The sequence below is a fragment of the Rhizobacter sp. SG703 genome, assembly GCF_012275445.1.
Classification (GTDB): domain Bacteria; phylum Pseudomonadota; class Gammaproteobacteria; order Burkholderiales; family Burkholderiaceae_C; genus Rhizobacter.
This window is the reverse complement of sequence record NZ_JAAZQK010000018.1, coordinates 1-56,430: the sequence shown is the minus strand read 5'-3', so window position 1 is coordinate 56,430 and position 56,430 is coordinate 1. Positions and strand designations below refer to the sequence as shown.

Here is a 56,430-nt window from a genome sequence, read left to right as displayed (position 1 = left end):
ATCTGGAGCTGGATGCTGCACGACCAGTTCGGCGTCGTGAACCACTACCTGCTGGCGTTCGGGCTCATCGCGGCGCCGCTCGCGTGGACGGCCGACCCGACGCTGTCGCTGTTCACCGTCGTGATGGTCGACGTCTGGAAGACCACGCCGTTCATGGCGCTGCTGATCCTCGCGGCGCTGCAGATGGTGCCGCTCGACTGCTACGAAGCGGCCAAGGTCGACGGCGTGCCGACCTGGCGGGTGTTCAGCCGCATCACGCTGCCGCTGATCGTGCCGGGCGTTGCCGTGGCCGTCGTGTTCCGCACGCTCGATGCGCTGCGCGTGTTCGACGTGATCTACGTGATGACGTCCAACAGCCGGGCGACCAAGAGCATGTCGATCTACGTGCGCGAACAGCTGATCGACTTCCAGCAGGTCGGCTTCGGCTCGGCGTCGGCGACGGTGCTGTTCTTCATGATCGCGCTCGTCACCATCGTGTACCTCGGCGCCACGCGCCGCCGCGTCGAGGAGGCTTCTGCATGAACGGCCCGAGCATCTATAAACGCACGCCGGCGATGTCGGCGCTGTACTACGCATCGGCCGCGCTGCTGCTGTTCGTCTCGCTGTTCCCGCTGCTGTATGCGGTGTCCACCTCGCTGAAGCAGGGCACCGCGCTGTTCTCGCCCGAGCTGTGGCCGGCCCATGCGACCCTCGTCAACTACGCCAGCCTGTTCCGCGACCAGCCGTTCGCCCGCAATCTGCTGAACTCGGCCGTCGTCGCCGGCGGTGTCGTCGCGCTGTCGCTCGCGTTGAGCCTGCCGGCCGCGTGGGCGCTGTCGCGCGTCAGCTTCCGCGGGCGCGGCACGCTGATGCTCACCGTGCTGTCGGCGTCGATGTTCCCGCAGGTGGCGGTGCTGTCGGGCATGTTCGAGCTGGTGCAGGCGTTCGGCCTGTACGACCACCTCGGCGCGCTGCTGCTTGCCGACCTCGTCATCACGCTGCCGTTCACCGTGTGGGTGCTGGTGACCTTCATGCGCCAGCTGCCGAAGGAAGTCGAAGAGGCCGCGATGATGGACGGCCTGGGCGTCTTCACGCTGATCTTCCGCATCTTCATGCCGCTGCTGTGGCCGGCGATGGTGGCCACCGGGCTGCTCGCGTTCATCGCGGCGTGGAACGAGTTCCTGTTCGCGCTGACCTTCACGATCAGCACCGAGCAGCGCACCGTGCCGGTCGCGATCGCGCTGGTCAGCGCCGGCAACGGCTACGAGGCGCCGTGGGGAGCCATCATGGCGGCGTCGGTGATCGTCACCTTGCCGCTGATCGGTCTGGTGGTTTACTTTCAACGGCAGATCGTCGCCGGCCTCACGGCCGGCTCGGTCAAGGGCTGATCCTCTCTCTTCAAGCAAACGACCATGACAACTCCATCCGACTGGTGGGCCGGCGCCTGCATCTACCAGGTCTACCCGCGCAGCTTCCAGGACAGCAACGGCGACGGCGTCGGCGACCTCGCCGGCATCACGCAGCGGCTCGACCACATCGCGTCGCTCGGCGCCGACGCGATCTGGATCTCGCCGTTCTTCCGCTCGCCGATGCGCGACTTCGGCTACGACGTCACCGACTACTGCGACGTCGACCCGATGTTCGGCACGCTGGCCGATTTCGACGCGCTGGTGGCCCGCGCCCATGCGCTGAAGATCCGCATCCTGATCGACCTGGTGATCAGCCACACATCGAAGGACCACCCGTGGTTCGTCGAGAGCCGCGCGAGCCGCGACAACCCGAAGGCCGACTGGTACGTCTGGGTCGACCCGCAGCCCGACGGCTCGCCGCCGAACAACTGGCTGTCGCTGTTCGGCGGCAGCGCGTGGCAATGGGAGACGAAGCGGCAGCAGTACTTCATGCACAACTTCCTGGCCTCGCAGCCGGACCTGAACTTCCACCATCCGCAGGTGCGGGACGCGGTGCTCGACGCCGCGCAGTTCTGGCTCGAGCGCGGCGTCGACGGCTTCCGGCTCGACACGGTGAACTTCTACTTCCACGACCGGCAACTGCGTTCGAACCCGCCGCAGCCGGCGGGGAAGTTCGCGGTCGGCGTGCCGCGCGCGAACCCGTATGCGCGGCAAAGCCACCTGTTCGACAAGACGCAGCCGGAGAACCTCGCGTTCCTGCAGCGCTTTCGCGCGCTGTGCGACCGCTACCCCGGCATCACGACCATCGGCGAGATCGGCGACGACAACGAATACGCCACGCTGCGCGCGTACACCACCGGTGCGCGGCTGCACATGGCCTACACCTTCAACCTGATGACCGAGCGCCACGAGCCGCGCTATGTGCATGCGGTGCTTGCGGAGATGCTGGCCGAGGCCGGCGATGCCTGGGTGTGCTGGGCGCTGAACAACCACGACGTGGTGCGCGTCGTCACACGCTGGGCAGGCCTCGGCCCGGCCGAACGCGTCGCGCCGCTGCTGGTGGGGCTGCTCGGTTCGCTGCGCGGCTCGATCTGCCTGTACCAGGGCGAGGAACTCGGGCTGGCCGAGGCGGTGATTCCGTTCGAGCAGATCCAGGACCCGTACGGCAAGGAGATGTGGCCGGAGTTCGTCGGCCGCGACGGCTGCCGCACGCCGATGCTGTGGGTGGCCGCGGCACCGAATGCCGGCTTCACGAGCGGCGCGCCATGGCTGCCGGTGCCCGACGCCCAGCGCCAACGCGCGGTCGATGTGCAGGCGCCGCAGCCGACGTCGGTGCTGAACCGCTACCGCAATTTCCTGACCTGGCGCGCAACGCAGCCGGCGCTGCGCCAGGGGTCGATGGCGCTGCTGCCGGCGCACGACCAGGTGGTCGCGTTCATGCGCGGCGATGGGGCGGAGCAGATGCTGTGCGCGTTCAATTTGTCCGACCGGCCGGCGCGCATGGCGCACGGGTTGCAGGGCGCGTGGCAGGCGGTCGGCGGGCATGGTTTCGGCGGCCGCATCGATGGGGGCGACATCGTGCTGGAGCCGCAGGAGGCGGTGTTCGCGCTGCGTTGAGTCGCCCGCTGCCTGGGCCCTTCGACAGGCTCAGGACGAACGGAATGCACCCATCGAACGGAATGCACCCCGTTCGCCCTGAGCCTGTCGAAGGGCCGGGCTGAGCTTGTCGAAGCCTCGTCGAACACTCACTGAAGGAACCGAGATGTCCCAGATCCAACTCCGCAAGGTCCGCAAGAGCTTCGCCAACGTCGCGATCCTCAACGACGTCGACCTGACGATCGCCCCCGGCGAGTTCTGCGTCTTCATCGGCCCGTCGGGCTGCGGCAAGTCGACGCTGCTGCGGCTGATCGCCGGCCTCGACGACGTCAGCGGCGGCGAGATCGTGATCGACGGCCAGGTCGTCAACGAGCTCCCGCCGGCGCAGCGCAACGTCGCGATGGTGTTCCAGAGCTACGCGCTGTACCCGCACATGTCGGTGCACGAGAACATGGCCTTCGGGCTGCGCCACCACAAGCTGCCCGAGGCCGAGATCGAGCGCCGCGTCGGCGAGGCCGCCGGCATGCTGAAGCTCGAAGCGCTGCTCGAGCGCAAGCCGCGCCAGCTGTCCGGCGGCCAGCGCCAGCGCGTCGCGATCGGTCGCGCGATCGTGCGCCAGCCGAAGGTCTTCCTGTTCGACGAGCCGCTGTCCAACCTCGACGCCGCGCTGCGCATCAACACCCGCGTCGAGATCGCGCGGCTTCACCGCAAGCTCGGCAACGTCAGCATGGTCTACGTGACGCACGACCAGGTCGAGGCAATGACGCTGGCCGACAAGATCGTGCTGCTGCGCCCCGATGCGGCGGCCAAGGGCCTGCTGAGCGTTGCGCAGATCGGCCGGCCGCTCGACCTGTACCACCGCCCGCAGAACCGCTTCGTCGCCGGCTTCATCGGCTCGCCGTCGATGAACTTCCTGCCGGCCGCGGCAGTCGCCGGCGATGCGACACGGCTCGACTGCCGCCTGCCCGGCGGGCTGGCCTGCCGCGCCGCGGTCGATGCATCGCGGGTCGCCGCCGGCACCGAGATCACGCTCGGCGTGCGGCCGGAACACGTGCAGCTCGGGCAGGGCGACGGCCGCGGCCACATCAGCCACCTGGAGCACCTGGGCGAATTCAGTTACGCCTACGTGACCTGGCGTGACGACGAGCCACCGCTGCTGGCGAAGGTGACCGACGAGTCGCTGAAGCTCGGCGACCCCGTCAGCTTCGAGCTGCCGGCGACGCAGCTGCATGCCTTCCTGCCGGATGGCGAGGCGCTGGCGCGGACGGCGGTGCATTGAAAAAAAGCGCGCGACGGAACCGGCGCCGGTTTCGGCACGCCCGCAACGACCGGCGGTATCCAAACGTGAACAGGGTGAAAGGAGGCTTGTACCGAGCCCGGCGCGGGCGCTTCGGTGATGTAATCGGTGGCCGTTCTGGCAGGACCCGGGTTTCATCGTCCATGCGCGTGGTAGCCGTCATCAATCGCAAGGGAGGCAGTGGCAAGAGCACGCTGGCGACCCACCTTGCCGGCTATTGCGCCCGCCAGGGGCTGAAGGTGATGCTCGGCGATGTCGACCGGCAGCAGTCGTCGCTCGCGTGGCTGAAGCGCCGCGCCGAGCAGCCGGTGGCCCAGGGCGCCCCGGTGGTCGGCTGGGCCGTCGACCCGCGCAGCGTGCTGCGCCCGCCCGCCGGCATCAGCCATGTCGTGATCGACACCCCTGGCGGCCTGCGCGACAGCGAACTGGCCCGCGTCGTGATGTATGCCGACGTGATCGTGATGCCGGTCTGCCATTCGGTCTTCGACCGCGAATCCGCCGCCGCCTGCTACGAAGAACTGCGGACGCTGCCGCGCGTGGCCAGCGGGCGCTGCAAGGTCGCGATGGTCGGCATGCGGCTCGACGCCCGCACCAAGGCCGCCGAGCAGATGGTCGAGTGGGCGGCGCAGGCGAATTTCCCGTACCTCGGCGCGCTGCGCGAGACGCAGGCCTATGTGCGCTGCGTCGAGCAGGGCGCGACGCTGTTCGACCTGCCGCCCGCGAAGGTCGAGGCCGACCTGGCGCAATGGAAGCCGATCCTCGCGTGGGTCGAGCAGGCCTGGGCGGCGGCCGCGAAGGCCGACGTGCTGGCCCGCGCGGCGGCACGCATGACGGTGCCGCCGAGTGCGGCGCCGGCGGCCGCCGCGGCGGCTGTGCCCCGGGCGGCCCCGGCGCGCGTGGGCACCGCCGCGACGCGCGGCGTGCAGACCGCCGACCCATTCGGCGCGCGGCCGACCAGCCCGCTGATCAAGGTGTCGTCCGGCGAGCGCGGCATCGCCGGCCGCATCGGGCGGCTGTTCGGGGTGTTCAAGTCGTCGGGCTGAGGGCAAGTGCAGCCCTTCGGGCTGAGATCTGACTCCGTTCGGGCTGAGCCTTGACTCCGTTCGGGCTGAGCCTGTCGAAGCCCCGGTTCGATGTGCGCAGGTCCCTCGACAGGCTCAGGGCGAACGGGTGGGCGGCTCAGGATGAACGGGCGGGAGGCCCGGTGCCATTGCGGCTACATTGCCAGCCCATGCCCGTCACCACCGACAAGCTGCTCGGCGAGCTGCTGAAGCGCGTCTCCCGTTCGTTCTACCTGAGCCTGCGCATGTTGCCGCCGGGCATGCGCGCGCCGGTCAGCCTGGCCTACCTGCTCGCCCGCGCGGCCGACACCGTCGCCGATACGCCCGGCCGCCCCGCGGCGCAGCGCCTCGCGCAGCTGCTGTCGTGGCGCGACCAGGTGACCGGCAGCCTGCCCTGGCAGCCGATCGATGCCGGCACACCCGCCGACGCCGGCGAGGCCGCGCTGATGGCCGCCTTGCCCGAGGCCCTGGACCTGCTGCGCCGGCAGCCGGCCGCCGACATCGCCGACATCCGCCGCGTCGTCACGACACTGACCGACGGCATGTGCTTCGACCTGCGGCATTTCGAGCAGGGCCGCGCCGGCGCGCCGGTGCCGCTGCAGACCCGCGCCGAGCTCGATCGCTACACGTATCTTGTCGCCGGCTGCGTCGGCGAGTTCTGGACCGACATCGCGATGCGCCATCGGCCCGAACTGCAGGTGTGGTCGCGCGATGAGATGGTCGCGAAGGGCGTCGCCTACGGCCAGGCGCTGCAGCTGACGAACGTGCTGCGCGATGCCGCCGAAGACCTCGCGAACGGCCGCTGCTACCTGCCGGTCGAGTTGCTCGTGTGGCATGGGCTGACGGTCGCCGACCTGTCCGATCCGGCTCGCCGCGCGGCCGCCCGGCCGCTGCTGGTCGAGCTGAGCACGCAAGCGCTGGCCGGCTACCGTGCCGGCGCCGACTACGTGCTGCGCATCCCCGCCGGCAGCCTGCGCCTGCGGCTCGCATCGCTGTGGCCGCTGATGCTCGGGCTGGCCTCGCTCGAGCTGCTGCTCGCTGCGCCGGGCTGGCTGGACCCGTCGCGGCGCGTCAAGGTCACGCGCGGCGCGGTCTACCGGATGCTGCTGCGCTCGCTGCCGACCGCGTTGTCGACCACCGCGTTGCGGCGCTGGACCGATGCCGCGCTCGCGCGCACCGCTGCGGCCTGCCGTGCCTGAACTTCTCCCAACCTACCCGACGAGACCGCCGATGAACCGATCGCGATGGAGTGCCCCGCTGCTGGCCCTGACCCTGGCCGTGACGACGATGGCCGCACCGGCCGCCGAGCCGGTGCCGCCCTTCACCGGACAGCACCACCCCTTCACGCCGACCAGCGGCAAGGTCGTCGGCGTCTACGTGCCGAACTGGCAGCCGCCGGCGCTGCTCGACCGCGTGCCGGCCGGCAATGTCACGCACCTGCTCTACGCCTTCCTGCACCTGTGCGGCCCGGGCCAGTTGCCCAAGGATGCACAGGCCTGCGAAGGTAAAGCCGATTTCCAGCTCGCCACGTCGGCGCGCGACGACGAGTTCGATGCCGTCTTCGCCCGCTTCAAGCAGCGCGCGCCGCAGGCCAGGGTGCTCGCGTCGGTCGGCGGTTGGGGCGGCTCGGACCCGTTCTTCCACCTCGCGAACGACCCGGCGCGGCGCGCGGTGTTCACTGCGTCCGTCGCGCAGTTCCTGCAGGCGCATCCCGCGTTCGACGGCGTCGACATCGACTGGGAGCATCCGACGTCGAACGGCAGCGCCAACGGCGTCGCGCTCGGCACGCCGGCCGACGGGCAGGGCTATGCCGAGTTGATGGTCGACCTGCGCCGCGTGCTCGACGGCCTGGCCGCGCAGACCGGCCGGCGCTACCTGCTGACGGCGGCGGTCAACACCACCGAATCGCTCGCGACGAAGGTCAACCACGCCGGCGCGGCCAAGGTGATGGACCTCGTCTTCATGATGACCTACGACTTCGCCGGCGGTTGGACGCCGCTGGCCGGCCACCACACGCCGCTGGCCAGCCCGACGCCCGGTTCGAACGACAGCCTCGAAGGCGCGGTGCGCGTGATGACGAAGGCCGGCGTGCCGGCGAGCAAGTTGGTGGCCGGCGTGGCGATGTACGGCCGTGGCTTCGCCGGCGTGAAGGGGCCGGGACCGAACGGCTTCAACGGCGTGCCGCGCACCGGCGTGTTCCCCGGCGCCGAAGGCGACATCACCTACCGCGAGCTGGCCGACGGCTGGCTCGGCGCCCAAGGCGCCGGCACGCAGGGCTGGAAGGCGGTGTTCGACCGCAGGACGCAGTCGTACACGCTGTGGAATGCGCGCACGCAGCAGATGATCGGCTACGACGACCCGCGCAGCGTGCGGCGCAAGGGCCGCTTCGCGGTCGCGCACGGGCTGGCGGGCGTCTTCGCGTGGGAGCTGTCGCAGGACAACGGCGACATCCTGAACGCGATGAACCTCGGGGTCGGGCAGACCCCGCAGCCCACCGCGAAAGCCGCCGTCAAACGGCCATGATCGACACGCTCTTCGTGACCAGGTAGGCCTCCATCGCCTCCGGGCCGCCTTCGGTGCCGTAGCCCGAATCCTTCACGCCGCCGAACGGCATCTCGGCCACCGGGGCGGCCGGCTGGTTGATCCACAGCATGCCGAGCTCCAGGCGCTGCGCCAGCTGGTGCGCGTTCTTGATCGAGCGGGTGAAGGCGTAGCCGGCCAGCCCGAACGGCAGGCGGTTGGCTTCGGTGATGGCTTCGTCGAGCGTCTCGAAGGTACGGATCGCGGCGACCGGGCCGAAGGGTTCGTTGTTGAACACGTCGGCGTCGAGCGGCACGTCGACCAGCACGGTCGGCGCGAAGAAGTTGCCGCTGCTGCCGACGCGCTCGCCGCCGGTCGCGACGGTGGCGCCGCGCTTGCGCGCGTCGTCGACCACCTTGGCCATCGCGCCCAGGCGGCGCGCGTTGGCCAGCGGGCCGAGCGTGGTGCCTTCGGCCAGGCCGTCGCCGAGCTTGAGCTTCTCGGCATGCTGCACCAGCGCCGTCGTGAACGCCTCCTTCAGGCTGCTGTGCACCAGGAAGCGCGTCGGCGAAATGCAGACCTGGCCGGCGTTGCGGAACTTCGCGCCGCCGGCGGCCTTCACCGCGAGCGCGACATCGGCGTCGTCGGCGACGATCACCGGCGCGTGGCCGCCCAGCTCCATCGTCACGCGCTTCATGTGGCGGCCCGCCAGCGCCGCGAGCTCCTTGCCGATTGGCGTCGAGCCGGTGAAGGTGACCTTGCGGATGACCGGGTGCGGGATCAGGTAGGCCGAGATCTCGGCCGGGTTGCCGAACACCAGCCCGAGCACGCCGGCCGGGATGCCGGCATCGACGAAGGCGGCCAGCAGCGCGGCCGGCGATGCCGGGGTTTCTTCCGGCGCCTTCACCAGGAACGAGCAGCCGCTTGCGAGCGCTGCACCGAGCTTGCGCACGATCTGGTTGATCGGGAAGTTCCACGGCGTGAAGGCGGCGACCGGGCCGACCGGCTCCTTCAGCACCAGCTGCTGCGCGGCCAGGTTGCGCGACGGCACGATGCGGCCGTAGACGCGGCGGCCTTCGTCGGCGAACCAGTCGATGATGTCGGCGCCGGCCAGCACCTCGACGCGGGCTTCGGCGAGCGGCTTGCCCTGCTCCTGCGTCATCAGGCGGGCGATGCCGTCGGCGCGTTCGCGCAGCAGCGCGGCGGCGCGGCGCATCACGTTGGCGCGCTCATGCGCCGGCGTGACGCGCCAGGTCTCGAAGCCGCGCTGCGTGGCGGCCAGCGCGCGGTCGAGGTCGGCGGTGGACGCATGCGCCACCTTGCCGATCGGCGCGCCGGTGGCGGGGTTCAGCACGTCCAGCGTCTTGCCGCCGGTGGCGTCGACCCATTGGTTGTCGATCAGCAGGCGGGTGTCGGGGTAGGAGGTGTCGCTCATGGGGGGCTTTCGCGGAGGCGTTGCAGCGGAGAAGGCCGTCATTGTCGGCCTTCCCCCAAGCCCTTGCAGCCTGCTCAGGGACGGTAGAAGTACGGGTCGAGCACCGACACCTCGGTGATCGTGCCGACCGGCAGGTCGGAGCGTTTCGCGGACTGGCGGATCGCCTCGGGCGACGGGCCGTCGTAGATGCAGAAGGTCTTGCTGCGGTCCGGGTTCACATAGGAGTGGACCCAGGTGACGCCGGATTCGGCATTGCCGTCGACGACGGCACGGCAGGCCTTGCTGCCGGCGGCGTCCATCGGGATCGAGAGGCCTTGGGGGAAGTCGCGTTCGACGAGGTAGCGGGGCATGGGGATCTCCTGGAATCGTTGGATCGGTCCGGACATCGGACCGTGGCGCAACGATAGGTTTCGCGGCCCTCGCGGCACAGGGCAGCCGTTGCCCATCTTGGGCGGGGCGCTTGCCTAATTTGCGGACGGGTCGTCGAGCAGGCCGAGCCGGCGGGCCGCGGCGGCCGCCTCGCCGCGCGACGGTGCACCGAGCTTCGCGAGGATCGCCTCGATGTGGTGGTCGATGGTGCGCGTCGAGCGCGACAGGCGCACGGCGATCTCGGCATTGCGGCAGCCTTCGGCGACCAGCGCGAGGATCTGCAGCTCGCGCGCGGTCAGGCCGGCCGCATTGCGCCGCGTCGCCGCCCGCGGACCGCGCGGCACCGCGGCGACGCCGGCCGCGCGCATCGTGGCGCGCACCTGATCGGCGAGCGGCCGCGCGCCGAGCCGGTCGAGCAAAGCCAGCGCGTCGCGCTGTGCCGCCTCGTCGCCGTCGGCAAGCGCCCGCGCTTCCTCATAGGGGCAACCGCGTTCGCGCCATGCGGCGGCCGCTTCGCGCCAGCGTCCTGCGATCTGCAGCGCATGCGGCGTGGCGCAGTGCGGTGGCACGACCGGTTCGCCGCCCGCGCGCCAGCGCCAGAACGCGAGTTCGCCGATGAACCACGGGTGGCGGTGTTCCGTCGCCAGTGCGAAGACGGCATCGACCTCCTGCCGCACTGCGGCCGGCTGCCTGGCCTGCCAGGCCGCCTCGGCGCGCGCGCAATGCACCGGCGCGAGGCGCTGCAGCGTGCCGCTCTGGCGGGCCAGCGCGAGCGCTTCGTCCAGCACCTCCATCGCGCCCGGGTCGCCGCGGCGATTGCGCAGGCGGGCCAGCGCGACCAGCGCCATCAGCCGGTTGGTGGACCCGGCGGCCTCGCGCGCGACCGCCGCATGCGCCCGCTCGCCGGCCAGCTCCCAGCGCCCCTGGTACATGTCGCAGAGCGAGCGCCAAGCCTCCATGTAGCCGGCGAGGCGGTCGAGGTCGCGCTCGTGGGCGAACGCGATGCCGTCGGCGATGGCACGGTCGGCGGCTTCGAATTCGTGCACCTCGCCCGATGCGGTGCCGAGCATCAACAGCGCATCGGCCACACCGGCGCCGCCGTCGTTCAGCGTGTGCGCGATGTCCAGGCTCTGCTGCAGCAACGCGCGGCCGCGCGCCGGGTCGACGAACAGCAGCGCGGCCCCGACCGTCTTCAGCGCACCGGCCAGGATGGCCGGCAGCTCGAAGCGGCGGGCCAGCGCGATCGCCTGCTCGCCCCATTCGACCGCGTCGTCGAGGTCGCGGTTCAGCATGCGCAGGTACGACTCGGTCGCGCAGGCCAGCGCGAGCGGCGGACCGGGCGGCAGCTGGCGGGCCAGCTCGATCGCGCGACGGCTCGCGGCATCGGCCTCGGCGTTGCGCAGTGCGCGCACCAGCGGCATCGTGTGCGCGGCCAGCGTCTCGACCTGGCGCGGCAGGTCGCCGGTCTTCTCGAACAGCGCGAGCGCGGCTTCGCGGGCCGGGATCGCGGCAGCGAGGTCGTTCAGCTCGAAGCAATGCGCTGCATAGGCGTCGAGCAGCGTCGCGTGCTCGGTGTCGCCGAGCCGGTCGGCCAGCGCGAGTGCGTGGCGGCAGTGCGCCGCGGCCTCACGGCGCGCGCCGCGCGCGGCGGCCTCTTGCGCGGCCTGCGGCGCGAGGCGCAATACCGCGCCGTCGTCACCGGCCAGCAACGCGTGGTGCATCAGCCGCGCCAGCGGTGCGGCCGCCGGGCCCTGTTGCAGCGCCGCGAGGGTGCGCGCGTGCAGCGACCGGGCGCGTGCCGGCAGCAGCGCCTGCTCGACGGCGACGCGGGCCAGTTCGTGGCGAAAGCGCAGCGTGCTGCCGTCGGCCACCAGCAGCCCCGCGAGCAGGCAGGCGTCGACATCGGCGTCGTTGCTGGACAGCACCGCGTCGACCAGCGCGAGCTCGATCGCGCGCGGCACGATGGCTGCAAGGTCCAGCACCTGCCGTGCCGCCGGCAGCAACTGCGCAGCGCGGGCGAGCACTGCGTCGCGCACCGTGGCCGGTACGCCGTCGCCTGCATCGGCGAGCACCTGCGTCACGAAGAACGGATTGCCGCCGGTGGTCGCGTGCACGCCGCAGCCGTCGCGCTGCGCAGCGGTGGCCATGTGCTGCACCGCCGCCGGTGTCAGGCCGGGCACCGCGATGCGGGTCACGCCGGCGGCCGGCAGGTCGGCGAAAACCGGGCGCAGCAGCGCCATCACGCCTTCGTCGTCGCGGTGGGTCAGCAGCATCAGCACCGGGCAGCGCACGAGCCGGCGGCCGAGGAACTTGACGAGGTCGAGCGTCGCGGCGTCGGCCCAGTGGATGTCCTCGATCACCAGCAGCACCGGGGCGGGCAGGCGGGTCAGTTCGTCGAGCAGCGCCGAGAACAGCGGGCCGCGGTCGGCCTGGCCGGCCAGCATCGCGCGCAGTGGCGGGCCGAGACCGCGTGCGAGGTCGTGCACCGGGCCGAACGGCCGCGGCGTCGACAGCGCTTCGCAGGCACCCCACAGCAGGCTGCGCGGTGCGGCGTCGCGCATGAAGCGCTCGGTGAGCGCGGTCTTGCCGATGCCGGGCTCGCCGGACACCAGCACGGTGCCGCCACGCCCCTGTGCCGCGAGCGCGAACCGGGCCGCGAGCGCGGCCAGCAGGCCTTCCCGTTCGAGCAGCATCGACATGGTGCGCGGCAGGCTAGCACGATCGTTGCTATCCGCATGGGTGCTGCAACACAGCCGCACCCCACCATCTGCAGGAGCATTGCCATGAGCCGCCTCGACGTCACCGAGAAAATCATCGCCACCAAGGTTGCCAAGGGCCTGAAGTGGTCCGACGTGGCCGCGAAGGTCGGCCTGAGCAAGGAATGGACGACGGCCGCCTGCCTCGGCCAGATGACGCTGACGCCGCAGCAGGCCGGTGTGCTCGGTGAGATCTTCGGGCTCAGCGATGCCGAGCAGAAGTGGCTGTGCGTGGTGCCGTACAAGGGGTCGCTGCCGACCGCGGTGCCGACCGATCCGCTGATCTATCGCTTCTACGAATTGGTCAGCGTGTACGGCACGACCTTCAAGGAATTGATCCACGAAGAGTTTGGCGACGGGATCATGAGCGCGATCGACTTCAAGATGGACCTGCAGCGCGAGCCGAACCCGGCGGGGGATCGGGTCAGCATCGTGATGAGCGGGAAGTTCCTGCCGTACAAGACGTATTGAGGCAGGCAGGAATCCGGTTGCCGCGTGGCTGATCGCGCCTCAGCCGGTCACGTGGAAATAGTGGATGGTCGGGTAGACGCCGTTCCATAGCTCGTAGCAGGTCGAGTAGTAGACGGAGACCACTTTGCCCGACGAGTAGGCCGCCAGGAACGATCCGTAGGCCAACTTGCCGGCAGGTGTGCTCGCGTCCCAACGAAACTCCAGCGTCGGCGCTGCGCAGGTGGTGCCGCTGGGTCCGGAAAAGGGCGCCCCGTCCAGCGCCATGAAACAGTTCACGCCCTCGCATCCGATGTCGACGATATGCCGAAAGCCGGTCGAGGCACCCTGGGCAAGCGAGTCGGCGGGAGTGAGGGCTGCTGCAAGTGCGAATGCGGATGCGACGCTGGTGGCCGATCGCACGACGGAATTGAGATGTGGAGCAAAACTCGGAGACACGAAGATCCTTTCCGATGGACGATGCCAACGACGGGGAGCATAGCTGCGCTCGACCTCGAATTGCGACGATGAGGAAAGTGTCTGCTGCGAACGGCGAGTTGATGACATCCACAAATCGAAGGACGAGAGATGTCTCTTTTTTTGCGAACGGGCTTGTGGGGGCGAGTCGCATTCAGTTAACGTGCGTCGACGCAGCAACACTCTGACTGCGGATTGAATCGACAGGCGCCCACGAGCGCCTTGATGCTGGAGGGATCGCGCGGAATGTTCCATCGCTCATGCGAGCGGGAGTGCTCGTGCGTCTGTTGAACGAGGAACGACATGGTGAAGACGATGCGAGCCTTGCTGGCCTGCTTGCTGGTGACGATGTCTGCACAGGCGTCGGCGATTTACTCATGCGCCGGACCGGTGGGCTACCTGGGCGTTGATCAGAGCGGAATCCTGGCGGTGGCCTTGGTCGGCGCACCGATCCACAAGGTGTGCACGGTCGGAGCACAAGGCGGATTCCAGATGGGGCCCGCGGGCTGCAAGCTGGTGTATGCCACGCTGCTGAGCGCACGTCTCGCGGGCAAGAGTGTGACGATCTACTACGACGACAACGGGTTCACCTGCGCCACGCTGCCGGCGTGGCAGAACGTGCCGACGATGTATTTCATTGAAGGACCGAATTGATGCTTCACTTGACATCGGCTGTTGCAAGCCGCGTTCTTCGCATGCTGCTTCTTGCGGGCTTCTGGTTCGCGGGCTCGACTGCCTGCGCCGCCGAAGGAAGCATCACCGGCGCCCTTCAATTCGTGGCGGTGATCCAGGCCAATGCCATCGGTCACCAGGCTGGCAATCTGGAGGTCCAGGTTGCGGGCGGCTTCACGGTTCCGACGGGCATGTCATGCGATCCGAACTACATCACCACGCTGAAGAGCGTCGATGCGGACAAGCGCATGTTCGGTCTGCTGTCGATGGCGTTGTTGGCGCAGAAGCCGGTGACCCTGTACATCACCGACAACCCGGCTGTGACTGCGTTCCCCGGGCGTTGCAGTCTGATTGCCGTGACGCTGCAGCGGTGATGCCGTGCGTCACGCCTTGCAACGCTGTACTCCTCGACATCTCGGAGTTGACATGAAGAACGGATCTGGAAATTGCCGCCGAATCGCAGCAGGGATACGCAAGTGGGTGATGGCCTCCTTGTTGGTCGCAGGCCTGCCTGCATGGGCCTGGGATGGCGCGCCGAGCGGAAAGATCACCTCGATCGATGTGACGGCGGGCACGAACTACGCATTCCGGGTCTACCTGAATGGCGGCGGCGTGGCGCTGTGCACGAATGGAACCTCGTTTGCCTACCTCAATGAAGCGGACAGCAACTACAAGGTTTATGTCGCATCGTTGTTGATGGCGAAGGCGCAGAACTCGACGGTCACGCTGTTCGTCAACACCGAGGGTGGCTTCTGCCACATCGGGTACATCGGGGTCGGGACGTGAGCATCCGGCGATTTCACGATGCGGGCGCATCGTCACTCCTTCGGGCCAGATCGTCTTCGATGCCCATGCCGTGCCGGCAGACCTGAACGCCAACGACCTGTGTCATCACGAGCTTCGGGCTCGATGCCAACTGAGCCCTGACAGGATCCCCATGAACTCGTTCTCCATCTCGCGGGCCGCTGTGTGGCTGGCCAGGTTTTCGAGCGCTGCGCCGCGCATGCTGGCGATGGCCTCTTTCTTCGCGGCCATCAGCGCCATGGCGCAGGGCCTCGTCGTCAGCGAAAGCGGCCAAGCCGTCTACAGCTACCCGATCGTCGTGCCGCCGGGTGTCGCGGGCATGGAGCCGAAGCTCAGCCTGGTCTACAACAGCGGCGGCAACAATGGGCCAATCGGCGTGGGCTGGACGGTGCAGGGCATCTCGCAGGTCACGCGTTGCCCGAAGATCGAGCCGGTGGCGCTCAATGGCGCGGTGAAGCCGCAGATCACGCCGGTGCGCTACACCGTCGACGACAACCTGTGCCTTGACGGCCAGCGCCTGATCAAGGTCGACACCACCCAGACCCTGGTCGGCAAGGCTGCCGCCAGCCAGGCGACGCCGGCGCTGGGCCTGGCGAGCGGCTTTGTCGAGTTCCGTACCGAGAACGACGGCTATTCGCGCATCCGCGCGAGCGGCATGGCCGGCAGCGGCGGTGCCGACAAGGGCCCCGCGACGTTCACGGTGCAGACCAAGGCCGGCCTCACCCAGGTGTATGGGCAGGCGAGCATTCGCGGCGCGGCCACCTCCGATGCCGTTGCCTTGTCCGTGGGCGGTCAGTTGCCCGGGGTGGCGACGGCCTGGATGCTGAAGAAGGTCGTCGACTCGGCCGGCAATGCGATCGAGTTCGAGTACGACAACACGACGCGCACCTGGGGCAGCAAGGGGCCGGACGGCTCGATCCTGCCAGGGCGGGAGTGGAACCTGAAGCGGGTCTACTACGGCTGCAAGGATGCCGCGGGAAGCGCGTGCCCTCAGAGGCACCAGGTCGAGTTGGTCTACGAAGAACGTCCCGACAAGGCCGAGGCCTACCACCTGGGTTCCAAGGTCGTCAGCACCCAGTTGTTGAAGCAGGTGACGGTCTCCACCGGAGCAAGCGCCGTGCGCAACTACCGGATGGCGCACGTCGCGTCGAAGGCGACGAACCGGCAGTTGCTGCAGGCCATCGCCGAATGCGCGGGCAGCGCGGCGGTCACCTGCCTGCCGGCGACGAAGTTCAACTACCCCGGGTGGGCCTCCGACGTGAACTACGTCGGCTCCACGACCTTCAACCTCGGCGGCTGGCCGCTGGTGAAGTTCGACGGATCGCGCGGCACGATCACCGGCGACTTCAATGGCGACGGCAAGACCGACCTGCTGCTGTGGACGAAGAACGCCGGCGTGAACGGCGAGGTCAATCAGTTGTGGCTGGCCGATGCCACGGTGCCGGGCCAGTACGACAAGGTGCCTTCGCTGGGGGATCTGGCCACGGTCAAGCTGGGCGATTTGCCGCCGGGCTACGAGGTTTCGGTCGCCGACATCAACGGCGATGGGCGGATGGACCTGATTCGCCAGTGCAGGCAGCAGGCGACGCCATCGTGCACCGGTGGCAACCGGCTCCGCATGTGGCTGTCGATCTCGGACAACGATGCGGCCAACTCCAGCAACTACGGGCAGTTCGTCGAGATCCCGAACCCGGCTGCAACGGTCGCAGGCCCGCTGTCGAGCGCGACATACAACACGACGAATTTCGTCTGCAAGGCCTGGAACGGGCAGCCGGATGCCGTTGCGCCGCAGGTGGAATCCCGCGCACAAGAAGCGTTCTGGCAGGACTTCGACGGCGATGGCCGCCTCGACCTGGTGACCTTCGAATGGGTCACGCAGTCGCGGCTGCCGACCGGTTGCAACTTCACGATCCCGCCGGAGCTGAGAGTCTTCCGCTATTACGTGGGCAACGGGGCGGGGCAGTTCGTGCTGAAGCAGCAGACGGCCATGACGGTACCGCTGCACACCCTCGACACCAGCGCGAACGCCGGCATGTCGTTCGTCGAAACGATGGATGTGAACGGCGACGGCCGGCTGGACGTGCTGGCCGTCAACAACCGATGGATGCAAGGCGACGACGGCCTCTTCCACGAGACCCTGGTCGGAATCGATCCGGCGCCGCTGGCGGGAACGGCGGCACGCATGCTCGTCGTCGATGCCAATGGCGACGGCAAGAGCGACGTGATCCTGATGGACCCCACCACCACGCGCACCGTGCCAAGCCCGATCCCGCCCGGCCAGAGCGGCACGCCGAACAGCGTGCCCGCGAACCCGCATGAAGCACGCCTGTTCATCAACCAGGGTGGAACCTTCGTCAGAGACGATCGCCCGCTGGACTGGCTGAAGGCGTGGGGCAAGACCTCGTGGAATGTTCCGATTGGCGATGACAGCTACGTCGTGGCGGGGGGGCCTCGCTTCTTCGCGTTCGGCAGCGGAGCCGCCGGGTCGATGCCGTTGGACATCAACGGCGACGGCCTGATCGACTTCATGGCCTGGACCGGCGAAGACGAGCGCCACGACCTGCGTTTCTTCACCAGCCTGGCCGGCACCGACGGCGGCAAGCCGGATGGCAGCTTTGCCGCCTTGTCGAGCACCGACCGCGGGCGCTATGGCCTGCCGGAGATGGCCACGGGCGGCGTCACGTTCCTGTCCGGCGACTTCATGGGCCTCGGCAGCGTCGGCTTCATCCGGATGCAGGACGGGGGCAACAACAACCTGTGGTACCGAAACGGGCCGCCACCTGACGTGATGAACGTGGTGACGAACCTGTCCGGCGTGTCCACCTGGATCAGCTATTCGTCGACCGGCATGGCCAGCGCCGGGCTCCTGGTCGGCAACAAGTCGCCGATCGGTGCGGGGGTGTATGCAAACACGCGCCCGCCGATCGACCTGAGCGGCATCACCGATCCGCAGGCGCGTGCCGACAAGGCCGGCAAGCACAGCTGGCCGACGCACCACGCCCACCCTGCGCAATGGCTGGTGGCGAGCACGATGCAGCCCAGCCTCAACGGCGTGGGCGAGGCGAGCAACCTCGGTGTCACGACGGCGTTTGCCTACGTCGGCATGAAGTCCGACCTGTCGGGCGGCGGGGACCTCGGGCTCGAGTCGGTGACGAAGTACTTCCCGTATGCCAACGGCGGGATGATGGCGTCGACCACCGAGTACCTTCAGCCGCTGAACAGCGAAACCGGGCAGGAGGGCACGCAGCGCAAGCAGTTCGTCGGCATGCCCAAGTGCACGTACACGCGCCACATCGCAGACTGGGTGCCGAACGCACCGCCGTCGAACGTGGTCCAAAAGGATGTCGACAACAGCCGCAACGTGCGGCCTGGTTCGCCGCGGCAGTTGCCTAAGGCCCTGGGTGCCGGCACGCAGTCGACCGCCGGCACCGGCGTCAACAGCGAATGCTTCGATGTCGACGGTGACGTGCCCGACAAACCCGACAAGGCCGCCGGCGGGTGGGGCTCACAGATCATCAACATGACGACCTACGTGTACTGCGATGTCCAGTCGCAGGCCAGCGGTTCGTCGGCCACCTGGCTGACACCGTGCGGCACCACCGAGGCGGTCAAGCGCCCGTACCAGATGCGCTCTGTCGAGCGAACCTGGGACCTGGGCAACCCTGCGCTGAAGGTCAGCAAGGTCGACACCGTCAATTCGACGATGACGCCGTATGGCGATGTCGGCACGGCGACGATCACGACCACGGGTTATGCCGTGGGCGGCAAGGCGGATCAGGTCATGAGCAAATCGACGACCAACACCTACCTGAGCGGCGATGGCGGCACGAGCCGGTTCGTCGACGGCAGCAGGTGGTTCCTGGGTCGCCTGGGCAGCAGCACCGTGGTGTCCTCCACCAATGCCACACAGCCGATCGATCGGGACAGCGGCCGCCTGAGCGATGCCGCGAAGGCCACGCAGGATCCTGCGTTGAATGGCACGCCGACGAAATTGATCCGACCTGAAGTGCTGATGACCATCCTGCAGTTGCTGCTGGAAGACTGAGCCACGCCATGTCTGAATCTCACAAGATCCTTCCCCGCCTGCTGGGCTCCTTGGTCGCGCTGGCGTTGGTTGGCGCGAATGCGCTGGCTCAGACTCTTCCAGCGCCCACCTTCACCGAGACGCGCTCGAGCAAATTCGACTACGACGACACGACCGGGCTGCTGATCGAAGAGCAGATCGAGCCGGACAATGCCGCGTTGTGCGTCAAGACGCGCTACCAGCTGGATTCGTACGGCAACCGGAAGCAGACGACGACCTCGAACTGCGCCAGTTCCCCGCCGCAGGGCGCCGCATTTGCCGACCGCACCGCGACTGCGTCGTACAGCAATTCGGCGCAGCCGCTCGGCACGCTCGACGGCAGCTACGCCACCAGCGTCTCGAATGCGCTGAACCATACCGAAGCCAGGTACGTGGATCCGCGGTTCGGACAGGCGACGTCAACGACCGGCCCGAACGGGCTGACGACGACCTGGGAGTTCGACGCGCTGGGCCGCAAGGTGAAGGAGACGCGGGCGGACGGCGGCTTCAGCCGGATGTGGTACTGCTACGTCCAGTTCGTGACGGACAGGACCAGCAACACACCAGGGTGCCCTGGAACGAACGATTCGTCGATGCCGAACCTGCCGGCGACCGACCCGAAGCCGGCCCTCGCACTGAGCTTCGTGCACACCCAGTCGTATGGCGCGAACGGGGCGGTCAGCGGGCCGTGGACGCGCGTCTACCAGGACATGCGCGGCCGCACGATGCGCAGCGTGACGCAGGCGTTCGACGGCGACAGCAGCACCGCCGGCAAGCTGATCGTCGCCGACACGTTCTACAACCAGAACGGCGCAGCGGTGCTGACGACGCAGCCGTACTTCCTGGACACGCTGAGTTCGGGGATCAACGGCAGCGCGCACGGCTTCACGTACACGCAGTTCGACGTGATCGGCCGGCCGGTGGCGGTGTACACGGCCGACAACGGCGAAGGCAGCGAGTCGATCGCCGACGCAGCGCTGGTGACCGAGTTGACGGCCTACGGCCATGCACCGGGTGCGGTGCGGTTCACGGTGGTGCGCTATGCCTACGAAGGCGCGAAGACGACGGTGACGCGCCGCAACCGAGACGGCGGCACGCAGACCGACATCCAGTGGCGCGACCCGCAGGGCCATGTGGTGCTGGCCGAAGACGCACAGCATGCGCAGACCGCGTTCCTCTACGACGCGCAGGGCAACCTGGTGACGACGGTGGATCCGCTGGGCAACCGCGTCGAGGTGCGTTACGACGGACGCGGTCGCAAGACGGCGATGCTGGACCCGAACAAGGGCCGCTGGACCTATGGCTACAACGCGCTGGGCGAGCTGACCTCGCAGCAGAGCCCGAACCAGCGTGCGGCGGGCACGAGCAGCACGCTCGCCTATGACGCGCTAGGCCGCCTGGTCGAGAAGCTGACGCCGGAGTTCAAGAGCAGCTTTTTCTTCGACACGGTCACCGGTGCTGCGAATGGTGCGGCCTGCCTGTCCGGCGCCGGAGGCGCGAACGCCACGAAGGGCAAGCTGTGCGGCAGCAGCACGACGCACGGCGTGGTGCGCTCGACGGTGTACGACCGCTACCTGCGGCCGCTCAACGAAACCACGGCGATCAGCCCCGACCCGCGCTACGTGCAGAAGACCTTCACGCAGAGCATGGAGTACGACGCGGTCTTCGGCCGGCTGGTGAAGCAGACCTGGCCCACCGGTGTCAGCGTGCAGTACGGCTACACCGCGCTGGGCGCGATGCAGACGGTGCACAACGGCAGCGGCTACGCCTACTGGACGGCGCAGCGGGTGAATGCCTGGGGCAAGGTGGAAGACGCGCTGCTCGGCCACGGCGTGAGCAGCCACACTCGCTTCGATCCGGTGAGCGGGCGGGTCACCGACGCGGCCGCGGGGACGGGCACCGACATCGCCAACGCCGCGGCGATGAACGTCTTCAAGCATCGCTACGTGTGGGATGCGCTGGGCAACCTGAGCACGCGCACCGATGTGAACGGCGCGGGCAGTGGCGATGCGAGCGAGGTGTTCGTCTATGACGAACTGAACCGGCTGACGCAATACCAGACGACGAACCCGGGTGGCCAGACACAGAACGTGACGCTGGCTTACAACGCGATCGGCAACATCCTGTCGAAGAGCGATGTCGGCTCGTACGTGTATCCCGCGAGCGGCCAGCCGTTGCCGCATGCGGTCAGCTCGATCCGCGCGCGCGCCGGCGGGCCGGTCTACAACGCCGACTACGACTACGACGCGCAAGGCAACCTGACGCGGGCCTTCGGCGACGCCCGCTACCGCACCATCCGCTACAACAGCTTCAACCTGCCGCAGGGCGACGGCTACACGCCGGGCGTCGTCGGCGTGAGCAGCAACGGCGGTGTCGCGCCCAGTTACGACTGGGTGTATGGCGAAGCCGAGCAACGCCTGATCGAGTTGCGCAAGACGAGCCGCGGAACGCGCACCACGTGGAGCCTGCATCCCGATGGCGCGAACGGCCTGAGCTACGAGCAGGAGATCGACGAAAGCGGGGTGGCGACGAACCGGCACTACATCAGTGCAGGCAATGCGACCGTGCTGCTGACGACGACCGCTGCGGTGCCGACGACGGTGAGCAAGCTGGAGTACTGGCACAAGGACCACCTGGGCTCGACGGTGGCGGTGACGGTGGCCGGTGGCGGCGATTGGCGCAGCCTGGTGAAGACGATCCGCTATGCGTACGACCCGTGGGGCAAGCGCCGGTACGCGAGCGGTGCAACGGATGCGGCGAACGCGCTGGTCGGCGACTACCACGATGGAGCGCCGGATGCGGCCAACGGCACGGACCGCGGCTTCACCGGGCACGAGCACCTGGACGACCTTGGCGTGATCCACATGAACGCGCGTCTGTACGACCCGATGATCGGGCGCTTCATGCAAGGCGATCCGGTGGTGGGCGATCCGTTCGACATCCAGACCTACAACGGCTACAGCTACGTTTACAACCGACCGCTGAACACGGTGGATGCGGATGGGAAGTGTCCGGTCTGCGCGGCGTTCATCGTGGGCGCGCTGATTGCACGAGCAGCAGGCATCATCGATCAGCAGCAGATGCGGATGGTGATCGGCATTGCCGTGGCAGTGTGGCTCGGGCCCAAGGCGGGCGAGGTGTGGTGGGTGGCCGCGGGTCAATCGGCGGCGGCCGGCTTCGTTTCGGGCGCAATTGCCACCGGCAACATGAAAGGTGCGTTGCAGGGCGGTCTCACATCGCTTGCCTTCTATGGCGTGGGAAGTCTGGGCGACGCCATGAGCAAGGCTGCATCGGCAGCGGGTGAACAGGGAGTGGCGGCCTTCTGGAGCGACAACGGCCTAGGCCGCGCGGTTCTCCATGCCGGGGTGGGCTGCGCTTCCAGTGTGGCTGGAGGCGGGAAATGCGGAAATGGCGCCTTGTCGGCCGGGGCCGCGCAGTTCTTGGGTGGTCGCTTGAATGTCGGCAATCCGGTCGCTGATACCTTCATTCACGCAATGATCGGTGGAACTACATCGGTGTTGGGTGGTGGGAAGTTCGCCAGCGGAGCTCAGTCGGGGGCGTTCGGCTATATCTTTAATTGTTTGAGTCACGAAGGTGCCTGCACAAAGATGGATCAGCTCGAGATTCGAAAAGCAGCCGCTGCCTGTGGTGGAGACATGGCCTGCATTCGAAGAGTTGCTGTCTATGCGCGAGAGTCGGGAATTCCCCTCCCTCCCGATATTGGTGATGTTGTCGGTGACTTCTTGAAGAAAACAATCGTTACTGGTTCTTTCGCTGGGGCCGTTCGCATTGCGGCGTCGGGAGAGGCTTTCTCGGTTATGAGCACTGATGCGCTGAAGAAGGTAATTGGTGACGAGGGTGTATTGGCATTGCGTGAGCTTTTCGGCAGTGGCATTCCTGCTGCGCAGGCAAGGCTGGCGGGGCCAATAGTTCTTCCTGCGGGGATGACTATCTCCGCGCTTGGTGCGTATAGGGAGGTCGCTTTGCGCAATATTTCTGTTCCTATTCAGCAATTGCGATTGCAGATTATTGATAGAGTCCTTCCTCTTCTGCAGGCGAAATATAATGGCTGGTAAATCCATGTCGATCGTTGTATTGTCGTGCAAGGGATTTCAGCGACTTATTGATGTTGCTCAGGGTGCTTGTGGCTTTGATTTTGAGGGGGAGTTTTTTGCTTTGCAGTCTTGTGGATCGCCAAGTTGGTTCGGTTTCTATGATTGGCTGAGGACTAGTCAATATGAGATTGTTGGCGTAAGAATCAAGGCGGACTCGCCGGAACTTCCAGCAATGCTTTCCAAATTCATTGGCAATGGCGTTGATGTGGCAGGTAGGGTGATCACCATCAGAACCTCTAAGGCGGGCGTGGTGGATGAATCATTGTCGGATGATGCTGATTTTGGTGGAAACTATATATTTATTGGTGAAAATGGTTCTATCGGAATTGCATTTTTTTCTCCGGATTTTCATGTGAATCCATTTTCGGGCTGAGTCTGACTGATAGGGAAACGCTGATCAAAGCCCCGCGCCCGGCACGTGGTATGCATGCCGGAGTGCATCGAGCTGAGAGGCAAAGACGATGAGCCAACGCAGCTTTGCGAGCGCCGAGTAGGCGATGAAGAAGAAGTAGACGAGGCACGAGAAGTTTTTGGGCGAGATGGAGCGGATCGTGCCGTGGGCGCGGTTGATAACGGTGATCGATTCGCTGTACCCGACGAGCGGTCGGGTCGGGCGGCAGCCCACGGGCTTGGCCAAGACGCTGCGCACGTACTGGCTGCAGCAGTTGTACGGGCTGGCGGACGAGGCGCTGGAAGACGCGCTGTACGACAGCCAAGCGTTGCAGGACTTCGTCGGGATCGACCTGTCGCACGAGTCGGTGCCGGACGGGACGACGCTGCTGAAGTTCAGGCGGCTGCTCAACGACAACAACCTGACGCGGGCGTTGTTCGACGAGATCAACGCGCACCTGGGCGAGAAGGGTCTGTTGATGCATGCAGGCACCATCGTTGACGTGACCATCATCGCGGCGCCCAGTCGACGAAGAACGAGGACAAGGCACGAGATCCCGAGATGTACCAAGCGAAGAAGGGCAACCACTGGCACTTCGGATGAAGGTGCACATTGGGGTGGATGCCGAATGGGTCTGGTGCACTCGCTGGTGGGAACGGCGGCGAACGTCAACGACGTGACGCAGGTCGATGCATTGCTGCTTGGCAGGGAAGGCGTTGCGTTCGGCGACGCAGGCTACGGCGGCGTGGGCAGACGCACCGAAGCGCAAGGGTTGAGCATGTTCAATCGCGCGTTTGTCGCATTTCGCGTACAGCGCCCGGCCAACACGGACTTGCCGTTTATGCAACCGAAGGCCCACGCATTGTTTGTAGGCAGAGATGACGCAACCCGCGCCCGTGCCTCCGATGGGCTGACCGAAGAACACCATCCCTCTTCCGTCGGAATCGGCGTGCACCCAGAGAACCTTAACGTTCGTGCTGAAACGGTGGCGTTCATGTTGACGATGGCTGTGAAAAGAAGGCTTGCGAAGATCAGGCGGAACATGGCAGGGCTCGGAAGGGCATGTACGACCGAGTTCAGTCGACGACAGAAGACTAGTGTGACGTCGCATGCCCATCATGATTTTTCCCCACATTTATGCGCGACACTCCTGCCTCACCGGGCGCCACCCGGTTGCGCGCACCAGCCCACGGCTCCACAAGACCTCGCGGTGCGCTTCACGGGAGGACCCCATGCAGCTGACCCACTTCATCGCCATCGATCCACTGCCGCGCCGCATCGTTGCCGCTGGTTGAGCGGCCGCTGTCCCCGTACGTGTGCTTGAAACGCGATGATGTCGTCCCTCAGGAATCGGTCATGGCACTGGGCGTTGTCCCGGCAGTGGCACCAGGCCCGGCTGCCGTGGCTGGCCTGGGCGCTGAGTGTCTTCGCGGGACTCGCTGCCGTCGCTGCGTCCAGCGCCTGGATCTACCTGCAGCAGCGGCAACTGGCCGATGCCCGGCGCGGCCTCGTCGCCCTCCAGGCCCGCCCCGCACCGCCCGCCCCCAGCGCCCCCACCGAGCCCGAAGCCGACTTCGCCCGCCGCCTCCCGCCTGAAACCAACACCGCCACCTGGGTCAACGACCTGCAGCGCGCTGCCGCGCAACTCGGCGTCACCGTCGTCAGCGTCACCGATGCGCCCCGCACCGCCACCCCCACGCTGCTCGGCCGCCACGACCTGCAGCTCACGCTGCGCGGTGCCTATCCGCAGATCAAGCTGGTGCTGAAAGAGCTGCTCGACCGCCACGCCGGCAGCAGCGTCAACCGCCTCAACTTTCGCACGATGACCAACCCGGGCGACGTCGAGGCCTCGGTCTCCGTCACCCGCTGGAGCCGGCCGTTGCCGTCCCCCGCCCCAGCCGCGTCGGGAGTCGCACGCTGATGGCCCTCGGACGCGGTCTCTCGTGGGCACTCGGCAGCACGCTGGTGTTGACCGCGCTGTCGCTGTGGAGCTCGAAAGAGGCGCCCACGCTGGTCGCCGCCGCGGTGCGCGACGATGGCAGCTTGCCGCCCGGCACCGCCACGCCCGCGCCGCACCCGATGCCCCGCGACGCCTGGACCGGCGCCGCCGACGCCACGACCCCGCTGCCCACGCAATGGCCTGCGCAAGCGCTCGAGCCCGCCAAGCGCGACATCTTCCAGCCCGTGCTTCCCCCCGCGCCGCCCCCACCGCCCGTCGCCAAGGCCCCGCCGCCGGCACCACCCCCGCCGCCTCCGCCCCCGATGGCCCCGCCGATGAACTACCGCTTCTACGGCCAGATGGTGACGCCGGAAGGCGGCCACATCGTCTTCCTCGTGAAGGGCAACGCCGCCCCGATCGAAGTCACCGCCCAGCAGACGCTGGACGACGGCTACGTCGTCGAGTCGATCACCGACGACGCGGTGAAGCTGGTCTACCCGTCCCTCGGGCAGCGTGCCGTCGTCGGCATCTCGCCACCGCCGCCATGAACGCCTGCCGCTCCATGAGTCCGATGACCCGCCTCAACCGCTTTTCCCCGTCGCGCCGCATCGTGCTGGCCGTGGCCGCCGTGCTGGTGCTCGCCGGCTGCGCCGAGCAACGCTTTCGCGACCAGGCCCAGCAGCAGCTGCGCGCCGGTAACTACGAGCAGGCGCTGAGCCAGTTCGAAGCCGGCCTGAAGGAATACCCCGGCAGCACCACGCTGCGCAGCGGCCAGGTGCAGGCGCGTACCGAAGCGCTGGCCCGGTTGATCGCCGAATCGGCGGCTGCGCGCGCCGCCGGCCGCTACGCCGACGCCGAACGCCTGCTGCGCCGTGCCAAGGGCCTGGAGCCCACCAGCAGCCGCATCGACGACCTGCTGGCCGACCTCGCGACCGAACAGCGCCAGCGCGCCGCGCTGGTGGAGGCCGAGCGCCTGCATGCCGACCAGCAGACAGCGGCCGCACTCAAGATCGTCGAGCAGGCGCTGAAGGACAACCCGCGCAACCCCGACCTGCTGGCCTTCCAGCGCCGCATCGAGGTCGGCGTGCGCCAGGCCCAGCTTCTGGCCTCGCAGAAGGGCCTGGCCGAGAACCGGCCGATCTCGCTCGATTTCCGCGACGCCGGGCTGCGCACCGTGCTCGACGTGGTGTCGCGCAACAGCGGCATCAACTTCATCCTCGACAAGGACGTGCGGCCCGACAGCCGCGTCACCGTGCTGCTGCGCTCGGCCCGCGTCGAAGACGCGATCGACCTGATCGTCAGCACCAACCAGCTGGCCAAGAAGGTGATCGACAGCCAGACGCTGCTGATCTACCCGAACACGCCCGAGAAGCAGCGGGAACACCAGGAGCAGGTCGTCAAGGTGTTCTACCTCGCGAGCGGTGAAGCCAAGGGCGCGGCCGCCTTCCTGCGCTCGATGCTGCGCATCCGCGACCCCTATGTCGACGAGCGCACCAACATGCTGGCGCTGCGCGACTCGGCCGAGAACATCCAGCTCGCCGAACGGCTGATGGCGCTGTACGACACGCACGAGCCCGAGGTCATGATGGACGTCGAGGTCATCGAGATCCGCAGCACCCGCCTGACCGAGCTCGGCATCAAGTTCCCCGACACCTTCGCGCTGACGCCGTTGCCGCCGGCAGGCGCCAGCGGCCTGACGCTCGGCAACGTGCGCAACCTCACGCGCGACAACATCGGGCTGACCGTCGGCGGGCTGCTGGTCAACCTGCGCCGCGAGGTCGGCGACTTCAACACGCTGGCCAACCCGCGCATCCGGGCGCGCAACAAGGAGAAGGCGAAGATCCTGATCGGCGACAAGCTGCCGGTGATCACGGTGACCACCGGCACCGGCAACTTCGTCTCCGACAGCGTCAACTACATCGAGGTCGGCCTGAAGCTGGAGGTCGAGCCGACCATCTATGCCGACGACGACGTGGCCATCCGCATCGCGCTCGAGGTCAGCTCGCTGGCCGGCCAGGTCAAGACCAACTCCGGCACGCTGGCCTACCAGATCGGCACCCGCAACGCGTCGACGCTGCTGCGCCTGCGCGATGGCGAAACGCAGATCCTCGCCGGCCTGATCAGCAGCGAAGACCGCTCGAACGCGAGCCGCGTGCCGGGCCTGGGCGACCTGCCGGTGCTGGGCCGCGTGTTCTCCAGCCAGCTCGACGATTCGTCGCGCACCGAGCTGGTGTTGGCGATCACGCCGCACATCGTGCGCAACCTGCGCCGGCCCGATGCGAACGAGACCGAGATGTGGGTCGGCACCGAAGCCTCGCCGCGCCTGCGCGCGGCCGGCGGGCGCCTGGGGGGTGCGGCACCGGCCGCCGCTGGCGGCGCCAGCGCGCCGGCGGCAGGCCGCGCGGCGTTGCCGGCCGGGCCCGGCGCGACCGACGCGCAGCGCCCCGACGCGGCGCCGGCAGCGCCCGCCACGTCGGCCCTGAGCTGGAGCGCGCCGCGCGAGGTCAAGGTCGGCGACACCTTCGTCGCCACGTTGAACCTGAACACGCCGGTGCCGTTGCGCGGCATGCCGGTGCAGGTCTCGTTCAGCAAGGACACGCTGTCGCTGGTCGACGTCGACGAAGGCGACCTGTTCCGCCAGGGCGGCGCCACCACCAGCTTCAGCCGCAGTGCCGAGGCCGAGCAGGGGCGCTTCAATGCCGGCGCGATCCGCAACCAGGCGACCGGTGCTTCGGGGCAGGGCAGCCTGCTGAGCGTGCGCATGAAGGCCACGGCCGCCGGCACCGCCGAACTGAACGTCACCGGTGCGCAGCCGCTGGGCATCGTTGCGCCGGCGACGGCGCCCGGCCTGCCGCCGCCGCTGCGGGTGATCGTCAAATGACGCTGCAGCGCCGGCGCGGCTACACGCTGATCGAACTGGTGGTGGTGCTCGCGGTGCTCGGCCTGCTGGCCGCCGCGGTGTTCCCGCTGGCCGAGATCACGCTGCAGCGCGAACGCGAGCGCGAGCTGAAGCAGGCGCTGTGGCAGATCCGCGAGGCGATCGACGCCTACAAGCGCGCCAACGACAAGGGCCAGCTCGCGCACCCGCCCGGCAGCAGCGGCTATCCGGCGAGCCTGCAGGTGCTGGCGGCCGGCGACAGCAGTGCGGCCGTGCCGGGGCAGCGGCTGGTGTTCCTGCGCCGCGTGCCGCGCGATCCGTTCGCCAGCCCCGAGCTGCCGGCGGAGCAGACCTGGGGCCTGCGCAGCTTCCAGTCGTCGGCCGAGCAGCCGCGGGCCGGCGACGATGTCTACGACGTGTTCTCGCGCTCGACGCGGGTCGGCTTGAACGGCGTGCCGCTGAAGGACTGGTGATGAACAGGCCACGCGGTTTCACGCTGATCGAGCTGATGGTGGTGATGGCCGCCATCGGCCTGCTGCTGGCGGTGACGGTGCCGCGCTACACCGAGCACGTCGACCGCGCGCGCGAGGTCGTGCTGCGCCAGAACCTGGCGGCCACGCGCGACGCGATCGACAAGTTCTACAGCGACCGCGGCCGCTACCCGGCGGCCTTGCAGGAGCTGGTGCAGGCGCGCTACCTGCGCCAGCTGCCGCTGGACCCGGTGACCGACCGCGTCGACACCTGGGTGCTGGTGGCGCCCGACGGGAATGGCGGCAGCGGCGGCGGAGCAGGCACCAGCGTGTCCGACCTGCACAGCGGCGCCGCCGGCGTGTCGCGCGACGGGAGCCCGTATGCGAGCTGGTAGCCGCTGCTCCACTCGCGCCGCGGCCGGCGGCTTCACCTACGTGCTGGTGCTGCTGCTGGTCGCGCTGATGGGCCTCGGCCTTGCGGTGGCCGGCCCGAGGTGGTCGGACGCGGCGCAGCGCGAGCGCGAAGACGAGCTGCTGCGCATCGGCAGCCTCTATGCGCAGGCCATCACCCGCTACCACGAGGCCTCGCCAGGCTCGTTGAAGCAGTACCCGCCGTCGCTCGACAGCCTGCTGCAGGACACACGCTACGTCGGCACGCGCCGCCACCTGCGCAAGCTCTACACCGACCCGATGCAGCCGGGCCAGCCATTCGCGCTGGTGCGCGGTGCCGATGGCGGCATCCGCGGCGTGCACAGCACCAGCGAAGCGCAGCCGCTGCACAGCAGCCTGCCCCCGATGGACGGCGTGGCCGACATGCCCCCCGCCTCAAAATACAGCCAATGGATCTTTCTCGCGAAGCCGCAGCCATGACCCCATGCGCCCTGTCCCATCCCGGCCGTCGCCGGCCGTTCCGGTCGAGCGGCTTCACGCTGCTGGAGCTGCTGGTGGTGATCCTGATCATCGGGCTGCTGACCGGCATCGTCGGCCCGCGCTTCCTCGGCCAGATCAGCCGCTCGGAGGTCACTGCCGCGAAGGCGCAGATGGACGCCTTCGACAAGGCGCTGCAGGCCTACCGCATCGACACCGGCCGCTACCCAAGCACCTCGCAAGGCCTGCAGGCGCTGCTGACGGCACCGTCGGACGAGCCGCGCTGGCACGGCCCCTACCTGCGCGACCAGCTGCCGCAGGATCCGTGGGGCATGCCCTACCAGTACCGCTCGCCGGCCACCACGCCGGGCAAGGACTTCGACCTGCTGAGCCTCGGCAAGGACCGCGCGCCCGGCGGCACCGGCGACGACGCCGACCTGCAGCGCTGACATCGGCACCGACGCTGGCGATTCGCATGCACTACAAGGTCCGCTACTACGACCCGACCCAGGCCGCGGTGCTGGAGCGGTCGGCGCACGCCGATTCGCTGCAGGCCTTGCAGGCCGGGATCGCGCAGGAGGGGCTGGTGTTTGTCGGCGCCGACCTGCAGGCCGAGGCGCGCCAGCGCACGCCGGCCTTGTTCGCCGGGGCCCAGGCCTTCAACGTGGCGTGGTGGTGCCGCGAACTGCGCACGCTGCTGCAGGCCGGCATGACGGTGGTCGAAGCGCTCGAGACGCTGCAGGCGCAGTCGTCGCAGGGCGCGCGCGGCGACATCCAGTCGCGCCTGCTGCAGTCGCTGCGCGAAGGCCGGCCGCTGTCGAAGGCGATGCAGGAGGCGCAGGCCTTCCCGGCGGTGCTGGTGGCCAGCGTGAAGGCGAGCGAGCGCACCAGCACGCTGGCCACCGCGCTCAGCGACTTCATGGCGCACGACGAGATGATGACCACGCTGCGCAAGCAGGTGGTGAGCGCCGCGATCTACCCGGCGGTGGTGGTCACGCTGGGCCTGCTGATCACGCTGTTCCTGCTGCTGTTCGTGATCCCGCGCTTCTCGGGCATGTACGTCGATTTCCACGGCACGCTGAGCGTTCCGACGCGGCTGCTGCTGCTGTTCAGCCATGCGGTCGCGGCCCACACCACGGCGGTGATGACCGGCCTCGCGGTGCTGGTCGCGGCGGCGGTCGCGTGGGTGCGCTCAGGGGCCGCCGCGCGCAACCTGGCGGCGCTCGCCGGCGCCATCGGCCCGCTGCAGCGGCAGTGGGATCACTTCCGGCTCGCCAAGCTCTACCAGTCGCTCGCGCTGATGTTCCGCGGCGGCTACACGCTCGACGAGGCGATGGGCATCTGCGAGACGCTCGGCCTTGGCCCGGGCATGACCGGCGCGATCGCGCAGGCGCGTGTCGACCTGGCGCGCGGCAAGCGGGTGTCGGCCACGCTGTCGCAGGCCGGTCTGACCGACACCGTGGCCGAGCGCCTGCTGGCCGTCGGCGAACGCACCGGCAGCTTCGACGTGGTGCTGCAGACCATCTCGCAGCGCCATGCCGCCGCGTTCACCACCTTCGTCGAGCGGGCGACGCGCCTGGTCGAGCCGATCCTGCTGCTGCTGGTCGCGCTGCTGGTCGGCGGCATCGTCGTGATGATGTACATGCCGATCTTCGACATCGCCAATGGAGTGCGTTGAGTCATGAGCGAACCCTTGTCCGCCACCATCGCCGCGGCGCGCCGGCAGCACAAGGCCGGTGCCGGCAGCGTGCTCGACGTGCTGCTGCGGGCCGCGCCGGCCGGCGACCTGGGCCGCCGGCTGCGCGAGGAGGCCGGTGTCGAGGTCGTGACGCGGGCCGAGCAAGCCACCGCCGACTGGTCGGTGCTGACGATGGAGATGGCCACGCAGGCCCGTTGCGTGGTGGTGGGCGCATCGGTCGACGGCGCGGTGCAGCGCTGGCTGGCGATGGAGGATCCGTGGGACGACGCGAAGCTGCGCCGCATCTGCGTCCGCATCGGCGAGCCGCTGCAGCCGGCGGCGGCCAGCGGCGAGGCGATCCGCTCCTGGCTCGGCGAGTCGCCGGGGCAGGGCCAGGCCGCCGTGCGCGATGAAGCGAGCAAGCCGACCGCCGTGGCCGACGGCCCGATCGTCGGCTTCGTCGACGGCGCGATCCGCGCCGGCTTCCAGGTCGGCGCCAGCGACATCCACTTCGAATGCGACCGCGCCGGCGTCACGGTGAAGCACCGGCTCGACGGCGTGATGGTGCGCTTCGCCCGGCTCGACGGTGCGGTGCAGGCCGAAGAAGTCATCTCGCGCATCAAGGTGCTGGCGCAGCTCGACATCACCGAGCGCCGGCTGCCGCAGGACGGCCGCTTCCGCATCGACATCCAGGGCGGCCGCGTCGACCTGCGCGTGTCGATCATGCCCAGCGTGTTCGGCGAAGACGCGGTGCTGCGGCTGCTCGACAAGGCGCAGCTGCGCTCCACCGACGCGTCGGTGACGCTCGACCTGCTGGGCTTCGACGAGAGCGGCGCGGCGCTGATCCGCGAGCTGTCGATGGCGCCCAGCGGCATGATGCTGGTCACCGGCCCGACCGGCAGCGGCAAGACGACGACCGTGTATGCCGCGCTGTCGGAGATCAACACCGGCCTCGAGAAGATCATCACGATCGAGGACCCGGTCGAGTACGAACTGGCCGGCGTGCTGCAGATCCCGGTGAACGAGCGCAAGGGGCTGACCTTCGCGAAGGGGCTGCGCTCGATCCTGCGGCACGACCCGGACCGCATCCTGGTCGGTGAGATCCGCGATGCCGAGACGGCCGAGATCGCGGTGCAGTCGGCGCTGACCGGCCACTCGGTCTTCACGACGGTGCATGCGAACAGCCTGACCGACATCATCGGCCGCTTCCGCCACTTCGGGCTCGACATGTTCGGCTTCATGTCGTCGCTGAACGGCGTGGTGGTGCAGCGGCTGATGCGCAAGCTGTGCGCCGACTGCGGGGCCTCGCGCCCGGCCACCGAGCGCGAGGCGCGCTGGCTCGGCGTGGCGCCCGACACCGAGGTGCCGGCGGCGGTGGGCTGCGCCGCGTGCCACGGTTCGGGCTACCGCGGCCGCTTCGTGATCTCGGAGGTGCATGTGATCGACGACGCGTTCCGCGACCACGTCACCGAGGGTTCGCCGCTGTCGGTGCTGAAGGGCCATGCCTATGCGGGCGGCACGCTGACGCTGGACCAGCAATCGGTGCGACGCGTGAAGCGCCGCGAGACCACGATCGAGGAGGTGCGGCGTGTCGTCGGTGCGATCTGAAGGCGCGCAGGCTTATCTCGGCCGGCGCTGTGTGGCGTGGCAGCTCGGGGACCGGCCGTGGCAATGGCAGCAGGTCGACGGGATCGAAGCCGGTGTGGAGGCCGTCGCGGTGGCGCTGAAGGCCGATGCGGCGGTACGCAAGCCGACGCTGGCCCTGTGGCTGGCCGGCAGCCTCGCGCGGCCCTTCATCGTGCCGCCGGCGCCCGGTTTGCGTCGCTGGACCGAAGCCCGGAGGCTGGCCGAGGCGCTGGCGCCAGACGAGACCGGCCTGGCCGGGCCGTGCGAGGTATGGCTGGATGCCGCGCCACCAGGTCACACGGTGCTGGGCGTCGCGCTCGAGACTGCGACGCGCGACACCATCGAGCGCGTGCTGGCAGTGCACGGTGTGCGGTCGACCTCGATGCGGCCGTGGTGGACGACGGTGGTCGCGCGGGCGCTGGACAAGCAGGCGGCGGTGTCGCGCATCGTCGTCGCGGAACCGGAGAGCCTGGTGGTGCTGGCTGGTCGTGATGCGGTGTTCGGCGCCGCGGCCACCTGCGCGCCGCTGCCATCGCCGGAGCGTGCGGTGGCCTGGCTGCAGCGCACGGTATTGAGCCTGGGCATCGCCGATGGCGAGGGCGTGCGGGTGGATTTGTCGTCGGGCGCAAGCTTGGCGGACGCCGTGATGGAGACGTGGGCATGAAGCGGATCGAGGTCGACTTCGTCCGGCGCCGGCCGCCGGGACCGGCGCACTGGGGGCTGGCGGTGCTGCTGCTGGTCGTCGCACTCGCGCTGGTGGCGTGGGGCGGGGTGCTGAGGGTGGATGCAGCCGACCTGCGCTCGCAGATCCGGGCGTCGAACGAGCGCGCCGATGCCCGCGTGCAGCAGGCCTCGCGCCGTGCCGAGCCGCCGGCCCAGCCGCCGCCGGCGTACGCCGCCGATGCGAATGCGGCACTGCGGCTGCAGCGCATGCCGCTCGACGCGGCGCTGGCCTCGCTCGAAGCGGTCGGCACGGTCGGCGTGCTGCCGGTGTCGGTGGACATCAACGCCGCCGATGCGATGGTGCGTGTGCAGGTCGAGTTCTCGACCTACGAGGCGCTGCTGAAGTACCTGGAAGACCTCAATGCCGGCGAGCCGAGCGAGCGCTGGAGCCTGGCGACGGCGCAAGGGACGGCGCAGGGAGCGAGTGGGCGACCGATCGCGTTGATCGTGTCGCGATGGAGGACTTCAGAGTGAATCAACAAGGAAGAAATGCAATGCTGAAGAAACTGGGAATGCGAAACCTGCTGTCGTGTGCGCTGCTGTTCGGCGCCACGAATGCCATGGCGACAAGCATCGTCAAAGGCCAGGTCGAATTCATCCGAACCCATGACGCCATGGCGCACCCGATGTGGGCGCCGCCTCGGTTCTGGTTCACGCTGAAGGGTGTCACTCAGGCGGGTACGTGCCCGAAGTGGGTGTCGGGCACGGTCATGTTCGTCGCCAACGACAAGCAGGCCTTGATCACCGTGATGACCGCGCAGGCGACAGGACAGGAAATTGCCGTTGCCTTCGATGACACGGTACTCACGAACGCAAACTGTACGGTGCAGTACCTGACGATCGGCAATCCGGCTCCGGTCAATTGATTCCGAACCGCGATGGCCGTCAGAACTGGTAGCGCCCCGAGAACCCCGCCATCCAGTTGCGCCCCGGCGCCGGCTCGAAATAGCGCGCATTGCCCTCATTGACGATCACCGACCCCGCATAGGTGCGATCGAAGACGTTGTCGACGCGTGCGAAGCTGCTGAATTGCCAGTCGCCGAGCGGCATCACATGCCCGACGCTCGCGCCGACCGTCGCCTGGCCCGACGCCGCATCCGAGTTCAGGTCGTTGACGAACACCTTGCTCAGCGCGCGCACGTCGACGCTCGCGCGCCAGCCCTGCGGCGGCGCCCACGCCAGGCTTGCCTGCAGGCTGCTGCGGGCGATGCCCGGGATGCGCCGGCCCGACAGGATCTCGACGTTCGGCGCAGCACACGGCGTCGCGGTGCAGGTCATGAACGCATCGCGGTAGCGCGCGTCGAGCCAAGTCGCCGCGGCCTGTGCCTTCCACGGTTCGGGCAGCGCCGCGACGGCGCTGAGCTCCAGCCCGGTGCGCCGCGTGCTGCCGGCGTTCTGGAAGGTCGAGCGGCCGCCGGTGTTGGTCAGCGTGACGATCTCGTCCGACGTGCGGGTCTGGAACACCGCCGCATTGAATTCGCCGAGGCCGTCGACGCGACTCTTCACGCCCAGCTCCAGGCTGCGGCTCGTTGCCGGCTGCAACGCGAAGTTCAACCCCGTCGCGCCGTTCGGCCGGTAGCCCAGCTCGTTCAGCGTCGGCGTCTCGAAGCCCTTGCCGAGCGTCGCGTACAGGTGCAGCGACGGGCTCGCCGCCCACAGCACGCCCAGCATCGGCAGCGTCGCGCTGTAGTCGGCGCGGCCGCTGTCGTCGGGGTTGGCGCCGACGATGTAGTTGTCGTGCGATTCGAAACGCACGCGGCTGTGCCGCACCCCGGCATTCACCGTCCAGTCGGTGACCGGTTGCCACGAGGCCTGCACGTAGGGATCGAGGTTGCTCGCGAAGTTGGTCTCGTCGCGCCGCAAGCTGCCGCGCTCGCCGCGCTGCGGCGTGGCGGGGGTGCCGGTGAAATTGAGGTAGCCCTGGCGCAGTTCGCGCAGCCGGTCGTAGGCCACGCCGCCGATCAGCGTCAGCGGCTGGTCTGCCAGGCGCGTCTTCGTGGTCCAGCGCCAGTCGGTGCCGCTGTAGTCGCGCCGCAGGTCGATCACGCCGCCGGGGTGCAGCGCATTGGCTTGCGTCGCGACCGGGATCGACTGGAACTGCTCGGTGCGGCGATGCCCGCCGTAGACCATCACGCGCAGCGCATGGTCCGCCGAGACCCGCCGGTCGAGCACGATGCCGGCCTGCGTCTGCGAGACCGTCTTGCGCGTGTCGAAATCGGTCGTGGCCGCATCGGCGCTGCGCGGGTTCGCATCGAACGCGGCCCGCGTCAAGCCGAGCGGATCCTGCGCGAACGGCAGCGCGACGCTGTTCAGCACCACGCTCCAGCGCGTGTCCTCGTCCGCCCGCCACACCAGCTTCGCGTTGCCGATGTCGCGCCGCGCGGCACTGTGCTCGCGGTAGCCATCGGTCTCGAAATGGCTCGCGCTCAACAGGTAGCTCAGGCGGCCTTCAGAACCCGCCAGCTTGCTGCTGGTGCGCAGCGCGCCGTCGCTGCCGCCGGCCATGCCGAAGCTCAGCGTCGGCCGGCCTTCGCCCTCTTCGGTGAAGACCTGCAGCACGCCGCCCGACGAGTTGCCGTACAGCGCCGAGAACGGCCCGCGCAGCACCTCGATGCGCTCGACCGAGTTCAGGTCGGCGTTGCTGATCTGGCCCTGCCCGTCGGGCAGCGTCGCCGGGATGCCGTCGACATACAGCCGCACGCCGCGGATCCCGAAGGTCGACCGGGCACCGAAGCCACGCACCGAGATCTGCACGTCCTGTGCGTAGTTCTGGCGGTCGCGCGCCTGCAGGCCGGGCACGCCGGCGAGGCCGTCAGACAGGTTGACCTGCAGCCGGCTGTCGCGCAGCCGGTCGCCGTCGACCACGTCGATCGATGCGGGGATGTCGAAGCGCGGCGTCTCGGTGCGGGTGGCCGTCACGGTGACGGTGGGCAGCACCTGCTGCGCGAGCGCCGGGGAGGCGAGGGCTGCCAACGCCAACGCATGGAAGGGAATCCGATGATTCATGCGCGCAGGGTTGGCAAATGGTGTGCCGACGCTGCGCCGGGCCGAGCGCCGGGCCGCCCCAAGCCGGCCCGGATCCCCCCGGGGGATCGATTGATGTACCCATCAACCGAGGGGTCGTCCATCCTTCAGCCGAACACGATGGCCAGGCTGGTGAACAGCGCGGCCGCCAGCGTTGCCGCCAGCAGCCACGGTCCCCTGCGCCAGCGCTTGCGCGGCGGCGGCGGTGGCGCGAGCGGGTCGTCGCCCATCAGCAGTCGCAGCGCCGCGCTCGAATCGAAGCGCCGCGACACCGACAGCAGTGCCATGTCGGGCGCGAACGACGCGCGGGTCATCGACTGCGTCGTCGCGAAGCTCTGCGCGAGCGGCGTGAACGAGGTCATCGACACGCCCGCGCTCAGCGGTGCGTCGGCATCGGCCTCGTCGTCCGCCGCGCCGGCCAGCCCGCTGCGCGCGGCCAGCAGGTCGGCGGCCAGCGCCTCGGCGGTCTGGTAGCGGTCGGCCGGCTGCTTGGCCAGCGTCTTCGCGACGATCAGGTCGAGCACCACCGGCACGTCCGGGTTCAGCCGGCTCGGGATCGCCGGCTCGGCATGGCCGATCGCATACATCAGCTGGTTCACGTCGGCGCCGTTGAACGGCGTCGTGCCGGTCAGCATCTCGTGCAGCACGACGCCGAGCGAGAAGATGTCGGCCCGGTGGTCGATGTCGTTGCCGGCGATCTGCTCGGGCGACATGTACTTCGGCGAGCCGAGGATGGTGCCGGTCTGCGTGATCACGTCCGACGTGGGGATGCGCGCGATGCCGAAATCCATCAGCTTCGCGTGCCGCCCGTGCACCAGCATGATGTTGGCCGGCTTGATGTCGCGGTGCACCACGCCCTTCGCATGCGCGACGCCGGCGCCCAGCGCCACCTGGCGCACGATGTCGACCGCCATCGCGAGCGACACCCGGCTGCTGGCGAGCCGGTCGCGCAGCTCGACGCCTTCGAGCAGCTCCATCGCCAGGTAGGCCCAGTCGCCGTCGCGGCCGACGTCGTACACCGTCACCAGGTTCGGGTGGTTCAGTCCGCCGGCGGCACGGGCTTCCTGCTGGAAGCGCACCGCATGCTCGGCCGCGGCGTCCTCGCCCATGTACAGCGTCTTCAGCGCGACCGGGCGGCCCAGCTGCTCATCGTGGGCTCGGTACACCACGCCCATCGCGCCGCGGCCGAGCTCCGACTGGATGCGGTAGCGGCCCAGCTGCGTCGGGATGCGCGGGTCGACGTGGGTGTGGATGATGGTGTCCGGAGAATTCATGGCTCAATTTCCGAGCCGGCGGCGCAAGTCCTGCCAGAACCCCGACTTGCCCTGCTTGCCGGGCTTGGCCGGTTTTGCGGCGGCGACGAAGCGGTGCTGGATCGTGATGCGTTCGCCCGGCGCTACCTGAACCTCGGTACTGTACGGCGGGAAGCCGACCGCGGTCAGCTCCAGCGTGTGCGGGCCGCTCGCGAGCTCGATCTGCGCCAGCGGCGGCGTGCGGCCCTTGTGCTCGCCGTCGACCGACACCTCGGCCGGCGGCTTCACGTCGAACACGATCGTCGCACCCTGGGTGGCTTCGCGCCATTCGTCCAGCCCGTAGCGCACCGCGATGCCGCCGCCGATCAGCAGCGCGCTGCCGATGATGCCGCCCAGCAGCAGGCGGCGCTGGTACTGCAGGCTCGCCTGCGGGTTGATCGCGAACAGCTCGTGCGTGCGCACCTGGTCGTCGATCGAGGTGCCGGCCAGCTCGAGCCGGCGCGCGGCGCCCGGCGAGTTGACGTCGAGCGCATCGCGGAAGCTGCGGGTGGCCAGCATGCGGCCGGGCTTCGCGAAGGTGGCGATGGCCGCCGCGGTGCTCAGGCCGTCGCCCATCAGCGCCGGCCCGCCCTGAGCGTCGCTCACCAGCTTGACGGCGCCGTGGTTCAGCCCGACCACGCAGCGCCGGCTGCGGCTCTTGCGCGCGAGGCGCTGCGCGACATCGAAGGCCACCAGCGGATCGGCGGTGATCACGATCGCGATGCCGTCGCGGGCGTCCAGCACGATGCGCTCGCTGGCTGGAACCGCGTCCAGCGCCGCGGCGGCCCGCGCTTCCAGCCGGGCCTTCAGCGTCGCCTGCTCGGCCACCGGCGCGCTGCCGAACTCCCGGATGCGGGCGAACACGACGCTCGCAGGCTTCGCGGTCGGGACTCGGTTCTCTTCGGGCATCGGGGAGGCGCGTGGGGCGGATGGGGAAACGCGATTGGAAACGCATTTGAGCCTACCACCGCGCACAGTCCGGTGGCGGGATGCAACCGGTTGTGCCATACGTCACGCCGATGGCTGCGACGGCCTCAGGGCTCGGCGACGACCTGCACCAGCGCGCTGTTGAACCGCGAGATGCCGTACTCGATCGGCCGGCCCGCCGCGTCGACGTAGACGCTCTCGACATACAGGATCGGCGTCGCCGGCGCCTGTTTCAACTGGCGCGCGACCGCCCGCTCCGGCAGCTTCGCGGTGACCCGGCCGAGGCGCCGCTCGAAGCTGTCGACCCCCAGCTGCGCAAGCGCCAAGTGGGTCTTGCCGAGCTCGCGGTAGACCTGCGCGATGCCGGCGAAGCGCGGCAGCGGGAAGTACTGCGTGCAGACGCCGACCACATTGTCGTCGACGACGTCGAGCGAATCGACCTGCACCACGCGGCTGCCGGCCGGCAGCTCCAGCAGCGCCAGCACCTCGGCGTCGGGCACGCGCTCGGCGTCATGCGTCAGCCGGCTGCTGCCGACCCGGCGCGCCTTCGCGAGGCTGTGGGCGAAGCGGCTGCGCCGGCCGAGCGCGTAGTCGATCGCCTCCTCGCGCACGAAGGTGCCGCGGCCGTGCAGCACCTCGACCAGTCCACGCTCGGCCAGCGCCTTCACCGCTTGGCGCACCGTGTGGCGGTTGACGCCGAAGCGGCCGGCCAATTCCAATTCGTTGGCGAGCCGGCCGGTCACCCGTCCGCCGAGAATGTCGTCGGCCAGTGCCTTCTCGATCTGCAGCCAGATCGACACGCCCTGATGGCGCGACAGCGGCAGCGCGGCGCTCATGACCCGATCACCTGTTCCGCCAGCGCCGGCGCGATGCTCATGCCGACGCCCGCGGTGATCGCGACCGCCTGCACGCCCGGCGCCGGCTGCAGCCACTCGAACGGCCGTGGGCCGCTCGCGTACACGCCCTGCCAGCGTTGCAGCACGCGCAGCGGGTGGCCGAGCAGGTCGCTCGCGAGCGCCAGCAACAGCGCGTCGACACGCTCGTCGTGGAACGGGTCGACGCTGCCGCCGTATCGGTGCGAATCGCCGACCACCAGCTCGCCGCGCTCGCCCAGCTGCTGGACGATCAGGTGGATGCCATGCTCGATCAGCGCCGGCGTGTCTTGCTGCACCTTGAGCCGCAACGCATCCAGGCCGTCGAGGCTGGCGAACGACGGGTAGTGCAGGCATGACAGCCCGGTCAGCAGCGTCGGCCCGTAGCGCGGCCCCGGGTTCGCGAGCCGCAGCATCTGCAGCGCGCAGCGTTGCAGGCCGAGCGGCGCGAAGGCGGCGGGGAACAGCGTCTGGAAATCCGACCCGCTGCAGACGATGGCACGGTCGGCCGCGAAGCGGCCGTGGCTGGTGTCGAGGTGCGGCAATGCGATCGCGTGGACCTGCGTTCCGTAGCGGAACTCGACACGGTGTTGTACTGCCAGCCAGTGCGCCAGCGCCGGGATCGCGTCGCGCGCCTCGAACGCGATCTCGCCCGGGCTCCACAGCCCGCCGATGCCGTTCAGCTGCGCGTCCGCGAGTTGCGCCGCCGTCCGCAATTGCGTCGCATGCTCGCTGCCGTGCACGGCGTGGAAGGCCTGCAGCAGCGCCCATTCCTCCGCGTTGCGGGCGACGGTCAGGCTGCCCTCGGCCTGGTGCCAGGCGCCGATCGCCGGCAGCAATTCCAGCCACAGCGCCCGGCTGCGCCGCGCCAGGTCGAACATCTCGCCGGGCGGCTGTCCGACGAGCAGCCCGAGCCCGAAGTTGCGCACCGACGCACCGACGGCCCGCGCATCGCGTTCGAACACCGTCACCTGCCAGCCGCGCCGCACGGCGGCCCAGGCGTGCGCCAGCCCGACGACGCCCGCGCCGACGATCGCCAGACGCCCCGCGCTCACGGCCGCTCGCCGCGCGCGAGCCGCGCCTCGATCTGGTCGAGCACCGCCGGCAGTTCGGCCACGCTGTCGATCACGACATGCGCGCCGGCCCGCGCCAGCGTCATCGCCGCCCGGCGCCGGTGCGCCTGCACCGCATCGGGCGCCAGCGCCTGCAGTTCCGGCAGCGTCAGCCCGGTCTCGTTGCCCGACAGCGCGAGCCCGACCGTCCACATGCCGGCCGCGAGGCCTTCCTCGATGCCGGGGACGGTGTCGTCGACCTTCACGCAGGCGGCCAGTTCGCCGACGCCGAGCTCGATCACGTTGGCCAGTGCCATCCACGGCCCGGGCCGGCCGCCCGGCTTCAGGTCGTCGGTCGCGACCGCATGGTCCAGCCGCAGCCCCTGCGCGGCGGCATGCGGCAGCAGCCGGTCCATCACGACGCGCGGGTAGCCGGAGCACGAGCCGAGCTTCAGGCCGCGGGCGCGCAGGCCGTCGACCACTTCCCGCGCGCCGGGGATCAGCGTCGAATACTGCGCGACGCGCTCCACCTGCAGCGGCATGAACGCGGCGTACAGCGCATCGACGTCGTCGCGGCCCATCGGGCGGTCGAAGCGCGCCTGCCAGCGGGCCGCGACGCCGGGCTGCCGGCCGAGCGCCTGGATGTGGTCCCACTTCGCGAGGCCCATCGGCACGCGGGCCTCGGCCAGCGTGATCGCTATGCCGAAGCCGGCGAAGGCGTCGATCAGCACCTGGGTCGGCGCGAACGAGCCGTGGTCGACCAGCGTGCCGGCCCAGTCGAAGACGACGGCCTGCAGCGGGCCCTGGTAGTGGCGGGTGTGGCGGTACGGGGCGCAGTGGTGTGGGTCAGGGCGGTGCATGGTCAGTCGGTCGGAAGTTGCAGGCCCATCTCGTCGAGCGCATGGCCGATCGCGTCGACCGCCTGCCCGATCTCGGCGCGGCCGATGGCGCCGATGCAGCCGACGCGGAAGGTCTCGACCGCCGTCAGCTTGCCGGGGTACAGCACGACGCCGCGCGCTTTCACGCGCTGGTAGAAGTCGGCGAAGGTCCAGTGCGGCCCGGGCGGCGCGTGCATCGTGACGATGATCGGCGCCTGGATCGCGGCCGGCAGGAAGCTGCGCAGCCCAAGCCGTGCCAGCCCGGCCAGCAGCGCGTCGCAGTTGTCGCGGTAGCGGGCCAGGCGCGCCGGCTGGCCGCCCTCGGCATCGAACTGGTCGAGCGCCGCGGCCAGCGCGGCCAGCACATGCGTCGGCGGCGTGTAGCGCCACTGACCGGTCTTCTGCAGGTAGCGCCACTGGTCGTGCAGGTCGAGCGACAGCGAATGCGCACGCCCCTCGGCCTGGGCCAGCGCGCTCTCGCGGGCGAGCACGTAGGCCATGCCGGGCACGCCCTCCAGGCACTTGTTGCTGCTGGCGATCACCGCATCGAAGCGCAGCGTGCGGGCCGACAGCGGCAGCGCGCCGAAGCCGCTCATCGCGTCGATCACCAGGCGCCGGCCGGCCCGCTCGACCACGTCGGCGACCGCCGGCAGCGGGTTCAGGATGCCGGTGCTGGTCTCGCACTGGATCACGCCGACGTGGGTGATCGCCGCATCGGCGGCGAGCGCGTCGGCCACGCGGGCCGGGTCGATCGCGGCCGTCTCGCCGAAGTCCAGCACCTGCACCGCGCGGCCCATCACCGCGGTCAGCCGGGCCATGCGCTGCCCGTAGGCCCCGTTCGCCAGCACCAGCAGCCTGCCGTCGCGCGGCAGCAGCGTGCCGATTGCGGCCTCGACGGCAAAGGTGCCGGAGCCCTGCAGCGGCACGCAGACGAAATCGTCGCCCCCGTCGCCACTGTCAATCAACGCGAGCAGCCGGCGGCACACATCGGCCGTCAGCGCGTTGAAGCGGGCGTCCCACGAGCCCCAGTCGGTCAACATCGCCATCTTGGTGGCCAGGCTGGTGGTCAGCGGGCCGGGGGTCAGCAGCAAGGGTTCACGCATCATCGGACATCAGGGTTGGAAGTGCATCAGGCGCGCCAGGCCTGCGAGCGCCGCCCGAACCAGGCGGCCAGTGCGTTGACGAGCAGCGTCGCGGCGAGCGAGCTGGCGACGATCAGCGTCGCCATCGCGGCGGCGGCCGCGGTGTCGCCGGCATCGTCCATGCCCAGCACCGCGATCGACGCCAGCGTGGTGTCGGGCGTGTACAGGAACACCACCGCGCTGACCGTCGTCATGCTGGAGACGAACAGGTAGCGCGCGACGTCGAGCAGCGCCGGCAGGCTGATCGGCAGCGTCACGCGCAGGCAGGCGGTCCACCACGGCCGCTTCAGGCTGCGCGCGACCGCCTCGATCTCGCCATCGATCTGGCGCAGCGCGGTCACCATCGTCAGGTGAGCCGTCGTGTAGAAGTGCATGACACCGGCCGCGACCAGGATCGCGAGGCTGCCGTACAGCGGGTGCAGCGGGTTGCCCGGCGGGTTGAAGAAGAAGATGTAGCCGAGGCCCAGCACCAGGCCCGGAACCGCCATCGGCAGCAGCACCAGCGCGCGGATCAGCGCGGCGGGTGCGCGCGGCGCCGGCGTCTTCAGCGTCAGGTAGGCGGTCGTGAAGACCAGCAGCGTGCCAGCGAGCGCGGTCAGCGTGGCCACCGCGAGGCTGTTGCGGAACGCGTCCCAGCCGCCGCCATCGACATGGTCGAAGTCGAAGTGGGCGAGCGTCGGCGCGAGCTTGTACGGCCACAGCTGGATCAGCGACGCGGCGATCGCGGTGCCCAACAGCGCCAGCAGGAACAGCGACACCGCCGCGCACACCGCGCCGAGCGCACCGTCGCGCAGGCGGTTGCGGCCCGGCCGGTAGGCGACCGAGCGGCCGCTCATCGACGCGCCGTGGCGGCGCGCGAGCCGTCGCTCGACCGCGAAGCTCAGCAGCGCCGGCAGCAGCAGGACCAGCCCGATCACCGCGCCCTTGTTGAAGTCCTGCTGGCCGATCACCTGCTTGTAGGCTTCGAGCGCGAGCACCTGGGTCTGGCCGCCGATCACCTTCGGCACGCCGAAATCGGTGACCACCAGCGTGAACACCACCATGCCGGCCGACGCCAGGCCGTAGCGCGCGTTCGGCAGCGTGATCGTCAGAAAGCGCCGCAGCCTGGTGGCGCCCAGCGATTCGGCCGCTTCGTACAGCCGCGCGTCGGCCACCGCGAGCGCGGTCGCCAGCACCAGCAGCGCATGCGGGAAGGTGTAGAAGACCTCGCCCATCACGATGCCGACCGGGCCGTAGATCGACGCGCCGAACAGCCACGACTTCAGCAGCCCCTGGTTGCCGAACAGGTAGACCAGCGAGATCGCCGGCATCAGCGACGGCGCGAGCAGCGGGCTCAGCGCGACCAGCCGCCACGCCGGCCGGCCCCACAGCCGCGAGCGCGTCAGCGCGAACGCGAAGGCCAGCGCGAGCGGCAGCACGATCGCGGTGGTGGCGAGCGCGATCAGCACGCTGTTCGTCAACGCGCTGCGCAGCCGCGCCTCGCCGAGCAGTGCGCGCAAAGGCGCCAGGCCGGTGAAGCTGCCGTCCGGCGCCTGCACCGCCTTCACGAGGATCGCGGCCAGCGGTGCGGCCAGGAACAGCAGCAGCACGCCGGCCAGCAGCCACACCAGCGCGGCGGCGGCATGCTCGTCGGCGCTGCGCTGCAGGCGCGGCCCGGTCCAGGGCAGGGCGATCACGGTGCCGGGGTCTCGGATGAACGCTCGAACGAACTCTCGAACAGGCGCAGCCGCTCGGCCCGCAAGGTCACCGGCACGCGCTGGCCGGGCACCAGCGCGTCGAAGCCGGCATCGTTCGGACCGACGTCGGCCAAGATCTCGATCTCGCGTGCGGCGCACAGCGACAGGCTGGCGCGCCGCAGCCCGCCCATGAAGTCGACCCGGTCGACGCTGGCCATCAGCGTGTTCGCACCGGGCACCCAGTGCGGCTGCACGCGCACGTCTTCCGGCCGGCAGAACAGCGTCGCGGCGGACAGGCCTGGTGCGATCGTGTCGTCGCAGGCGATGCGCACGCCGCCGAGCTGGAACAGGCCCTGCGCATCGCGCTGCACCGGCAGCCAGTTGGCGCGGCCGACGAAATCGGCGACGAAGCGGCTGGCCGGCTGGCGGTAGACCTGCTCGGGCGTGCCGACCTGCTCGATGCGGCCCTGGTGCATCACCGCGATGGTGTCGGCGAGCGTCAGCGCTTCTTCCTGGTCGTGCGTGACCATCACGGTGGTGATGCCGAGCTTGCGCTGCAGGCTGCGCAGTTCGCGGCGCAGGTGCTCGCGCACCTGGGCGTCGAGCGCCGACAGCGGTTCGTCGAGCAGCAGCAGGCTGGGCGAGGTGGCGAGCGCGCGGGCCAGCGCGACGCGCTGCTGCTGCCCGCCCGACAACTGCGCCGGGTAGCGCGCCGCGACGCCGGCCAGCCCGACCAGGTCGAGCAGCTCCTGCACGCGGCGCGCGCGGGCCGCGCGGTCGGTGCGGAGGCCATAGCCGATGTTGGCCGCGACGTCGAGGTTCGGGAACAGCGCGTACGACTGGAACACGATGCCGTAGTGGCGCGCGGCCGGCGGCAAGCGGCCGATGTCGCGTCCGTCGAGCCACAGCGTGCCGGCGTCCTGCGCTTCGAGGCCGGCCAGGATGCGCAGCAGCGTCGTCTTGCCGCAGCCCGACGGGCCGAGCAGGCAGACGAACTCGCCGCGGCGCACCGCGAGGTCGATCTGCCGCAGCACGGTGAAGGAGCCGAAGCGCTTGCCGATGCCGTCCACGCGCAGCCAGCCGGCCTCGGCGGGCGCCGCGGCCGGCGCATCGACCAGCGCCGGCCCGACGTGGAAGGCCTGCGGCTTCATGCGCGAACCCGCAGCAGTGCCGCGACGCGCGGCAGGAAATGCGAGATCGGCGGCGTCGCCAGCCCGACCACCTTGGCGGCGTCGTCATGGCGGCGCAGCCGGATCGCGCGTTCCGCCTGGCGGTGGCTTTCGAAGGCGGCGACCTGCCGCGGGTTCATCGTGCCGCCCTGCAGCGCCAGGCTGTGGCGCGACGCGTCGGACAGCGCATCCTCGTAGTCCGGGTCCACCGCGCACAGGTAGCGCTTGGCCTCCACATGCAGCCCGATCGGCTCGACCACGTCGGCCGGCAGCCACGGCCGCAGGAACGGCAGCACGCGGTGCTGGTGCAGGTCGTCGATGCCGCGCGCCAGCGCGTCGTCGCGCTGCGCACTCAGCAGGTGGCCGAGGTCGTGCAGCAGGCAGGCGACGACGAGCGCATCGTCGTCGCCCTGCTGCTCGGCGGCCCAGGCGCACTGCAGCGCATGCTCGGCCTGGCTGATGGCCTCGCCGCCATACAGCGACGAGCCTTCGCGGGCGAACAGCGATTCGATCGCGGCGGGGGTCAGCACGACCGGGCCCGGCTCACTTCTTCGGTTCGGACTTGCCGTCGTAGCGGCGCGTCCATTCGGCGAGGATGCGCTCGCGGTTCGCGGCCGACCACTTCAGGTCCTGCTGGATCAGCAGCTGCTCGTAGTTGGCCGGGATCAGCGGGTTCGGCTTCGCGACGCCGGGGTAGGCGACGATCGCGAAGTTCTTCTCGTACAGCTCGTTGGCGCCCTTCGACGCCGACCAGTCGGCCAGCCGGCGCGCGGCCTCGAGGTTCTTCGTGCCCAGCATCAGCGCGGTGGCCTCGACGTCCCAGCCCAGGCCGTCCTTCGGGAACACCAGGTCGATCGGCGCGCCTTCTTCCTTCAGCTTCGCGGCGCGGTATTCGAACGCGATGCCGATCGGGAACTCGCCGGCCGCGGCCTGCTTGCACGGTTTGGAGCCGGAGTGGGTGTACTGCGCGATGTTGTCGTGCAGCCGGTCCATGTAGGCCCAGCCGTCCTTCTCGCCGTACATCTTCAGCCAGGCCGTCACGTCGAAATAGCCGGTGCCGCTGGAGGCCGGATTGGGCATCACGACCTTGCCGCGGTACTCCGGCTTCAGCAGGTCCTTCCAGGTCTCGGGCTTCTTCAGTCCGATCTTCGCGGCCTCGACGGTGTTGAAGCAGATCGCGGCGCCCCACACGTCCATGCCGACCCAGCTCGGCACCTTGGCATCGTCGACGTACACCTTGCTCAGCTTGTCGACGCCCTTCGGCGCATAGGGCTGCAGCATGCCTTCCTTCTCCAGCACCAGCAGCGAGCTGGCGGCGACGCCCATCACCACATCGGCCTGCGGCGCGGCCTTCTCGGCCAGCAGCCGGGCGGTGATGATGCCGGTGGAGTCGCGCACCCACTTGATCTTGACGCCGGGGGTCTCGGCTTCGAACTGCGCCTGGTAGGCCTTGATCTGGTCGGCCTCGAGCGCGGTGTAGACGGTCAGCGTGGTGTCGGCATGGGCCAGGCCTGCGGCGAGCAGGGCCAGCGCGGCCAGCGGGTGGGCGAAGCGGCGAGCGTGCATGGGAACTCCGGGGTGGACAACGCAGCCCACTGTAGGAATCGCCCGTGACGTCGTCGTGACGTCTAGATGACTGGATCAGTTTTCCGTCAGCGCGGACAGGATCGCGACGGTGCAGCGGCTCGCGACGTCGTCGATGAAGCGCTGGAAGTCGACGTGCGCGCTGTCGTCGGCGCGGTCCGAGATGCAGCGCAGCACCGCGAACGGCACGCCGAAGTCGCGGCAGGCCTGGGCCACCGCGGCGCCTTCCATCTCGACCGCGAGCGCGGCCGGGAAGGCCTGCTGGAGTGCCGCCGCCTCGGACGCGCTGGCGACGAAGCGGTCGCCGCTGAGGACCAGGCCGGTGCGCAGTTGCGGATCGACGACGCCGAATGCCGCGAGGTGATCGAGGTGCAGCCCGGCCAGCGCCGACGCCGCGGCCGCCCTCAGCGCGGCCGACAACCCGGCATCGGCGTCGAAGCGGGCCTGGCCGTACAGCGGCACCTCGTAGCGCGGGAACAGCGGCGAGGCATCCATGTCGTGCTGCACCAGCCCGTCGGCGACGACGATGTCGCCGACGCGCGCCGGCCCGAGCCCGCCGGCCACGCCGGTGAAGACGATGCGGTCGACCTCGAAGCCGCCGGCCAGCAGCAGCGTCGCGGTGGTGGCTGCCGCCACTTTGCCGATGCCCGACAGCACCAGCACCACGTCGTGCGCGCCGAGCCGGCCGAGCCAGAACTCGCGGCCGGCGCGCCGCTGGCAATGGGCGTCGGACAAGCGATGCTGCAAGCCGTGCAGCTCCTGCGCCATGGCGCTGACAATCGCGATTCGTGACATGTTGTGATGATGCCTGCACAGCCCGGGCACACTACGCACCGAACATGGCGTACCCTGCGTCGCCATGCGCTCACTGGGCAGAGCAGTACAACCACTCATGAGCTTGGCACACGAATTGACGTCTTCATCCTCCACCGGCGGCCGATGCCGTCTCGTTGCGCGGCGCCTGCTGGCGCCCTGGCTGTGCGCCGCCGGCCTCGGCGGGGCGACGGCGGCGCTGGCCCAGTCGCCGGCCTGCGACCAGTTCAAGGACACGGTCGCCACGCGCATTCCGGCCGACGCGCTCGGCACGCTGGAAACAGTGCCGGCCTCGACGCCGCTGCCGCCGGGCGCCAAGGTGGTCGGCACCTGCGACGGCGGGGCCTTCAAGATCCTGCATTACCGGCGCGGGGTGACGCCGCCGGTGGCGGGCGCCGCCAGCGCGGCCACGGCAGCCAGTGCGGTGAGCGCCGCACCGCGGGTGGCAGTGCGGGCTTCCGCGCCGGCTGCGTCGACCCCGTCGCCGTCCAGGGCCGAGCCGGCGAAGCCGCCGGAGCCGGTGAAGCCGGTCGCCGTGAAGCCCGTGCCGGTGAAGCCGCCGGAGCCCGCGGCCAGCCCGGTGGCGATGCCCCCGGCCGTCGCGCCTGCGGTGCCGGCGGTCGCCGACACCCGCGACGAACCGCTGATGCGCGATCCGCCCCCGCTGCCGCCGGAAGGCCCCGGCCTCATCGCGACCACGACCGATGCGCTGGTCGAGCACTGGCCCTGGACCCTGGCCGCCCTCCTGCTGCCGCTGCTGGCCTGGGCGTGGTCCTGGTTCTCGCACCGGCAGGTCTACGACGCGGCCGGCCTGCCGCGCGGCCCGAAGCTCTGAAGCGCCGGGCCGGCGGTTGTCAGCTCAGCTGCGCCGGGTAGTCGGTGTAGCCCTTGGATCCCGGCGTGTAGAAGGTCGAGAAGTCCGGCGCGGTCAGCGCCACGTCCTTCTTCATGCGCTCGACCAGGTCCGGGTTCGAGATGAACGGCCTGCCGTAGGCGATCAGGTCGGCCTGTCCGGCCTGCAGGGCCTTCTCGCCGGTCGTGCGGTCGAAGCCGCCGGCCAGGATGAACGGGCCCTTGAAGGCCTCGCGCAGCGCGGCCTTGGTGGCGGCCGGCACCGGCGGCGCGCCCATCGCCGAATGGTCGAGCTCGTGCACGTACAGCAGGCCGATCGCCGACAGCTCCTTCACCAGCGCGATGTACTGTTCGTCGACGCCGTCGAACGGGCCGGTCGCGTTGAACACGCCGTGCGGCGACACCCGGATGCCGACCTTGCCGGCACCGATGCGGTTCGCCACCGCGCGCACCACCTCGAGCGCGAAGCGGTTGCGGCCGGCCGCGCTGCCGCCGTAGCCGTCGGTGCGCTGGTTGACGTTGCCGTTCAGGAACTGCTCGATCAGGTAGCCGTTCGCGCCGTGCAGCTCGACGCCGTCGAAGCCGGCCTCGATCGCGAGCTGGGCCGAGGCCGCGAACTCTGCGACCGCGTGGTCGATGTCGGCCTGCGTCATCGCGCGCGGCGCGCTGTGCGGCTGCATGCCCTTCGCATCGGTGTGGATCTCGCCGGGTAGCACGGTGGCGGTCGGGCTGATCACTTCAGCGCCGGCCGGCATGTTGATGAGGTTGCCGACCCGGCCGGTGTGCATCAGCTGGATCACGATCTTGCCGCCCTTGGCATGCACCGCATCGGTCACCAGCTTCCAGCCGGCGGCGTGGGCGGCGTTGTAGAGGCCCGGCGTGCGGACGTAGCCCAGGCCGTTCGGCGACGGCGAGGTGCCTTCGGTGATGATCAGCCCGGCGCCGGCGCGCTGCGCGTAGTAGTCGGCCATCAGCGCGTTCGGCGTGTTGGCCTCGATCGCGCGGTTGCGGGTCATCGGCGACATCACGACGCGGTTGCGCAGCGTCAGCGAACGGAGGGTGGTCGGGTCGAAAAGCATGGGGCTGTCCTTGGAGATCTGGCTGAACTGATCCGGAATTTGTCCGGAAAGGTCGGGCATCGTAGGACCGACGCCATCCGACTGTCGGCAGTTGTCAGGAGGCCTTTTCCAGATCGGGCCATTCGCGCGGCCGATGCATGTCCCTGCCATCTGGAGTAGACGGCGGGGCACGGCTGCCGGGAATCAGGCGTGGGTGGTGCGGGGCAGCTGGTACGCCACCGCCTGCCGCCGGCGCTGCTCGTAGAGCGCGATCAGGCCGGGCCGGTCGAGGGCGGCTTCCGCGGCCGGCCACACGCGTTGTGCCGCCAGCGCCGCGTGGTGCAGCCGCAGCGCGTCCAGCAGCCAGTCGGCGCGTGCCAGCGTCGTCGGCGTGCAGGTCTGGCCCGCCAGGTCGTCGGCCAGGTCGGTCGCATGCGAGCGCCAGGCTTCGCGCAGGTACAGGTCGGACAAGCTGCCGGCGAGCGCGGCGCGCCAGCCGGCGCAGATCCCGTCCAGCCACTGCAGCACCGTCGCCGTCGCGCCGTCGGCGGCCAGCAGGCTGCGCAGGCGCTGGTACGCCTCCAGCGCGATCGACTTTTCGAGGCGGAACGCGCGCAGCGCGGCGTCGGCCCCGTGCTCGAGTTCCAGCCGCAGCAGCCCGCCGAACACATGGCGCGATTCGATGCGCTCGGCCAGGTGGTGCTGCGGCGCGCTCAGCCCGGTGCCGGCGCTGTTGAAGTGCCGCCGCGGGTCGAAGCGATACAGGTAGCCGTAGTCGAACAGCCAGACCTGCCGCGCGTCCCGCAGCACGTTGCCCGGGCAGAAATCCCATTCGAAGAAGCCGGCGCGCAGCAGCGCCAGGCCGGTGTCGAACAGCTGGCGCAGGCTGGTCTCGTCCCAGTCGCTCACCGGTGCGCCGGCGATCCACGGCGACACGATCAGGCCCTGCTTCAGCGACGCGTAGACGGTCGGGCTCAGGCCGGCGCGCTGCAATGAGGGCAGCGCGGCCATCTCGGCGCGGCGCTGCACCTCGTTGAGGAACGAGGTCTGGCCGTCGACGCCCTGCACCTTGCAGGCGGCGCGGGCGCGCTTGACGGCCCAGTCGCGGCCGCCGGCCTGCACGCGGAACACCTCGGCGGTCAGGCCGCTGTCGTGCACCTCGCGCACCGCGGGGTGGCGGGCGTCGAGGCGCATCAGCTCGTCGGGAGGCAGCGGGCACGTGGCGGCATCGCCGACCACGAGGTCGCGGCCGGAAGCGACCCAGTCGAGCTGATGCTGGCGTCGCAGGTGTTCGATGTCGATGGGCGGGTGGGTCGTCATGGCGGGCCGGATTCTGCCGGGTGCGACGCTATAGTCAACGCGCCCTGTTCCCCACGACCCGATGCCGAAACCTGTGCCCGAACGTTCGCGACTCACGCTGGCCGATGTGGCCGCGAGCCTGGGCGTGAGCCGCACCACGGTGTCGAACGCGTTCAACCGGCCGGCGCAGTTGTCGAAGGACCTGCGCGACTCCATCCTCGCCCGCTCGCGCGAGCTCGGCTACTACGGGCCCGACATGATGGCCCGCGCGCTGCGGCGGCGCGAGCTGCGCGAGGTCGCGGTGGTGTTCCACCACGACCTGCGCTATGCCTTCGGCGACGAGCTGAGCCTCGATTTCCTGCGCGGCGTCACTCGCCAGCTCGACCTGCGCGGGCTGAGCCTGCAGCTGATCCCGAAGCTCGGCCGCCAGCTGCTGCTGCAGGCGGCGTTCCAGACCACCGCCGACGCGCTGATCGTGCATGCCGAGATCGGCCCCGAGGTGGTGCCGCAGGTGCAGGCGGCGCACAAGCCGATCGTGCTGGTCGACACGCAGGTGCCGGGCACGCCGTCGGTCTGCCTCGACGACCGCCAGGGTGCGGCGCTGGCGATGGGCCATGCGTTGGCGGCGCGGCCCGATGCGGTGCTGGTGATCGCGTTTCCGCTCGAGGACGACGAGCGCTCGCGGGCGTTGGGTGCGAACCCGGACCGCAGCCCGTTCGTCACGTCGGAACGCTTGAGTGGCTATGCGCAGGCGGTGCGCGCGCACGGCTTCGACGAGCGGCGCGTGGTCTGGGCGCCGGTCGACGACAGCGAGCCCGAGGCCGCGGCGGCCCAGGCGGCGCAGGCGATGCGCGAGCGGCTCGCGCCGTTCCGCCGCATTGCATTGGTCGCGATGAGCGACCGCATGGCGCTCGCGGCGCGCAGCGTGGTGGTCGACTGGCCGGGTACCACACTGGTGGCCGCGGTCGGCTTCGACGACATCGCGGCCGCGCGTGCGGCCGGGCTGACGACGATCCGCCAGAACGCGATCGCGAAGGGCGAGACCGCGGTGCGCATCGTACTGGACGGCGACGACTCGGTGCTGCTGCCGCTGGAGCTGATCGTTCGGGACACGTAGCCGCCAGGCACAGGTTCGCGACGCATTGGAACCATCGATCGGCCGGCGCCGCTCACCGTCGTCGTCAACGAGGCGGGAGGGGTCGATGAATCGAGTGGGGCCGAGATCGCAGATCGTGCGCGGCAGTCATGCGCCGCAAGCCGAGACCTTGTCGGACTGGCTGAAGAGTCTGGACATGTCGAAGGTCCCACGCAAGGTCCGCCAGGAGATCGAACACCTCGGTCCCGCCGCGCACGTGCCGTCGAAAGCAGCGCAGATGGGGTCGCGAGCCTGGCCTTTCGCAATTGTGTGATGTCGGATGGTGCGCTGTGCGCTGTGCGCCGTGGCAGCCGGGCTTCCAGATATGCAGCACCTGCAAACCTTGCGCATCGAAGCGCACAGCGGAAGATGGTTGGATCAGCCGGGGCCCGGCATTGCTGCGCACGCGACATCGACGTCGCTCGTACTCCAGATCCTGGACATGGGCGCAGACAGGGCGTTGACTCTCGGCAAGGGTCTGCGAGGCAACCGCACGCTGACGACGCTGGAGGTCCACGTGGCGTCTCCCCGGGCGCTCACCTCCCTGCTGAAAGGGCTGGCGTTGACGGAAGGATCCGGCATCGGCGGAGGGCCGCTTCGGGTGGTCGGACAAGCGGGTGCACTGCCTCGTCCGGCCCGCATCGATCAGCGTTCCAACGGGACCTTGGACGGCCCGTTCTGCGATGCGTTGAGTGAATGCATTGAAACCCGCAAGGCGCTTGCAGGCATCCGCATTCGGCCCGGCGTGCAGGCACGTTCCGCCCCTGTCAGCAACTGATCCTCTCGGCAGACGGAGTGGTCAAGGTTGCGGGCAAGCTGTTGACGGGCCTGCCAAGCTGGGGCACCTTGCCCTCGGAGTCGAAGGCGAAGATCGAAGCCGATCTGTTCGGCAAACGCGTGCCGCGCGACCTGCGGCCCTTGCGCGGTTTGATGGGCCTCGACGCGCCCGACCTCGACGCCTTCGTGCAGTTCTGGCGCTTTCAACTGTCCGGAATCGAGCTTGGCAAGTCTGGTCGCCGGAGTCGGTCGAGGCGGCGAAGAGCCGGCGCGGAACCGGCCTTGGCCTGGCGATCGGCACCCTCGTGATGCTCTACCTGTTGTTCCGGATCGCTGATCAGCGGGCGGCGCACAGTCGAAATCCGGTTCAGCCGGCTGCGGTTTGAGTGAGGGTTTTGCCTGTTCAAAACAAGGGTAAACCCTCTCTTTCTCGATTCAGATCGCTCGCTACAGTAGCGCCCAACCTGCAGAAGTACCCGTATTTGTAGTCAAACTACAACGCTGATGCGGCCGTCCTGAATCGATCCGCATGACCGACCTCGCCACCGCACCGCGCCGCGCGCCCGCCGCAACTTCGTCTTCCAGCCACCGCCCGGCCGCCGACCCCGCCGCCTGGTGGCGCGGCGCCGTGATCTACCAGGTCTACCCGCGCAGCTTCGCCGACCACAACGGTGACGGCGTCGGCGACATCGCCGGCATCGTCGACCGCTTGCCGTACATCGCGAGCCTGGGCGTCGACGCGATCTGGGTCTCGCCGTTCTTCCGCTCGCCGATGAAGGACTTCGGCTACGACATCGCCGACTACCGCGACGTCGATCCGCTGTTCGGCACGCTGGCCGATTTCGACCGGCTGATCGCCCGCACCCACGAGCTCGGCCTGAAACTGATGATCGACCAGGTGCTGTCGCACACCTCCGACCAGCACGACTGGTTCCGCGAGAGCCGCGCGAGCCGCAGCAACCCGAAGGCCGACTGGTATGTGTGGGCCGACCCGCGGCCCGACGGCACGCCGCCGAACAACTGGCTCAGCGTGTTCGGCGGTTCGGCCTGGCAGTGGGATTCGCGCCGGCGCCAGTACTACCTGCACAACTTCCTCGCGAGCCAGCCCGACCTGAACTTCCACTGCCCCGAGGTGCAGGACCAGGTGCTGGCCGACATCCGCTTCTGGCTGGAGCGCGGCGTCGACGGCTTCCGCTTCGACGCCTGCATCTTCCACTTCCACGACCGGCTGCTGCGCGACAACCCGCCGGCCGAATCGCGCGACACGCGCAGCGTCGGCGAGAGCAACCCGTACGGCATGCAGCGCCACCTGCACGACAAGACGCAGCCGGAGAACCTCGCGTTCCTGCAGCGTGTGCGGCGGCTGCTCGACGAGCACGGTGCCGCCAGCGTCGGCGAGATCGGCGACGACGATTCGCTGAAGACGATGGCCGACTACACCCGCGGCGGCGACAAGCTGCACATGGCCTACAGCTTCAACCTGCTGACCTCCGAGCGCAGTGCCGCCTACATCCGCCAGCAGGTCGAGGACCTCGAGGCGCAGATGCACGACGGCTGGGCCAGCTGGTCGTTCGGCAACCACGACGTGCCGCGCGTGCTGACGCGCTGGGGCGGCCCGGGCGCCGACCTGGCGTACGCCAAGGTCGCGACCGCGATGCTGGTGAGCCTGCGTGGCAGCGTCTGCTGGTGGCAGGGCGACGAGCTCGGGCTGATCGAGGCCGAGATCCCGTTCGAGCAGGTGCAGGACCCATACGGCCTCGCGTTCTGGCCGGAGTTCAAGGGCCGCGACGGCTGCCGCACGCCGATGCCGTGGGTGCACTCGCAGCCGCATGCCGGCTTCAGCCAGGGACGCGCGGTGCAGCCGTGGCTGCCGGTGCCGGCCGAGCACGCGGCGCGCGCGGTCGACGTCAACGAGCGCGATGCCGCCTCGCCGCTGAACTTCATGCGCCGGCTGCTGGCCTGGCGGCGGCAGCAGCCGGCGATGGTCAGCGGCGACATCCGCTTCATCGATGCGCCGGAGCCGGTGCTGGCGTTCGTTCGCTCGCCGGAGGTGGGTGTCGAGGGGGCGTCGCTGCTGTGCGTGTTCAACCTCGGGAGCGAGCCGCTCAGCGTCGATCTCGAGGCGCCTGCCACCACGGTCGTCGCGGCGCAACTCGACGCGGCGCTGCAAGGCTCGCGCAGCGGGCGGCGTTTCACGCTGCCGGCGCACGGTTTGTACTTCGGCGAGCTTGTCTGATCTGATCGCACACGCAGCATGGCCCACCTGCAACTGAAGTCGCTGCGCAAGGCGTTCGACGACGTCGTCATCCTGCACGGCGTGGACCTGGAGATCCGCGACGGCGAGTTCCTGGTGTTCGTGGGCCCGTCGGGCTGCGGCAAGTCGACGCTGCTGCGCTGCATCGCGGGGCTGGAGGACATCACGTCGGGCGAACTGTACATCGGCGGCGAGCGGGTGAACGACGTGCCGCCCGCGAAGCGCGGCATCGCGATGGTGTTCCAGAGCTATGCGCTCTACCCCCACATGACGGTCGCCGAGAACATGGCGTTCGGGTTGCGGCTGGCGGGGTATTCGAAGGACGAGATGCGCGCGGCGGTGCAGCGCGCCGCGCAGGTGCTGCAGATCGAGCACCTGCTGGAGCGCAAGCCCAAGGCCTTGTCCGGCGGGCAGCGCCAGCGCGTGGCCATCGGCCGCGCGATCGTGCGCAAGCCGGGCGTGTTCCTGTTCGACGAGCCGCTGTCGAACCTGGACGCGGCGCTGCGGGTGCAGATGCGCGTGGAGCTGTCGCGGCTGCACCAGGAGCTGAAGACCACGATGGTCTACGTGACGCACGACCAGGTGGAGGCGATGACGCTGGCCCATCGCATCGTCGTGCTCAACGCGGGTCGCATCGAGCAGGTGGGCACGCCGATGGAGCTGTACCACCGGCCGGTGAACCGCTTCGTCGCCGGCTTCATCGGCTCGCCGAAGATGAACTTCATCGAAGGCAAGTTGCTGGGCGCGGACGACGGCCTGGCCCGCATCGCGCTGGCCGACGGCTCGGCCGCGACGGTGCAGGCCGACACCGCGTCGCTGGCCGCCGGTGCCAAGGTCACCGTGGGCCTGCGCCCGGAGCACGTCGACGCTGCCGGCACGCCCACACCGCAGGCGATGCGCGCGCACGTGCAACTGGCCGAGCACCTGGGCGACACCACCTACCTGCACGTGACCTTGACCGGCGCCACCGACGCGATGACGATCCGCACCGCGCCGGAGAACCCGCTGAAGACCGGCGACACCGCGTACCTGAGTTTCCCGCCGCAGCGCGGCT

At 69.5% G+C, this 56,430-nt stretch carries 52 protein-coding genes (1 of these 52 only partly in view); 33 read left to right on the top strand and 19 right to left on the bottom strand.

Translation table 11 applies throughout. The features are described from left to right. The 7 genes from FHT26_RS28415 to FHT26_RS28385 form a co-directional block, all read left to right on the top strand. Positions 1-522: the 3' portion of a carbohydrate ABC transporter permease gene (locus tag FHT26_RS28415; RefSeq protein ID WP_168563439.1), read on the top strand. The gene continues 378 nt to the left of window position 1, outside the view; 522 of the gene's 900 nt are visible here — the last part of the coding sequence; its start codon lies beyond the left edge, outside the window; the stop codon is at positions 520-522. Beyond that, positions 519-1,367, top strand: coding sequence for a carbohydrate ABC transporter permease (locus FHT26_RS28410; RefSeq protein WP_210427642.1), 849 nt, complete (start codon positions 519-521; stop codon positions 1,365-1,367). Before FHT26_RS28415 ends, FHT26_RS28410 begins: the two co-directional genes overlap by 4 nt. 24 nt (positions 1,368-1,391) lie before the next feature. Beyond that, complete coding sequence (locus FHT26_RS28405; RefSeq protein ID WP_168563438.1) at positions 1,392-3,005, top strand: alpha-glucosidase; 1,614 nt, start codon at positions 1,392-1,394, stop codon at positions 3,003-3,005. A gap of 145 nt (positions 3,006-3,150) precedes the next feature. Further along, on the top strand, positions 3,151-4,263 hold the full coding sequence (locus FHT26_RS28400) for an ABC transporter ATP-binding protein (protein ID WP_168563437.1): 1,113 nt from the start codon (positions 3,151-3,153) through the stop codon (positions 4,261-4,263). A 161-nt stretch (positions 4,264-4,424) separates the two neighbouring features. Then, positions 4,425-5,324: a ParA family protein gene (locus FHT26_RS28395; RefSeq protein WP_168563436.1), complete on the top strand. Its 900-nt coding sequence runs from the start codon at positions 4,425-4,427 to the stop codon at positions 5,322-5,324. 188 nt (positions 5,325-5,512) lie between these two features. Further along, on the top strand, positions 5,513-6,541 hold the full coding sequence (locus FHT26_RS28390; RefSeq protein ID WP_168563435.1) for a phytoene/squalene synthase family protein: 1,029 nt from the start codon (positions 5,513-5,515) through the stop codon (positions 6,539-6,541). Positions 6,542-6,572: 31 nt separating this feature from the next. Beyond that, complete coding sequence (locus tag FHT26_RS28385) at positions 6,573-7,865, top strand: glycoside hydrolase family 18 protein (protein WP_168563434.1); 1,293 nt, start codon at positions 6,573-6,575, stop codon at positions 7,863-7,865. Here FHT26_RS28385 and FHT26_RS28380 read toward each other — a convergent pair. From FHT26_RS28380 to FHT26_RS28370, 3 genes are all read right to left on the bottom strand, one after another. Beyond that, positions 7,852-9,297 (bottom strand): NAD-dependent succinate-semialdehyde dehydrogenase, encoded by a 1,446-nt coding sequence (locus FHT26_RS28380; RefSeq protein WP_168563433.1) that lies wholly within the window; start codon positions 9,295-9,297, stop codon positions 7,852-7,854. The genes FHT26_RS28385 and FHT26_RS28380 overlap by 14 nt on opposite strands. Positions 9,298-9,371: 74 nt before the next feature. Then, positions 9,372-9,647: a DUF4242 domain-containing protein gene (locus FHT26_RS28375; protein WP_056810483.1), complete on the bottom strand. Its 276-nt coding sequence runs from the start codon at positions 9,645-9,647 to the stop codon at positions 9,372-9,374. A gap of 114 nt (positions 9,648-9,761) precedes the next feature. Beyond that, positions 9,762-12,365 carry an ATP-binding protein gene (locus FHT26_RS28370; RefSeq protein WP_168563432.1) on the bottom strand — a complete coding sequence of 868 codons (2,604 nt, stop codon included), beginning with the start codon at positions 12,363-12,365 and terminating at the stop codon, positions 9,762-9,764. 84 nt (positions 12,366-12,449) lie between these two features. Here FHT26_RS28370 and cynS point away from each other — a divergent pair, with 84 nt between their 5' ends. After that, a complete protein-coding gene (cynS, locus tag FHT26_RS28365) occupies positions 12,450-12,893 on the top strand; it encodes a cyanase (RefSeq protein WP_168563431.1) in 444 nt (147 codons plus the stop codon). 39 nt (positions 12,894-12,932) lie between these two features. On the opposite strand, the gene FHT26_RS28360 is transcribed toward cynS, so the two are convergent. Beyond that, entirely contained in the window at positions 12,933-13,436 is a 504-nt protein-coding gene (locus FHT26_RS28360; RefSeq protein WP_168563430.1) for a hypothetical protein, read from the bottom strand. A gap of 213 nt (positions 13,437-13,649) precedes the next feature. Here FHT26_RS28360 and FHT26_RS28355 point away from each other — a divergent pair, with 213 nt between their 5' ends. From FHT26_RS28355 to FHT26_RS28330, 6 genes are all read left to right on the top strand, one after another. Beyond that, positions 13,650-14,000, top strand: coding sequence for a hypothetical protein (locus FHT26_RS28355; RefSeq protein ID WP_168563429.1), 351 nt, complete (start codon positions 13,650-13,652; stop codon positions 13,998-14,000). A 41-nt stretch (positions 14,001-14,041) separates the two neighbouring features. Then, positions 14,042-14,392, top strand: coding sequence for a hypothetical protein (locus tag FHT26_RS28350; RefSeq protein ID WP_168563428.1), 351 nt, complete (start codon positions 14,042-14,044; stop codon positions 14,390-14,392). Between the two features lie 52 nt (positions 14,393-14,444). Then, a complete protein-coding gene (locus FHT26_RS28345; protein ID WP_168563427.1) occupies positions 14,445-14,804 on the top strand; it encodes a hypothetical protein in 360 nt (119 codons plus the stop codon). Positions 14,805-14,955: 151 nt separating this feature from the next. Then, the gene (locus FHT26_RS28340) at positions 14,956-18,867 is read left to right on the top strand and encodes an FG-GAP-like repeat-containing protein (protein ID WP_168563426.1); all 3,912 of its coding nucleotides are present in this window, start codon (positions 14,956-14,958) and stop codon (positions 18,865-18,867) included. Between the two features lie 8 nt (positions 18,868-18,875). After that, positions 18,876-22,961, top strand: coding sequence for an RHS repeat domain-containing protein (locus tag FHT26_RS28335; RefSeq protein WP_168563425.1), 4,086 nt, complete (start codon positions 18,876-18,878; stop codon positions 22,959-22,961). Positions 22,962-22,965: 4 nt separating this feature from the next. Further along, positions 22,966-23,373 carry a hypothetical protein gene (locus FHT26_RS28330; RefSeq protein ID WP_168563424.1) on the top strand — a complete coding sequence of 136 codons (408 nt, stop codon included), beginning with the start codon at positions 22,966-22,968 and terminating at the stop codon, positions 23,371-23,373. A gap of 24 nt (positions 23,374-23,397) precedes the next feature. Here the strand turns inward: FHT26_RS28330 and FHT26_RS30215 are convergent, their stop codons facing one another. Next, positions 23,398-23,637, bottom strand: coding sequence for a hypothetical protein (locus FHT26_RS30215; RefSeq protein ID WP_246868145.1), 240 nt, complete (start codon positions 23,635-23,637; stop codon positions 23,398-23,400). On the opposite strand from FHT26_RS30215, the gene FHT26_RS30210 reads away from it, so the two are divergent. From FHT26_RS30210 to FHT26_RS28265, 13 genes are read left to right on the top strand one after another with little or no spacing between them, the layout of a single operon-like run. Beyond that, complete coding sequence (locus FHT26_RS30210) at positions 23,540-24,715, top strand: IS5 family transposase (RefSeq protein ID WP_246868140.1); 1,176 nt, start codon at positions 23,540-23,542, stop codon at positions 24,713-24,715. The two genes, FHT26_RS30215 and FHT26_RS30210, sit on opposite strands and share 98 nt — an antisense overlap. 9 nt (positions 24,716-24,724) lie before the next feature. Further along, a complete protein-coding gene (locus tag FHT26_RS28320) occupies positions 24,725-25,312 on the top strand; it encodes a hypothetical protein (RefSeq protein WP_168563423.1) in 588 nt (195 codons plus the stop codon). Continuing rightward, complete coding sequence (locus FHT26_RS28315; RefSeq protein ID WP_168563422.1) at positions 25,312-25,878, top strand: hypothetical protein; 567 nt, start codon at positions 25,312-25,314, stop codon at positions 25,876-25,878. The genes FHT26_RS28320 and FHT26_RS28315 overlap by 1 nt, the downstream gene beginning before the upstream one ends. A gap of 14 nt (positions 25,879-25,892) precedes the next feature. Beyond that, positions 25,893-28,211 carry a secretin GspD/PilQ domain-containing protein gene (locus FHT26_RS28310; protein ID WP_168563421.1) on the top strand — a complete coding sequence of 773 codons (2,319 nt, stop codon included), beginning with the start codon at positions 25,893-25,895 and terminating at the stop codon, positions 28,209-28,211. Beyond that, positions 28,208-28,681 (top strand): type II secretion system protein, encoded by a 474-nt coding sequence (locus FHT26_RS28305; protein WP_168563420.1) that lies wholly within the window; start codon positions 28,208-28,210, stop codon positions 28,679-28,681. The genes FHT26_RS28310 and FHT26_RS28305 overlap by 4 nt, the downstream gene beginning before the upstream one ends. Further along, positions 28,681-29,073, top strand: coding sequence for a type II secretion system protein (locus FHT26_RS28300; RefSeq protein ID WP_210427641.1), 393 nt, complete (start codon positions 28,681-28,683; stop codon positions 29,071-29,073). The genes FHT26_RS28305 and FHT26_RS28300 overlap by 1 nt, the downstream gene beginning before the upstream one ends. Continuing rightward, positions 29,060-29,548: a type II secretion system protein gene (locus FHT26_RS28295; protein WP_168563419.1), complete on the top strand. Its 489-nt coding sequence runs from the start codon at positions 29,060-29,062 to the stop codon at positions 29,546-29,548. The genes FHT26_RS28300 and FHT26_RS28295 overlap by 14 nt, the downstream gene beginning before the upstream one ends. Continuing rightward, on the top strand, positions 29,545-29,994 hold the full coding sequence (gene gspG / locus FHT26_RS28290) for a type II secretion system major pseudopilin GspG (RefSeq protein ID WP_168563418.1): 450 nt from the start codon (positions 29,545-29,547) through the stop codon (positions 29,992-29,994). Before FHT26_RS28295 ends, gspG begins: the two co-directional genes overlap by 4 nt. A 26-nt stretch (positions 29,995-30,020) precedes the next feature. Further along, the gene (locus FHT26_RS28285) at positions 30,021-31,223 is read left to right on the top strand and encodes a type II secretion system F family protein (RefSeq protein ID WP_168563417.1); all 1,203 of its coding nucleotides are present in this window, start codon (positions 30,021-30,023) and stop codon (positions 31,221-31,223) included. 3 nt (positions 31,224-31,226) lie between these two features. Next, a complete protein-coding gene (locus FHT26_RS28280) occupies positions 31,227-32,831 on the top strand; it encodes a GspE/PulE family protein (RefSeq protein WP_168563416.1) in 1,605 nt (534 codons plus the stop codon). Continuing rightward, complete coding sequence (locus FHT26_RS28275) at positions 32,812-33,513, top strand: hypothetical protein (RefSeq protein ID WP_168563415.1); 702 nt, start codon at positions 32,812-32,814, stop codon at positions 33,511-33,513. The genes FHT26_RS28280 and FHT26_RS28275 overlap by 20 nt, the downstream gene beginning before the upstream one ends. After that, complete coding sequence (locus tag FHT26_RS28270) at positions 33,510-34,046, top strand: hypothetical protein (RefSeq protein ID WP_168563414.1); 537 nt, start codon at positions 33,510-33,512, stop codon at positions 34,044-34,046. The genes FHT26_RS28275 and FHT26_RS28270 overlap by 4 nt, the downstream gene beginning before the upstream one ends. A 20-nt stretch (positions 34,047-34,066) precedes the next feature. Beyond that, a complete protein-coding gene (locus tag FHT26_RS28265) occupies positions 34,067-34,438 on the top strand; it encodes a hypothetical protein (protein WP_168563413.1) in 372 nt (123 codons plus the stop codon). A gap of 19 nt (positions 34,439-34,457) precedes the next feature. On the opposite strand, the gene FHT26_RS28260 is transcribed toward FHT26_RS28265, so the two are convergent. The 12 genes from FHT26_RS28260 to FHT26_RS28205 all read right to left on the bottom strand — a co-directional run bounded on the left by FHT26_RS28260 (position 34,458) and on the right by FHT26_RS28205 (position 47,983). Beyond that, a complete protein-coding gene (locus tag FHT26_RS28260) occupies positions 34,458-36,578 on the bottom strand; it encodes a TonB-dependent receptor family protein (protein WP_168563412.1) in 2,121 nt (706 codons plus the stop codon). 125 nt (positions 36,579-36,703) lie between these two features. Then, positions 36,704-37,870 (bottom strand): serine/threonine-protein kinase, encoded by a 1,167-nt coding sequence (locus tag FHT26_RS28255; protein ID WP_168563411.1) that lies wholly within the window; start codon positions 37,868-37,870, stop codon positions 36,704-36,706. Between the two features lie 3 nt (positions 37,871-37,873). Beyond that, positions 37,874-38,797 (bottom strand): PEGA domain-containing protein, encoded by a 924-nt coding sequence (locus FHT26_RS28250; protein WP_056810548.1) that lies wholly within the window; start codon positions 38,795-38,797, stop codon positions 37,874-37,876. 125 nt (positions 38,798-38,922) lie between these two features. Beyond that, positions 38,923-39,651: a phosphonate metabolism transcriptional regulator PhnF gene (gene phnF / locus FHT26_RS28245; RefSeq protein ID WP_168563410.1), complete on the bottom strand. Its 729-nt coding sequence runs from the start codon at positions 39,649-39,651 to the stop codon at positions 38,923-38,925. Continuing rightward, complete coding sequence (locus tag FHT26_RS28240) at positions 39,648-40,742, bottom strand: TIGR03364 family FAD-dependent oxidoreductase (protein WP_168563409.1); 1,095 nt, start codon at positions 40,740-40,742, stop codon at positions 39,648-39,650. The genes phnF and FHT26_RS28240 overlap by 4 nt, the downstream gene beginning before the upstream one ends. Continuing rightward, positions 40,739-41,599 carry a phosphonoacetaldehyde hydrolase gene (phnX, locus tag FHT26_RS28235; protein WP_168563408.1) on the bottom strand — a complete coding sequence of 287 codons (861 nt, stop codon included), beginning with the start codon at positions 41,597-41,599 and terminating at the stop codon, positions 40,739-40,741. Before phnX ends, FHT26_RS28240 begins: the two co-directional genes overlap by 4 nt. Positions 41,600-41,601: 2 nt before the next feature. Next, positions 41,602-42,720, bottom strand: a complete 1,119-nt coding sequence (locus FHT26_RS28230) for a 2-aminoethylphosphonate--pyruvate transaminase (RefSeq protein WP_490362821.1) — start codon at positions 42,718-42,720, stop codon at positions 41,602-41,604. A gap of 26 nt (positions 42,721-42,746) precedes the next feature. Further along, positions 42,747-44,435, bottom strand: a complete 1,689-nt coding sequence (locus FHT26_RS28225) for a putative 2-aminoethylphosphonate ABC transporter permease subunit (protein WP_349238237.1) — start codon at positions 44,433-44,435, stop codon at positions 42,747-42,749. Then, positions 44,432-45,586, bottom strand: a complete 1,155-nt coding sequence (locus FHT26_RS28220) for a putative 2-aminoethylphosphonate ABC transporter ATP-binding protein (RefSeq protein ID WP_168563406.1) — start codon at positions 45,584-45,586, stop codon at positions 44,432-44,434. The genes FHT26_RS28225 and FHT26_RS28220 overlap by 4 nt, the downstream gene beginning before the upstream one ends. Next, a complete protein-coding gene (locus FHT26_RS28215) occupies positions 45,583-46,134 on the bottom strand; it encodes a phosphonate degradation HD-domain oxygenase (RefSeq protein WP_168563405.1) in 552 nt (183 codons plus the stop codon). The genes FHT26_RS28220 and FHT26_RS28215 overlap by 4 nt, the downstream gene beginning before the upstream one ends. Positions 46,135-46,147: 13 nt before the next feature. Next, positions 46,148-47,170 carry a putative 2-aminoethylphosphonate ABC transporter substrate-binding protein gene (locus FHT26_RS28210; RefSeq protein WP_168563404.1) on the bottom strand — a complete coding sequence of 341 codons (1,023 nt, stop codon included), beginning with the start codon at positions 47,168-47,170 and terminating at the stop codon, positions 46,148-46,150. Positions 47,171-47,245: 75 nt separating this feature from the next. Further along, positions 47,246-47,983, bottom strand: coding sequence for a 5'-methylthioadenosine/adenosylhomocysteine nucleosidase (locus tag FHT26_RS28205; RefSeq protein ID WP_168563403.1), 738 nt, complete (start codon positions 47,981-47,983; stop codon positions 47,246-47,248). Positions 47,984-48,080: 97 nt separating this feature from the next. Between FHT26_RS28205 and FHT26_RS28200 the strand changes: the two genes are divergently transcribed. After that, positions 48,081-48,836 (top strand): DUF1161 domain-containing protein, encoded by a 756-nt coding sequence (locus FHT26_RS28200; RefSeq protein ID WP_168563402.1) that lies wholly within the window; start codon positions 48,081-48,083, stop codon positions 48,834-48,836. 19 nt (positions 48,837-48,855) lie between these two features. On the opposite strand, the gene FHT26_RS28195 is transcribed toward FHT26_RS28200, so the two are convergent. Together FHT26_RS28195 and FHT26_RS28190 are read right to left on the bottom strand one after the other, a co-directional pair. Continuing rightward, positions 48,856-49,932, bottom strand: a complete 1,077-nt coding sequence (locus FHT26_RS28195; protein ID WP_168563401.1) for an alkene reductase — start codon at positions 49,930-49,932, stop codon at positions 48,856-48,858. Positions 49,933-50,115: 183 nt separating this feature from the next. Then, positions 50,116-51,231 (bottom strand): protein kinase family protein, encoded by a 1,116-nt coding sequence (locus FHT26_RS28190; protein WP_168563400.1) that lies wholly within the window; start codon positions 51,229-51,231, stop codon positions 50,116-50,118. Positions 51,232-51,292: 61 nt separating this feature from the next. Between FHT26_RS28190 and FHT26_RS28185 the strand changes: the two genes are divergently transcribed. From FHT26_RS28185 to FHT26_RS28165, 5 genes are all read left to right on the top strand, one after another. Further along, entirely contained in the window at positions 51,293-52,327 is a 1,035-nt protein-coding gene (locus FHT26_RS28185; RefSeq protein ID WP_168563399.1) for a LacI family DNA-binding transcriptional regulator, read from the top strand. Positions 52,328-52,670: 343 nt separating this feature from the next. Further along, complete coding sequence (locus FHT26_RS28180; protein WP_168563398.1) at positions 52,671-53,123, top strand: hypothetical protein; 453 nt, start codon at positions 52,671-52,673, stop codon at positions 53,121-53,123. Between the two features lie 17 nt (positions 53,124-53,140). Next, complete coding sequence (locus FHT26_RS28175) at positions 53,141-53,431, top strand: hypothetical protein (RefSeq protein ID WP_168563397.1); 291 nt, start codon at positions 53,141-53,143, stop codon at positions 53,429-53,431. A 220-nt stretch (positions 53,432-53,651) separates the two neighbouring features. Next, positions 53,652-55,358, top strand: coding sequence for an alpha-glucosidase (locus FHT26_RS28170; RefSeq protein WP_168563396.1), 1,707 nt, complete (start codon positions 53,652-53,654; stop codon positions 55,356-55,358). Positions 55,359-55,376: 18 nt separating this feature from the next. After that, positions 55,377-56,430 (top strand): ABC transporter ATP-binding protein (locus FHT26_RS28165; protein ID WP_168563395.1); only part of this gene is annotated, 1,054 nt, incomplete at its 3' end.

Coding starts and splice junctions, on each gene's coding strand:
- gspG (WP_168563418.1), top strand. CDS start 29,545: ATGACCCCATGCGCCCTGTCCCATCCCGGCCGTCGCCGGCCGTTCCGG.
- FHT26_RS28285 (WP_168563417.1), top strand. CDS start 30,021: ATGCACTACAAGGTCCGCTACTACGACCCGACCCAGGCCGCGGTGCTG.
- FHT26_RS28330 (WP_168563424.1), top strand. CDS start 22,966: ATGTCGATCGTTGTATTGTCGTGCAAGGGATTTCAGCGACTTATTGAT.
- FHT26_RS28395 (WP_168563436.1), top strand. CDS start 4,425: ATGCGCGTGGTAGCCGTCATCAATCGCAAGGGAGGCAGTGGCAAGAGC.
- FHT26_RS28375 (WP_056810483.1), bottom strand. CDS start 9,647: ATGCCCCGCTACCTCGTCGAACGCGACTTCCCCCAAGGCCTCTCGATC.
- FHT26_RS28195 (WP_168563401.1), bottom strand. CDS start 49,932: ATGCTTTTCGACCCGACCACCCTCCGTTCGCTGACGCTGCGCAACCGC.
- FHT26_RS30210 (WP_246868140.1), top strand. CDS start 23,540: ATGGAGCGGATCGTGCCGTGGGCGCGGTTGATAACGGTGATCGATTCG.
- FHT26_RS28340 (WP_168563426.1), top strand. CDS start 14,956: ATGAACTCGTTCTCCATCTCGCGGGCCGCTGTGTGGCTGGCCAGGTTT.
- FHT26_RS28230 (WP_490362821.1), bottom strand. CDS start 42,720: ATGCGTGAACCCTTGCTGCTGACCCCCGGCCCGCTGACCACCAGCCTG.
- FHT26_RS28190 (WP_168563400.1), bottom strand. CDS start 51,231: ATGACGACCCACCCGCCCATCGACATCGAACACCTGCGACGCCAGCAT.
- phnX (WP_168563408.1), bottom strand. CDS start 41,599: ATGCACCGCCCTGACCCACACCACTGCGCCCCGTACCGCCACACCCGC.
- FHT26_RS28370 (WP_168563432.1), bottom strand. CDS start 12,365: ATGTCGATGCTGCTCGAACGGGAAGGCCTGCTGGCCGCGCTCGCGGCC.
- FHT26_RS28185 (WP_168563399.1), top strand. CDS start 51,293: ATGCCGAAACCTGTGCCCGAACGTTCGCGACTCACGCTGGCCGATGTG.
- FHT26_RS28390 (WP_168563435.1), top strand. CDS start 5,513: ATGCCCGTCACCACCGACAAGCTGCTCGGCGAGCTGCTGAAGCGCGTC.
- FHT26_RS28360 (WP_168563430.1), bottom strand. CDS start 13,436: ATGTCATCAACTCGCCGTTCGCAGCAGACACTTTCCTCATCGTCGCAA.
- FHT26_RS28180 (WP_168563398.1), top strand. CDS start 52,671: ATGCAGCACCTGCAAACCTTGCGCATCGAAGCGCACAGCGGAAGATGG.
- FHT26_RS28335 (WP_168563425.1), top strand. CDS start 18,876: ATGTCTGAATCTCACAAGATCCTTCCCCGCCTGCTGGGCTCCTTGGTC.
- FHT26_RS28400 (WP_168563437.1), top strand. CDS start 3,151: ATGTCCCAGATCCAACTCCGCAAGGTCCGCAAGAGCTTCGCCAACGTC.
- FHT26_RS28250 (WP_056810548.1), bottom strand. CDS start 38,797: ATGCCCGAAGAGAACCGAGTCCCGACCGCGAAGCCTGCGAGCGTCGTG.
- FHT26_RS28170 (WP_168563396.1), top strand. CDS start 53,652: ATGACCGACCTCGCCACCGCACCGCGCCGCGCGCCCGCCGCAACTTCG.
- FHT26_RS28255 (WP_168563411.1), bottom strand. CDS start 37,870: ATGAATTCTCCGGACACCATCATCCACACCCACGTCGACCCGCGCATC.
- FHT26_RS28295 (WP_168563419.1), top strand. CDS start 29,060: ATGCGAGCTGGTAGCCGCTGCTCCACTCGCGCCGCGGCCGGCGGCTTC.
- FHT26_RS28305 (WP_168563420.1), top strand. CDS start 28,208: ATGACGCTGCAGCGCCGGCGCGGCTACACGCTGATCGAACTGGTGGTG.
- FHT26_RS28210 (WP_168563404.1), bottom strand. CDS start 47,170: ATGCACGCTCGCCGCTTCGCCCACCCGCTGGCCGCGCTGGCCCTGCTC.
- FHT26_RS28380 (WP_168563433.1), bottom strand. CDS start 9,297: ATGAGCGACACCTCCTACCCCGACACCCGCCTGCTGATCGACAACCAA.
- FHT26_RS28350 (WP_168563428.1), top strand. CDS start 14,042: ATGCTGCTTCTTGCGGGCTTCTGGTTCGCGGGCTCGACTGCCTGCGCC.
- FHT26_RS28385 (WP_168563434.1), top strand. CDS start 6,573: ATGAACCGATCGCGATGGAGTGCCCCGCTGCTGGCCCTGACCCTGGCC.
- FHT26_RS28270 (WP_168563414.1), top strand. CDS start 33,510: ATGAAGCGGATCGAGGTCGACTTCGTCCGGCGCCGGCCGCCGGGACCG.
- FHT26_RS28280 (WP_168563416.1), top strand. CDS start 31,227: ATGAGCGAACCCTTGTCCGCCACCATCGCCGCGGCGCGCCGGCAGCAC.
- cynS (WP_168563431.1), top strand. CDS start 12,450: ATGAGCCGCCTCGACGTCACCGAGAAAATCATCGCCACCAAGGTTGCC.
- FHT26_RS28220 (WP_168563406.1), bottom strand. CDS start 45,586: ATGAAGCCGCAGGCCTTCCACGTCGGGCCGGCGCTGGTCGATGCGCCG.
- FHT26_RS28410 (WP_210427642.1), top strand. CDS start 519: ATGAACGGCCCGAGCATCTATAAACGCACGCCGGCGATGTCGGCGCTG.
- FHT26_RS28300 (WP_210427641.1), top strand. CDS start 28,681: ATGAACAGGCCACGCGGTTTCACGCTGATCGAGCTGATGGTGGTGATG.
- FHT26_RS28315 (WP_168563422.1), top strand. CDS start 25,312: ATGGCCCTCGGACGCGGTCTCTCGTGGGCACTCGGCAGCACGCTGGTG.
- FHT26_RS28265 (WP_168563413.1), top strand. CDS start 34,067: ATGCTGAAGAAACTGGGAATGCGAAACCTGCTGTCGTGTGCGCTGCTG.
- FHT26_RS28405 (WP_168563438.1), top strand. CDS start 1,392: ATGACAACTCCATCCGACTGGTGGGCCGGCGCCTGCATCTACCAGGTC.
- phnF (WP_168563410.1), bottom strand. CDS start 39,651: ATGAGCGCCGCGCTGCCGCTGTCGCGCCATCAGGGCGTGTCGATCTGG.
- FHT26_RS28320 (WP_168563423.1), top strand. CDS start 24,725: ATGTCGTCCCTCAGGAATCGGTCATGGCACTGGGCGTTGTCCCGGCAG.
- FHT26_RS28355 (WP_168563429.1), top strand. CDS start 13,650: ATGGTGAAGACGATGCGAGCCTTGCTGGCCTGCTTGCTGGTGACGATG.
- FHT26_RS28310 (WP_168563421.1), top strand. CDS start 25,893: ATGAGTCCGATGACCCGCCTCAACCGCTTTTCCCCGTCGCGCCGCATC.
- FHT26_RS28260 (WP_168563412.1), bottom strand. CDS start 36,578: ATGAATCATCGGATTCCCTTCCATGCGTTGGCGTTGGCAGCCCTCGCC.
- FHT26_RS28205 (WP_168563403.1), bottom strand. CDS start 47,983: ATGTCACGAATCGCGATTGTCAGCGCCATGGCGCAGGAGCTGCACGGC.
- FHT26_RS28200 (WP_168563402.1), top strand. CDS start 48,081: ATGAGCTTGGCACACGAATTGACGTCTTCATCCTCCACCGGCGGCCGA.
- FHT26_RS28345 (WP_168563427.1), top strand. CDS start 14,445: ATGAAGAACGGATCTGGAAATTGCCGCCGAATCGCAGCAGGGATACGC.